Genomic DNA, 55,647 nt, shown 5'->3' on the forward strand with positions numbered 1-55,647 from the left:
AGAGATCAGGCATCTCAAACATGGTGTACAGGCCCGGGTTCCACCAGTCGCCCTGGAACTCCCAGTTGGTCAGATCCTTGGAGGTGAACTTGACCAGGCGGCCGGTCATCAGACGCTTGTCCTCGCCCACGCGCGTGCCGAGGATGAGCATGTACTCTTCGTTCTCCTCATCCCAAAGCACAAAGGGATCGCGCCAGTTGCGGTCATCGTAACCCTCCTGGGGCGGAAGCAGCGTCTCGGCGATGTTCTTCTCCCACTTGACGGCGTCGTCGCTCGTTGCGTGAAGAAGAACCTGCTTCATCAAACGTGCGCGGACCTTATCGCGATTGCAACCAGTGTAGAGCGCATGGTACTTGTCGCCCACCTTAAACACCGTGCCGGCATAAATGTACTGGTCGACTTCCTCGTCGCCGCCGCGCTCAAGGCTCTCGCCAAAGTCCTTGTAGTTGACGAAATCCTTGGTCGTAGCAAGTGCCCAGCCAAACGGCTCTCCGAAAGGTTCGGGGTTACGCGTGTCACGCTGATGATAGAGATAGAACGTGCCGTCCTCGCCGTACGGCATGATGTCGCCTACCCAAATTCCCTCAGGCTGGTAATACACCTTGTGCATCCGAGACTTCCTTTCCACGACATACTAACTCGGTACAATGGCAAGATATGTCAATCGTTTTCATATGTCAAACGTTTTCACACCAATACGTCTTTTCGCAGTTCCAGTCGTCGGCAAACGGTTGACATATGCCGGTGAACGGTCATCAGAGGCGTTTGAGGAATTCTTTTGGCACGGGATGAACTACGCGGTTTTGCCCTCAATGAGTTCAACGGGGAGCTTGATATTCGATTCGGGATTATCGCCGTTAATAAGAGCGATGATGGATTGCGCCGCGAGCTCTCCGATGCGATCGATATCTTGACGTACGGTTGTTAAGTCAGGCATAAACGTCATAGTTCGGCGGGCACCATCCGCGCCCACGACCTTAATATCGTCTGGAGCGCTCAAGCCGCGCTGCTTCATCACGTTGAGACAGATGGCCGCCATCGTATCGTCTCCCGCAAAGATGCCGTCAATATCGGGGTTCTCATCGAGGATCTTCGCAACGACCGCGCCCTTTTCGTCGTCGGGCTTAACGAACTCAACCTCACGGACAAGCGCGGACAAACCGGCCTGCTCAACAACATCGAGGTAGGCATCGGTACGCTTATTGGCAGGCATGCGCATGCGGCTATTGCTGCGCAGGCACAGGATACGCCTGCAGCCGTCATCAATCAGACGGCGCGTGGCGAGCTCGCCAATGCCATAGCTGTCACTTGCAATCTGGACAGAGCCCTCGCCAAGATCGCAGTCGATGCCAACCAGGCTCAAGCCCATCTCGGCATATGCCTCGGCACCGATATTGAGGGAGTTGACGATGACGCCGTCGACCATATTGCGGCGGAGCATGTCAATATAGGAACGCTCAAGATCGGGTCGATTGGCGCTGTTGCACAGCAACATCTTAAAGCCGTTTTCCGCTAACGTGCGCTCGACCGCCTGCACAACCTGAGCATGGAACGGGCTGCTCACAAAGGGAACGATCATACCGATAAGATTCAGGCGACCGTTGAGCATGGCACGGGCGATATCGTTGGGCGTATAGTTGATGCGCTCCATCGCGGCATGGACCTTATCGCGGGTCTCTTGGCTAATATAGCCGCGATTATTAAGCACGCGAGATACCGTAGTAGGCGAAACCCCCGCCACCGCCGCAACTTCCTTGATGCCAGGCTTAGCCGTATCCTTAGAACGAGCACTCTCGCGAGCCATAGCACCCTCCCCCATCAACATGTCATACGTTTACATACGAACAAAGCATACCCCAACAACAGCGGGAAGACGGTAACAGCACAAGTAAGTAAACGACTCATCCAAATAATTAGGAGAGTTCCGCCTAAAGGGTGACTCCAAAGGACCCCACATGGCCGGTTTTGGGTTATTTCCCAAAACATCCCGCAGGACGCAAAGAGGCTCCGCCGCGCAACGCGCGCAGCGGAGCCTCTTTGCATGTCCGAGGACGTTTTGGGAAATAACCCAAAACCGGCCCCAGTAATCCTACAGGAGTTGAACCCTTTAGAACTTGTCGTGGAAGGTACGCGCAATGACCTCGTCCTGCTGCTCCTTGGTGAGCGTGTGGAAGTTCACGGCATAGCCGGAAACGCGGATGGTCAGCTGCGGGTACTTCTCGGGGTGAGCCTGAGCGTCGAGCAGCGTCTCACGGTTGAAGACGTTGATGTTCAGGTGGTGGCCACCCTTCTCGGCGTAAGCGTCGAGCATGTGGACCAGGTTATCGGCCTGAGTCTCGGAAACTTCAGAAACCTTCATAATGTGTCTCCTTCGATTGATAGGCGCCGGCCGAAACCGGTGCGCTAATCAGTAATCGTTATTGTTAGTATAGCACTAACAATAGTTACTCGCCCAGCTGATCAAGGTCGATATCGCCAAAGAACACCTGGTCCTCCTTGCCGAGCGCACTCGGGATGATGGAGAAGGTGTTGGAAATGCCGTCCTGAGCATCGCGGAACGGGAGCTTGGAAACCGAAGACAGCGAAGCGATGGCGCCGTGGCTATCGCGCTTGTGCATGGGGTTAGCACCCGGGGCGAACGGCTGGCCAGCCTTGCGGCCGTCGGGGGTGGAGCCGGTCTTCTTGCCGTACACGACGTTGGAAGTAATGGTCAGAACCGAGGTCGTGGGCACGGAGTTGCGGTAGGTGTCGTTCATGCGGATGTACTCCATGAACTGGTGCACAACGTCGTGAGCGATCTGGTCGACGCGGTCGTCGTCGTTACCGTACTTGGGGAACTCGCCCTCGGTCTCGAAGTCGACGATGATGCCGTTCTCATCACGGACAGGGTGGACCTTGGCGTACTTGATGGCGGACAGGGAGTCAGCCACGACGGAAAGGCCAGCGATGCCCGTAGCGAACCAGCGGTGCACGTGCTTGTCATGCAGAGCCATCTGGATGCGCTCGTAGCAATACTTGTCGTGCATGTAGTGAATGATGTTCAGCGAGTTGACGTACACGCCGGCGAGCCACTTCATCATGTCGTTGTACTTGGCCACAACGTCGTCGTAATCGAGGGTATCGCCCTCGACGGCGCGATACTTGGGGCCGACCTGCTTCTTGGAGACCTCGTCGACGCCGCCGTTGAGTGCGTACAGCAGGCACTTGGCCAGGTTGGCACGGGCGCCGAAGAACTGCATCTCCTTGCCGATGCGCATGGAGGACACGCAGCAGGCAATACCGTAGTCGTCGCCATGATAGACGCGCATGAGGTCGTCGTTCTCGTACTGGATCGAGGAGCTGGCGACAGAAGTCTTGGCGCAGAACTTCTTGAAGTTCTCGGGCAGACGGGTCGACCACAGAACGGTCATGTTGGGCTCGGGGCTGGTGCCCATGTTCTCGAGCGTGTGCAGGTAGCGATAGCTCATCTTGGTAACGAGCGTACGGCCGTCGACACCCATGCCGCCGATGGACTCGGTGACCCACTGCGGGTCGCCGGTAAACAGGGCCTGGTACTCGGGGGTACGGGCAAACTTGACCATGCGGAGCTTCATGATGAAGTGATCCACGAACTCCTGGATCTGCTCCTCGGTGAAGGTACCGTTGGCAAGGTCGCGCTCAGCGTAGATGTCGATGAACGTAGAGGTACGGCCGATGGACATAGCGGCGCCGTTCTGCTCCTTAACGGCAGCGAGGTAGGCGAAGTACATCCACTGGATGGCCTCCTGCGTGTTGGTAGCAGGGTTAGAAATGTCGAAACCATAGGTCTCGGCCATCATCTTGAGCTCGCCGAGGGCGCGGATCTGCTCCTGCAGCTCCTCGCGATCGCGGATGTTGTCGGCGGTCATGACCGTCGGGGTAGAAGCCTTCTGGGCCTCCTTGTCCTTGATCAGGTAGTCGACGCCGTACAGGGCAACACGACGGTAGTCGCCGATGATGCGGCCGCGGCCATAGCCATCGGGCAGACCGGTGATGATGTGAGCCGAGCGGCAAGCGCGCATCTCGGGGGTGTAGACATCGAAGACGCCAGCGTTGTGGGTCTTGCGCTCGAAGGTGTAGCGCTCGACAACGTTCTCATCGACCTTATAGCCGTGCTGGCTGGCAGCCTGGCAAGCGATGCGGATACCGCCGTTGACGTGCAGCGCGCGCTTGAGCGGCTTGTCGGTCTGGAGGCCGACGATGGTCTCCTTCTCGCGGTGGGCGTTATCGATGTAGCCAGCGGGGTGGCTCACGATACCCGTGACGGTCTTGGTGTCCATATCGAGGACACCGCCCTGCTCGCGCTCCTTAAGCAGCAGGTCGAGAACCTCGCCCCACAGCTCCTTGGTACGCTCAGTCGGGCCGGCGAGGAACGACTCGTCGCCCTCGTAGGGGGTGTAGTTCTTCTGGATGAAGTCTCGGACGTCAACCTCTCCCGTCCAGATGCCTTCCTTGAAGCCTTCCCATGCCTCCTGCATTGTGTAACCACGCTCCTAGTTACGTGTAATGCGGCGCTCTCTCACACCGCTGCTTATTGAATTCTTGAATGTTCGGCTTGCACTACCGGCTTCTTCCGTTCTTCACCACACGTTGGTACAGGGAAAAACGTTTGTCCACCTTGGAACTACAACCCAAAAACCCAAGATTTCACCCGTTTGAGAAGGATAACATAGCGACCCTCTCCATCTGGGCTGTTATATGTTTCTTTTTTTATATCATAAGGGCGTTTTTTACAAACCCGCAGGAAATGCGAGCGCGAACAACTACCGTTCACCGATTTGTATGTTATTTTTCCTTGCCTTTGTACGACGTTCGCTCTAGCTGTTATGCCAGCTTTAGCAGGGTAAAGTGTCCCAGAGACCCTACAGAAACTGCAGGGCGGCCACGGAATCCCCCGTGGTCGCCCTGTGGCATGGCTAGTTTTTAGCTTTGATTGCCGCTTGGCATTAGGCGGCTGCGGCGGCCTTGTCGGCCGTTGCCTTGCTATCGCCGTTGCCCTGGCCCTCAAAATGCTTGTAGCACCAGCTGGTGACCAGCGGGGTCAAAATAGCCGTAACGATTGCGCAGGCAGCAACCTGTGCCGTAGCCGTCGCGAGCACCGCACCGCCGTACATGGCCCCGTTGACGCTTGCCATGGCAGCAGGCGTGGCCACATTGGCTCCGGCGCAGCTCGAAATGGCCGCACCTGCGACACCCGTACCGCCCGTGAGCTTATCGACCGCGATAACGGGAATTGCAAAGACCACCGAGCAGATCACGCCGAGCAGAATACCGGGGAGACCGCCATTAATGAGCTGGCCAAAGGTCATGGTCGAGCCCATGGCAAAGAAGACGAGCACGATGATGGCGGAAAGTGCCGGTGCCATCATCTTCTTAAAGCTGGGGAACAGGTTACCCAGAATAATGCCGACGACGATCGGCAGAATGGCACCCACGAGCGACCAGCCGATCGGGGCCTGGCCGGCAGCGCCGAGCACGATCATCGTGACCGGAGGGCCGACAACCAGCGTGGTGATGGCGACAGCGCCACGCTCAGCCTCGTTGCCCATGGTACCCATCAGCCCAGCGTACATAGCGTTGTTGGCGCCGGTGCAAGCCGCCAGCATCACCATGGCAGAGATGCCAAACAAGTTGTCGTTGAACACATAAAGGATGAGCAGCGACATGGCAACGACCACGATCTGCTTGACGGCGATGATGATGGCGCCGCGGGCAGCGGCGGCAGGAGCGCTCTTAAACGAAATCGTCGTACCGACGATGAGCAAAAAAGCGCCCACGAGCGGGCCAGCGCCCTGCTGGGTCATGCCAAGCGTAAAGCTGCCGAGCGTTTTGAACAGGTCGGGGAATAGCGTGTTGAGCAGACAGCCCAACAGAAGCGGCACCAAGATATTGGCGCCCGGGATGGAGGACATCTTAAAGAACGGCTCCTTTGCCGCCGGCGCCTCCACCGCAGCCGATTCACTCATATATATCTCCTTTGGATGCATGCGAATCGTAGCCGCATGCGCCTATATCAGAAAGAAGGCGACGGTCCCGAGTCGCAGGAGCCGTCGCCGAATAATCGTCGCGGAGTATTACCCGTCCAGAACGATGCCACCGTCGCAGTCACCGATCTCGCCGTTCACGAAGCTGGCGAGGTCGGAAGCGAAGAACAGCACCATCTGCGCAGGCTCGCTGGCCTGGGCGGCGCGGCCCAGAGGAATACCGTTGATGATACGCTGAGAGTTCTCGTCAGAGAGAATCGAGGTCATATCGGTCAACGTGAGCGACGGGCACACGGCGTTACAGCGGACGCCAAACTTGCCGCCTTCCTTGGCGACTGCCTTGGTCAGGCCGTTGACACCGGCCTTAGAGCTCGCGTAGGCCGCGGTGCCGAGCAGGCCGCCACCGATCTTGCCAGCGACAGAGCTCACGTTGACGATAGTGCCGGCATGGGCCGCCTTAAAGTGCGGGTACACGGCGTTCATCATGGTAAAGGTGCCGTTGAGGTTGATGTCGATGGTACGGCGCCACTCGGTGTCATCGATCTCGTCGAACTTCTTGGTGCTGATGACGCCAGCGCAGTTAATCAGGATGTTGGTCTGCGGCAGATCGGTGAAAATCTGCTCGACGGTCTCGCGCGCCTTGGGTGCATCGGCGACATCGAGCTGATAGAACTTGTTGCCCTCGCCAAGCTCGGCCACAGCGGCCTCGCCCTTAGCAGCGTTCCTTGCGATGAGCGCGACGTGTCCGCCGCCCGCAACGATACCCTTGGCAATCTCGAGGCCAATGCCCTGAGTGCCACCGGTAACGATCGCGGTTTTGCCCGTGAAGTCAAATGCCATGACTCCAACCCCCTTGATTCAGGTGTCTCCTTGCGGGAAGTTGGAGCATCGCACGTGGCGATAAATGAGTCCCAGTCGTCATGGTGGTGACAACCCCTCGCCTAGCCGCGTGCATGATAGTTCTTTAAAACGCTTCAGCAATTGAATGATTTTAAGTCTTTATGCGCTCTTTATATTGCCCACTGTATGAGGCCCGCGTATGGGGGTATCATCTTTCACCGAAAATAGTTTCTAGTGTTAGGGGTTTTCGGTGGAAGATACCGATTTCCATGAGCTTGGGAGTCAGCTCCTTACCGAGTTTGGCGGCATTCACCAGCGCGTTTCGCGCTTTGTGGACAAAGCTCTCAGCGGCGAGATGGCTGTCATGCGCGCCCTTATGCTCGCTGGCGGTTCGCTCACGCCGAGCGAACTCGCCGATCGCGCCTGGGTCTCGAACGCCCGCATCGCCAATATCCTACGCGCTCTCGAAGCCAAGGGTTGGGTTGAGCGTGAGCACTCAAAGACCGACCGTCGTCGCGTACACGTCATAGTGACCGACAAGGGATTCCAGGATCTCGAAATCAAACGCCGGGAATTCGAGGACCGCACCGCGGCTTTCCTCGAGCAGCTCGGCGAAACAGATACCCAAGAGATGGTGCGCCTTCTTAGACGTGCCAACGAAATTATCGACCGCAATCAAGAAAGGAGAGATGCCGAGTGAGGATTCTCAAGCTCTTTAAAAAGCATATCCTGGCACTGTTCACAGCTATCGTACTCATCGTAATCAGCTGCAACGCCGACCTGGCACTGCCTACCTATATGAGCGATATCGTCGACGTGGGCGTGCAGCAAGGCGGTATCGCCTCGCCCGTACCCGACACCATCCGCGCCGAATCGCTCGACGACCTCGAACTCTTTATGAGCGCCAAGGACGCCAAGGCTGTGGAGGCCGTGTTTAGCAAGGCTGACAAAAACGGCATTCGAACGTACAAGGGCACCGAGGAGGAGCGCGCCGACGGCGGCAAGATTGCCGACATCATGAGCCTGCCTGAGACCGTCGTCCTTTCGTTCAACCAGGGCATCGATGCCGACTCCATGGGCGACATGATGGGCACGTCCGGTGAGAAAGACAACAGCGGCGCTCAGGCCATGCCCACCCCCGAGCAGATGGCGGCAATGACGCCCGAGCAGCTCGCCGAGATGCAGCAGAAGGCCGCAGCGGCGCAGAGCATGCAAAAGCAGATCGACGCCGACGGCGGCAAGATCACCATGAAGAGCCTGCGCCTAGGCGTTGAAGGCGGTCTTATCGATCAGGGCAAGCTCGTCGAGGGCGCCAACGATATGGCGGACAAAATGGGTTCCATGTCGGGCTCCATCGTGACCCAACGCGCCGTGAGCTATGTACAGGACGAGTACAAGGCACAGGGCATCGACCCCGCCGATGTGCAGAACGCCTACCTGAGCCGCATGGCGACCACTATGTTTGGGCTGTGCCTGGTGTCGCTCGTCGCCACCATCCTGACCGGTGCCGTGGCTTCGCGCACCGCCTGCTCCATCGCCCGCGACCTGCGTCGCGAGACCTTCAACAAGGTTATGCACTTCTCGCCGGCCGAAGTGGGCAAGTTTAGCCAGGCCTCGCTCATTACCCGCTGCACCAACGACATTCAGCAGATCCAGATGGCCGCAACCCTGTTTATCCGCATGTGCCTGATGGCCCCCGTCATGGGCATCGTCGCCGTCATGCGCGTCCTGGCCAACCACACCGGCCTGGAGTGGACCATCGCCGTGGCCATCATCGCCGTCTCGGCCGTCGTCGGCGTGCTTATGGGCCTCACCATGCCCAAGTTCAAAAAGATGCAGAGCTTTGTGGACCGCGTGAACCTTACCGCCCGCGAGCTGCTCGACGGCCTTATGCCCATCCGCTCATTCAACCGCGAGGAGCATGAGCTCGAGCGTTTTGACAAGGCTTCGCTCGACCTGATGACCACGCAGCTCTACACCAACCGCGCTATGAGCTTTATGATGCCACTCATGATGCTCGTCATGAACTGCATCACCGTGCTCATCGTGTGGTTTGGCGCGCAGGGCGTGTCCGACGGCGTGATGCAGGTCGGCAACATGATGGCGTTTATCTCCTACACCATGCAGATCGTCATGGCGTTTATGATCCTCACCATGGTTTCGGTCATCCTGCCCCGTGCCGAGGTCGCAGCCGAGCGCGTGGAAGAGGTCATCACCTGCCCCACGAGCATCAACGACCCTGCCTCGCCCAAACTGCCCGCAGCCAGCGCGCCGCGCGGTGAGCTCACCTTCCGCGACGTGAGCTTCCAGTACCCCGATGCCCGCGCCGATGTCATCAGCGGCGTGAACTTCACCACACATGCCGGTCAGATGCTCGGCATCATCGGCTCCACGGGCTCGGGCAAGTCCACGCTCGTGCAGCTCATCCCGCGCCTGTACGACGTCACGGGTGGCAGCATTTCGCTCGACGGCATCGACGTGCGTGACATGACCCTTTCCGAGCTGCGCCGCCGCATTGGTTACATCCCGCAGCAGGGTCGCCTGTTCTCGGGCACCGTTGAGAGCAACCTCAAGTTTGCGGGCGACATGGTAAGCGATGATGACATGCGCCAGGCCGCGCGCATCTCACAGGCCGAGGACTTTATCGCCGAGCGCGAGGGCGGCTACGACTCCCCCATCAGCCAGGGCGGCTCCAATGTTTCTGGTGGTCAGCGCCAGCGCCTGGCCATCGCCCGCGCGTTGGCCAAAAAGCCCGAGGTCGTGGTTTTCGATGATTCGTTTAGCGCCCTCGACTACAAGACCGACGCTCGCTTGCGCGAAGAGCTTGCCAAGAACGTTACCGACGCCGCGCTCGTGGTCGTGGCCCAGCGCATCGCGACCATCATGCACGCCGACCAGATCATCGTGCTCGACGACGGCCACGTAGTGGGCACCGGCACGCACGAGGAGCTGCTGCGCAGCTGCCCGGCGTACCTGGAGATCGCACAGTCGCAGCTTTCCGCCGAGGAGCTGGGGCTTACCCAAGAAGAAATTGCAGCCGTCATGGAAGGAGGCGAGCGCTAATGGCAGACGAGACCAAGACTCAGATTCCCAAGCCCACCCGCCAGCGTGGTCCCATGGGCCGCATGGGCGGCATGCGTCGCGGCGAAAAGGCCAAGGACTTTAAGGGCACCATGAGGCAGCTGCTCGGCTATATCGGCCAGCACAAGATTGCCGTGTTTGCCGCCGTCGGCTTTGCCGTGTGCTCGGTCATCTTTAACATTGTGGGACCCAAGGTGCTCGGCCAGGTTACGACCAAGCTGTTCGAGGGCCTGGTTGCCAAGGTCAACGGCACCGGCGATGTCGACTTTGACTGGATCGCCAAGACGCTCGGCTTTTTGCTCTGCCTGTATCTGGCGAGCTCTGTCTGCAGCCTCATCCAGGGCTGGCTCATGACCGGCGTCACGCAAAAGATTTGCTACCGCATGCGCAAGGAGATCGCCGCCAAGATTGCCGTCGTGCCGATGAGTTACTTCAACGGCCACAGCAAGGGAGACGTACTCAGCCGCATCACCAACGACGTCGATACGCTGGGTCAGTCGCTCAACCAGAGCGTGACGCAGCTCATCACGTCGGTGACGCAGATTATCGGCGTGCTCATCATGATGCTCTCGATCAGCCTGCCGCTCACCGGCGTCACCGTGCTCACGCTACCGGCAGCCGCAATTATCTTGATGGTGATGATTCACTTCTCGCAGCCGTACTTCCGCGAGCAGCAGCAGGTCCTGGGCACCGTCAACGGCATCATCGAGGAGGACTTTGCCGGCCAGAACGTCATTCAAGTGTTCGACCGCGCCGAGGCCTCAATCGAGGAGTTCGACCGTCAAAACGACCGCCTCTTTATTAGTGGCTGGCGCTCGCAGTTCCTGTCGGGCCTGATGATGCCGCTTATGAGCTTGGTGGGCAACATGGGCTACGTGGGCGTCGTCGTGGTGGGCGCGCAGCTCGCGCTGACCGGCAATGCCACGCCCGGCGACATCCAGAGCTTTATCCAGTACGTTCGCAACTTTACGCAGCCCGTGCAGCAACTGGGCAACGTGAGCAACACGATGCAGTCGATGGCAGCCGCCACCGAGCGCGTCTTTGAGTTCCTAGCCGCGCCCGAGGAGGAGCAGAAGGCCGACGCGCAGATTCCCGAGAAGCGCCCTGGCCACGTGGAGTTCGACCACGTCAAGTTTGGCTACACGCCCGACAAGATCATCATCCACGACTTTAGCTGCGAGGCGCAGCCCGGCCAGACCATCGCCATCGTCGGCCCCACCGGCGCCGGCAAGACCACGCTAATTAAGCTGCTGCAGCGCTTCTACGACGTGGACGGCGGCTCGCTGCGTGTCGAGGGCGTCGATGTGCGCGACTGGGACCGCGCGGCACTGCGCGGCGAGTTTGCCATGGTGCTGCAGGACACCTGGCTGTTTAACGGCACCATCCGCGAGAACATCCGCTACGGACGCCCCGACGCGAGCGATGCCGAGGTCGAGGCCGCTGCGCGCGCCGCACGCTGCGACCACTTTATTCATACGCTCGCCGGCGGCTACGACTTTATGATCAACGAGGAGGGCACCAACCTCTCGCAGGGCCAGCGCCAGCTCGTGACCATCGCCCGCGCCATTTTGGCCGACCGTCCGGCGCTGATTTTGGACGAGGCGACATCCAACGTCGACACCCGCACCGAGGAGCTCATCCAGCGCGCCATGGATGCGCTGATGCAGGGCCGCACCAGCTTTGTCATCGCGCACCGCCTGTCCACGATCCGCAACGCCGACGTGATCTTGGTGATTCGCGACGGCGACATCGTCGAGAAGGGCACGCACGACGAGTTGCTCGCCCAGGGCGGCTTCTACGCCGACCTGTACAACTCGCAGTTCGACGAAGCGGCGTAGATACGGCCGCAGAGAAATGATGACGCCCGAGAACGGGGGCGCAGGACAACCTGCGCCCCCGTTTTGTGTCCTTCGAGCCTCGAAACGCTTTTCCTGAGACCTCATTGACGGCGCTTTCCAGACCCCGTGGGCAAAAAAAGGGCAAATATGAGTACTGTTACCTTTTTAGTAACAGCCAAAACCGCCTCAAACGACCTCTTTGCGGCCTCTATACGCCTTCAAATTAATCAAAACGCCCGTTAGCAGGCTTCTGCGTGCCAACGTTAATGAACATATTTATTACTTTGTCTATTATCTCGCTAGACGGATATGTTAGTAGGTTAGCAACAGTACTCATATTTGGCATTTTTTGCCCACGGGGTGTTTCCTGGGGAACCGACAATAGCCTTAGTGTTCCGCGCGACGCCACTCCCTCCCGGTATCCGCCGACGTTCCCCCATATAAAACCTGCCAAAATAAACCTGTCCCTTTTGGCAGGTTTCGGGGTGGCAAGGGCTTGCACTTTAGCGTGCGACAGCGGATAATGCCGAGCATTCGAGAATACGCTTATTGCTCTTTCTATAGATTGAGGAGGCCCCTATGGCCATGGAATTCAAACGCAGGCTGCCGATCCCCATGGAGATCCGCGAGGAAATGCCGCTTTCTGCCGAGCTTACCGCCAAAAAGCAGGCATTTGACGCCGAGGTCGCCAAAGTCTTTACCGGCGAGGACGCACGTAAGGTGCTCATCATCGGCCCGTGCTCTGCCGACCGCGAGGATTCGGTGCTCGAGTACATGAACCGACTGGCCAAGACCGCCGAGGAGGTCAAGGACAAGCTCATCGTCATTCCGCGCGTCTACACCAATAAGCCGCGCACCAAGGGCACCGGCTACAAGGGTCTTCTGCACAACCCCAACCCCGAGGCTCCCGACGACCTGCTCGAGGGCGTCAAGGCCATCCGCCACATGCACCTGCGCGTCATCGAGGAGACCGGCTTCTTTACCGCCGACGAGATGCTCTATCCGTCCAACTACCAATACCTCGTTGACCTGCTGAGCTATGTTGCCGTGGGCGCACGCTCGGTCGAAAACCAGGAGCATCGCCTGGTGTCGAGCGGCATTTCGGTACCCGTCGGCATGAAGAATCCCACTGCCGGCTCTACCACCGTTATGCTCAACTCCATTTACGCCGCCCAGGCGCACCAGAGCTTCATCTTCCGCAACTGGGAGGTCGAGTGCGACGGCAATCCGCTCGCGCACGCCGTTATGCGTGGCTACATCGGTCTCGATGGGCGCACCTACCCCAACTACCACTACGAACACCTGGAACGTCTGGCTGAGCGCTATACCGAGCACGCCGGCTATGCCAATCCGGCGGCGGTCATCGACTGCAACCACGACAACTCGGGCAAGCGTCCGCTGGAGCAGTATCGCATTTGCAAGGAGGTACTCGACAGCTGCCGCCGCAACGAGTCCATCTCCAAGCTGGTCAAGGGCTTTATGATCGAGTCCTACCTGGAGGACGGCAACCAGCCGGTCGACGGCGGTGTCTTTGGCAAGTCGATCACCGACCCGTGCCTGGGCTGGGAAAAGACCGACTACCTCATCCACGAAATCGCGGAGCGGGTTTAGTTACGCGGGCCGCATTTGGACAATCTGACGTTCAACTTCAAGGGCGCGACCAGAAGGTCAGCGCCCTTTCGTTTCACGTCACCTTGTCTCAAATGCGGCCCGCTCGCTGTCCGTCCTCTACCTGCGGCGTTGTCTTACTCCGGATGCGGCAGTTAGGGACGTTCCTTTTCTGCCGGCAGTTTGGGATGTTCCTTGGGGTAGTCATTGGGGACGTTCTTTAATGACTGGTCGTTTAAGAACGTCCCCAACGACTACCCAGAATGAGAGTGGATAATCTCCCGTTTTTGGCCTATACCAGCGCTAAAAGTGGGAGATTATCCACTCTCATCGAGCAAGTGTCCGAAAATCCGCCCTCATTCCTTCTTAGGACCCTCCGTCCCCGAGGATTCGAGGCTCGCCTGCCGAATGGTCGATGCGGCCGTCCTGCGTCCATGTCACACTCAGGGGTGGCCTGACCCAACTTGGAAGGAGCCCCCATGAGCCTTGACAACGTAACTCTGCGTGCCGCCACGCTCGATGACCTGGCCGGCATCGCCGCCATCTACAACCAGCTGTGGTGCAACACGCTGCGCAACCGAGGCGACGTCGAAGCCGCCGATTTCTGTGCGCGCTTTAACATCGCCATGCAGCTGCAGCGCTCCCCCATCGCGCTCGTTGCCGAAGCTGAAGGCCGCATCATCGCCGCTTGCTGCATCGGTATCTTCGAAGACGGAAAACCACGCACCAATCCCACGTGGGAGCCCTGCTACAACGAGATGTTCGTCCAGGCAACCGAGATGGCAAAGACCGCCGATGCCAAGCTCGAAGGCTCGCTCTTTGGCGATAGCCGCGAGAAGGCAACAGCCGACCGCTTTGCCGCCACGGGCAACGAATATGCCCAAGGCCAGCTCAACCTGATCATCATCGTGCCCGAATGGCAGGGCAAGGGGCTCGGCCGTGCGCTCATCGACCTTGCGCGCGCCGAACTCGCCAAAGCCGGGTGCACCAAATTCTTCCTGATGAGCGACTGCAACTCCGACTGGCAGTTCTACGAGCACCTCAACATGAAGCGCATCTTGGAGGATCACAGCCAGGACACCGGCGACGGATTTATCGTCTATATGTACGGAGGCGACACGCAGGATTAACTTGCATGTCGCCTCACGGGCTTTCTACAAGACGGCCCAAACCATCAACCAAGACGAGTCAACAAGGCGCGCTCTCCTCGGCAGCAAGGGCATTCGTGCTGTAACGAGTGGTGGAGATGGCCACGCTTGCACACAACTGTCTCGGATAGATAGCGGTCGAGCAGGCGCGCCCATGTGCGTGCGTCAAGACGCTCCTCCGCCCTGCCATACAGCGATCGACGGAGTGCCTCGCCCATAGTGCCGCTAAAATCATCGAGCTCAAGAGCGTACTTTGGGACAACGTATCCGACCAACGTCCCCACAAACGGGCTGTGCCCATTACACACGCAGCTGTTTATCAATGGTGCAGGCGGAATGTCATCGTCGTCCAGGTCAAATATGTCCAAGTCCAGCTCACCAGAAGCGTATGGGTGTATTCCGCGGTTAAGCATCTTAAAGATATGGACCGCGAGTCCAAAGTCATCCGTCTGTGGCGTAAACACGGGGGCATTCGTGGACGCTGCCAAGCTCTCGAAATCGCTGATGCCGGCTATCTCCATGAGTTGAAGCACCTCGGGGGCAATATAGCCGGGAGCGGCGCACGCAGTCCTATGTGTCACATCCGAAAGCGTAAAGCTATACGAGCGCCTTGATGGTATCCATGCCCGCATGCGCCGAAGCCTCGCAACCCTTCTGCCCGTTGAGCACGCACTCGAGCAGCGTATCGTATGCGCGCTGGGCTTCGGGGGCCAGGTACGCCCTGTTAAACATGCCCTCGGGTCGCACGTTTCCCTTCGAGTCGATCATATAAGGCCCCAATCTGTTTGGTTTCCCCAGATTGTGTGCCCGCACACCCAAGCCGCACGGCCCGCCGTTCAGCTGAAACCACCACACAAAAAGTCCGCCGACCATTGAAGTCGGCGGACTTTCGCGTGCGGACAATCAAGCACTGTTCACCATGGAACTGCTATTTACAGCGCGCCTTGGGCTGCTGCTGGGTGATGCAGTGGATGTTGCCGCCGCCGTAGATAACCTCGCGAGTCATGATACCGATGACTTCACGGTCCGGATAAGCAGCCTGGATATCCTTGAGCGCCTGGGCGTCATTGGGATCGCCGAACTGCGGTACAAGCACTGCGCCGTTGATGGGCAGGAAGTTGAGGTAGCTCGGCTCGAAAGCATCCTCGGGGGTACGCGGCAGCACGCCCTCGACGGGGTCAATCGTGCTGGCCTCCTCCTCGGTCATATATACCGAGGTCGCAGGCATAATCACCTTGTGGATCTTGAGCTTGCGGCCACGGGCATCCGTCGTCTCGGAAAGCGTCTTATACGCCTCTTGGCACTCCTTGTAGAACTTATGGTTGGGATCATCGGTCCACATGCAGCAGACCTCGCCGGGCGCACTAAAGCATGCGACGTCGTCCACGTGCCCGTTGGTCTCAAACGGGTCGATGCCATCCTTGATCCAAATGACCTTCTCGATGCCCAGGTACTCGGCAAGCTTCTCCTCGATCTGCTCCTTGGTGTACTGGGGGTTGCGGTCCTCATTGAGCAGGCACATCTCGGTGGTCACCACGGTGCCCTGGCCGTCGCAGTTAAACGAGCCACCCTCGAGGATATAATCCTCGGGACGATAGCGGTTAACCTGCTCGAGCTGTGCCACCTGCAGGCCAATGGAAGCGTCCTTGTCCCACGGGAAATACAGGCCGTCAATGAAACCGCCGTAAGCATTAAAGTGGAAGTGCGAGAGTGCCACGTCCCCCTTGTCGTTGACAAGAAACGCCGGGCCGGGGTCGCGAATCCAGCTGTCGTTGTACTCCATGTGGATAACGCGCACGTTCTCAACGCCGTCGAAGATCTCACACACCGCGGGGAAGTCTTCAGTGTTGACGCCCACAGTGATGGGCTGAAAACGTGCAACGGTCTTAATAATCTCGGTAAAGACCTTTTGCGCCGGCTTGGCACCACAGCGCCACACATCCGAGCGATGCGGCCACAAAATCCAGGTGCGCTCCTGCTCTTCGTACTCGCCGGGCATGTAGAATCCGTCCTTCTTTGGCGTAGACTCGCTCTCGTAAATGGTCTTCATTTCAAGCTCCTAAATCTCGGTGCTTTTGCTTGACGAGACCATGATGCGGCCGCACCGAGATGTTCTCAATGGTCCCTCGAGCCCCTTTCAGCGACCGACGGTATACCATTCGCTGACCTAAAGTTCTATTCAGGCCGAGAACATGACATACTGGGTTCCACAATGGAAAGGATGCCCTATGCCCCCATGCAATAATCAGCAGACTATTGAGTTGGACAGTACGACCTGGACTGCTCTCAACGAGCTCGCGCTTGCAATCCACGCATCACACGGTGTCGATAAGCTGCAAAAGGAGACCCTCGAGGGAACGACAGGGCTCGTGCCCCATCGGATCGCCATGTTCGACCTGATCGAGGCAGCGGGCAGTGATGCCCCACGCTACGTCCACCCCGCAAGCAGCGGAATGGACGACCGCGCACTGAGCGACTACTACAACCGCTACGCCGCGATGGACTATACAACATGGAGCTTTGACTTACATAAGGTCGGCGTCTACCGCGACCTCGACCTCGTCGACGTCGAGCGACGCGATGCCACGCCCATCTATCGCAAATGGATGGAACCGCAGGGCGTCTACTTTGGCTGTACGGCCACGCTCGCGCACAACGACAGCCCGCTAGGAAGCATCACCCTGTTTCGTGAACGCACGGCCGGAGACTTCACCGACACCGAGCTCGCAATCCTGCTCGAAGTCGCTCGGCACGCGAGCCTCGCGCTCGCCAACCTCTATCCTCGGGGCATTAAACTCACCCAGACAGAAGACACAAACCAGCTAAATGCTTTCATTACAGAACACAATATCCAACCGCGCGAAGCCGAAGTCATGCGGCTCATGCTCGACGGCAAAACGAACAAACAGATGGCAAACGAGCTATTCATAAGCGAGTCAACCGTCAAGAAGCATGTCAACGCCATCTATCGCAAGCTCGGCGTCAGCAACCGCCTGGGCCTCATGACTGCCACGCAAAACATCCCGCGATAAAAAAGGGCGCCCTCCATGCAGAGAACGCCCTTTGATTTCGCCATTTGAATTAGTGTCGGCTCTGGCTCAAAGAGTAGACAGGTTTATTTTGGCAGGTTTTATCTGGGCAAATGTCAGCCGCCGCGAGGGAGCTGCCTTCCCTCGCGGCGGTCTTCTAGCAGAAAAACCAAGTGAGTAGGCTTTTTGCAGGAGGTCAAGCACGCCCCAAAACGCCACAGCTCTGACCTGCGGTTTTATTGAGTATTTGTTGCGATGTGCTCGGCATATCCAAATAAGTCTACTCACTTGCATCTAAGACGCACCAGATAGGCAAAAACCGCCGCAAAAAGGGGGCCGGTTCCCTTCGCGGCAGCCGTTAATACGCCGAGCTTGTTATCGTAAAAGCCAATCACGCGCCGAAACCACACTACAGTCTTTCGACTCATACGTTGAGTCCACGCGGGCCACAACATAGCGCGCATCTTTTGCAATGTCGATCTCATCGCATACAGTCTGTAGATGGCGGGCGTACTTATCGTGATACGTTCTGGATGATTTTATTTCGATAGCCTTGGGACTCCCTGAGTTTGTACAGTCGAGCAAATCGATTTCACGCTTGCTGTCGTCCCTATAGAAATACAGCTCGGGATTCTCGCCCACGTTGAGATGGCTCTTCGCCGTTTCGGAAACGATGAGGTTTTCGAAAACGGCCCCCAGATAAGGGCTCTCCAATAGTTGCTCCAGTGATCCAATTTTGAGCAAGTAGCAGAGCAGCCCCGTGTCGTAAAAATAGAGCTTGGGCGTTTTAGTTAGACGCTTCTTGGCATTTGCATAATAGGGCTGCAGCGAAAACGTCAGGTAGCTCTGCTCCAGAATGGACAACCAGCTTTTAATGGTCGATACGCTCACGCCCGTATCTCGAGAAAGCGAGGATATATTGATGAGGGCACCGACGCTCTGAGCAATTATGGACAGAAACTTATGAAACTCCGCCTTATTGCGCACATCAAGCAAGCCCACAACATCGCGCTCAACATAGGTATCGATATAGCTGGGAAAATAAACCGAGGACGGCATTCCGGCGGAACGCAGGCGAGGGTATCCCCCTTCGAGCGCGAACAAATCCACTTCCAGCTGCCCCTGCTGGCCCCTCTCCGCTTCTCGAAACGATAATGGCAGCAATTTTAAGATCCCGACTCGCCCGGCAAGAGACTGCCCGATGCTTTTCATCATCAAAAAGTTTTGCGAGCCTGTAAGGATGTATTGACCGGCGTCTCCCCGCTCATCCGAAACAACCTGGATCATTGAAAACAAATCCGGGGCGTATTGCGCCTCATCGATGATGAGTCCGCCCTTTCGGTTGCGGATAAAACTCACCGGATCCTCCAAGGCCGCGCGCCTCGTTTGAGGGTCCTCAAGCGTGACGTAGGAATAGTCGGGAAAGGCATGCCGAACCAGCGTAGACTTACCACTCTGCCTAGGCCCTGTCAACGACACAACAGGAAACCAGCCTGCCATGCGAATGAGCAACTCATGCAAATCCCTGTTAATGAACTCAGCCATATCAACGCCCCTTATTACGCTGTTACCATAATCGAATAGTTTCATTCTCCATAATCTTATAGTAGCGTTTACCATAATCTTATAGTAACCCAGTTCAAAAGCATTATTTATAGAGCCGAAATCTCAGACCCTAAATAACAAAAGCCACCACAATGGGGGCTGTCCCCATTGTGGTGGCTTGCAGGCGAGTTAACTTGTTCGACTATCGTACGCCAGCCATGTCCGAGCCTAGAGCGTGGCAAGGCGCTTGGACTCGTGCGCGGCGAGCGCAATGGAGATGATGCCAGTAATGGCATCGGCCACCACCAGGGCGATCCACACGCCCTCGACACCCATCATGTTGCCGAGGAGGTACATAAGCGGCACCGAGCAGATCACATAGCGAAGCAGGCCCGTAAACGTGGCGACACCCACCTTCTCGACCGCCTGGAAATACATCGACATGGTCATGGCAAGATAGCCCAGGGCAACAGCCAGGATGACAGTACGCGTGGCGTTGGCGGCAACCTCAACGAGCGCAGGATCGCTGCCGGCAAAGAAGGCGCACACCGGGGTGGCGGCAAGCCAGAGCGCGACGGTGACCAGCGCCAGCGTCACAACCTGGTACTTAAGCGTGCAGGAGAGCGTCTCCTTAAGGCGTGCCCAAGCCTTTGCGCCGGCGTTGAAGGCAGCGATGGGCTGCAGACCGTAGGAGAAGCACTGGGCAACCATCATGGTAATGTAGAGGATGTAGCCGTTGATCACGCCAAAGGCTGCGATGTAGAGCGAGCCCATGTCGCCGCCGAGCGAACCCAAAAGCGAGTTGGCAACGGTATTAAAGATAAAGGTCGCACCCTGGACCAGGAAGAACGGGAAGCCGATCTTGAAGATCTGGCCGCAGATGGCGAGGTCGAGCTTAAGGTCGGCCAGGCTAATCTGGAGCTGGGACTTTTTGCCCCCGATGAACCAGAAGATACCGATGGCCCAGATACCGATGGAAAGCCCGTAGTACACGCCGGCGCCCATAACGCCAAACTTGAGCACAAACGTGGAAAGCGCGAGCCAACAGATGGCGACGATGGCCGAAACGGTCATGAGGTTGGCCTGGATCTGAACCTTCTCGTCCACACGCATCACAGCGGTGATCATCTGGCCAATGACCGTGAGCGGCAGCAGCACGGCGAAGGTGCGCACGCCGGCAACGGTATCGGCCATGATGTCGGGCGTGGCGCCAAAGAATGTGCAGATGGGCTCGGTAAACACTGCCATCACCACAGCAAGCAGCACACTCACGATCGTGGTGAGCCAAAAGCCCTGGCTAAAAGCCTTGCTTGCGCCCTTGATGTCGCCGGCACCCAAAAGGTTGCCCACCACGGCGGGCACGCCGGTGCCAAACAGGTTGCCAAAGGCCAGGTTGATGTACTCGACCGACATAATGATCGAGACACATGCCAGGCCGTGGGCACCTAGGCCCCAACCCATCACGAGGCCCTCAAGGACCACCATGATAATCTGGGCGAGCATGCCCTGGCCGGTGACGATGGTGTACTTACGCACCAGACCGGGAATCGGTTGGGAGGCGAGCTCGCGCTCCTCCTCCACGGCAGCGGTTACTTCTTCTGCCATTGTTCTCCCCTTTCCTTGAGAGAGTAGTGCTGAATGGATGTCAGGCGGCTGACAACTGGCACCAAGCCGCCCAATCAAACGATGGCGCTATGCCTCAAAGACCACCTTGCCGGCGATCATCGTGAGGGCTGCGGTAGCCTCGAGCACCTCGGCCGGCTCGCAATCAAAGAGATTGCGGTCGAGCACGCAGATATCTGCCTGTTTGCCGCACGCGAGCGTGCCGATGCGGTCCTCGGCATGCATGGCGTAGGCGCTGCCATAGGTGTAGGCGCGCAGAGCCTCGGCCATGGTAATGCGCTCCTGGGGGAACCAGCCCTCAGGGTTGGAACCGTCCTCGAGCATGCGGAAGACCGCGCCGTACACCTCCTCCATGGGCTCCAAGCCCACAACGGGGAAGTCACTGCCCAGGTGCACCACGGCTCCGCTGGCAAGCAGGCTATGCAGGGGCCACGAAAGCGCGGCACGCTCGGGACCCACGGCTTCGTCCTTGGCAAGGTCAGCCATATCGAGCAGCATGTGCCACGGCTGCATGCCGGGGCAGACGCCGAGCTCGGCATAACGCGGCATATCCTCGGGTTGAACCGTCTCGTTGTGCTCCATGGAGTGGCGACAATCCCGCTTGCCATGCAAGCGCTCGCCCTCCTCAAAGCAATCGAGCACAAAACGCACCGAGCGATCGCCGATTGCATGGATGCGCGTGTCAACGCCCCATTCCTGCGCCCTCAGGATGGCAGCACGGATGCGCTCCGGCTCCTCCGCGGGCTCACCACAGGTGTCGGGTGCGTTGCTATAGGGTTCAAGCATCCAGGCGGTATGGTCGGAGCACACACCATCAAGGAACTGCTTAAAGCCGTGCCACTCCACCTGCGTACCCGGGAAGGCGTATTTCTCCTTGATCTGCTCGAGCGTCAAGGACTCGTTTTCGAACAGGTCGGTGTACAGGAACACGCGCAGCGGCAAGTCGCCCTTGGCATTAAGACCTGCCAACACCGCATACGGGTTTTCCATGCTCACAAACGTAGGATTGACCATGCCGACCGTAGTGATTCCCAGGGCATTGGCGCGCCGGGCGGTTTTTGCAAACGACGCGTCAACAACCTCGGGCGCTGGGTCGTAGACCTCGTCCATAAAGAAGGCGCCGGCGTTGTTGGAAAACACGCCCGTCAGATTGCCGTCGGCATCCTTAAGGATCTTGCCGCCTGCGGGATCGGGCGTCTGCGAAGTTACTCCCACCTTGTTGATGGCGCAGGTATTGGCACTAAAGGTATGCAAGTCAACCTGCTGCAGAAATACCGGGCGGTCGGAGATGTACTCATCGATCATCGCGGCCGTGGGCATCTCGGGGACATCCCACTGGAACTGGATAATCTGGCAGCCCAGAATCCACTCGTTATCGGGATGGTCGGCCGCAAACGCCACGACACGTTCCATCGCCATCTCAAAACTGGTGCAGTCGATGAGGTTGACGGCAAAATCGGGGTCGGTCATAAACGCGCCCTGGGCAAAATGCGTGTGCGAGTCGATCAGGCCGGGCATGACGAGCTGGTCGCCAAAGTCGCGCACCTCGGTATCGGGACCGATAAACGGTGCCAGGTGAGCATCGTCACCGCAGGCAACGATTTTATCGCCCCGCACGGCAACGCCGCCCTTAAACGGCTCGAGCCCATCGCCGGTAAAGACGGCGTCGCTCTTGATAACTACATCAGCCTTGTCCATGCGAGCCTCCTCAGGCATCTTTGGTTGTAACGCGGACGCACCGCCCGCGTGGGCACTCGGTTGGGAGCGTAGCGCTCCCGCATCGGCGCGTGCCTACAAGCCGTGCTCGGACGTCTGTCCCACGTCCGCGGCTTCGCGCTACACCCATTGATACACAGGGGCAAACCCGTGCCAAGGCCAGGGACCGCAAACGGTCAGTTTAAGCAGGTTTACACGCTTTACCTGCAGGTTTATTGTCTGAGATTATTACCGCTTCATTACGCCCAACGGTGTGGCCGCCCACACAGCAAGACCCGCATGCGAGGAAGAATGAGGCTAGGAACGCCAAAAGGTATCTATAAGGTCATCTCGGTTGGAGACGCCGCTTTTAACGTAGATGCGATGCAAGTGTGCCTTGACCGTGCCAGGGCTGATGACCAACTCGCTGGCGATGTTTTGGGCGTCGTTGCCCTTCAGCACCAGCGTGAGCACCTCCTGCTCGCGCCGTGACAGCTTATGGGCGTCGGCATAAATCACCACACGCGATGCGAGATCGTCCTCAGAGCTTGCGCTCTCGGCTGCCACGTCCTCATCGGCACGCGGATGACGGGCATACACACGCAGGATATGGCTAAACTGGCAAAAAAGCTGAGCCGCGCATACCACGAGCAGCACGTTTTCGGAGATATTGCGCTCGGACAGATACCACAAAAAGAGGCCGATGACGGGGTTTTGGGAGTCGGGGCGGCAGAACAAGATCATGTAGGTGTCCTCGGCGATCACGCAAAACACAAGAACGAAGGCCACCTTCCAAAAGAGCTTTGAGCGGTCGAGGTCGAGTTTCTCAACACGCGTTGCTCTGTACCGGTAATGCCAGGCGGCATAGGCAAGACATCCTACATTACCCAGGTCACGCGTGAGCCAAAAGAGATACTGCTGCACCTCTCCGGCAGCGCCGCTGCGAGGCACCAGCAGCAATTGCAAGATTGAAAACGGCACGATAGCGAGTCCGAGCATGCGCGACGTCGGTCTTTTGCGCAAGCGCGCAAACATCCATAGCACCACGCAGGCATAGATGGCAATACCAAGCACGCAGCGCAGCAAGGGGTGCTGCAGCGGCTCGCTAAAGGTAACGGCGTAGTCGTATTTGAGCCGATTGTACTCGTCAAAAAAGATGACCGACATATCGAGCATATAGAGCAAAAAACCCGCCGCGGCCACGAGGCTGTCGCGACGGCGCGTCATGAGCCAAACCACCAATGCCACGGCACTGGTCACCAGAGCCACACCCATGATAATCGTGGTGTAGATATAGAACGCGAAACTCATGCCCGCCTCCCCTGTCTAGATGCTGTGAGGATGTTGACAGATTCTTTGCCGCAAGATTAGACTCACCGATTAAACGTACTGTATCGTTTAGATAAACAAGCTGTGTCTCACCGATGAAAGGAGATGCCATGACACCGATCGCTCCGCTCAAGATGCTCGTCGCGCCCGCCGCCAAGGCCATCACCCGACTCGGTTCTTCCATGACCTACGACAATGTCCCCTGCGCCGTTGAGGCGCGTTCGGACAGCTGCCCCTACCTGGGCCACGTCCCCTACTTTGCACCCAAGCTCGCATCTGATCCCGAGCAGCGTGAGCAGTAATCCAAGATGCATCTAGCACCGCACAACTCGCGGCGCTACTGTTTTGGTGCAAAGCGACCTGTCCCCCTTGCGCCAACGCCGGGATTGTCGATGCTGCGGACGCGGCGCGATATGAGGCGCGAAACCTCGCCCAGCAACACGCCGATCACCACACCCATGAGGATCGGCAACTTTGACATCTCGGCGGGCGAGCTGTTAAGCGGCACGATTGTCGCAACAATCGAAAGCACGAGTTCTACCACCGGCACCGCAAGCGCTACCGCAAGCACCTTGCCCTCGAAGGGCGCGCGAAACACACGCGGGCGGTCGTCGTATTTACGCAGGCGCCAAAACGCCGGGAACATCGGGATATAGCTCATGAGCAGAAAGACGACGTTCATCGAGAAGAAGACCCAAAAGACGTCGGAACCTTCACCCAGCGGAATCTGAAGTAGCAGCACCAAGCTGGCAAAACAACCGTTAATGAGTGCCGAGCCGTTGGGCATGCCGGTCTTCTTGGACACCAGCGCAAAGGGACGCGGCATGTTGCCATGGCGCGCGGCATAGCTCGCCACGTTGTTGACGCCAAAGCTCCAACAGATCATGTTGGCAAACAGCGTTACCAGAAAGGCCACGCCCACGACCATCGTCAGCGGGTGAGCGCGCCCCACCATGGCGGCAACCGCGTCCACAATGCCCGAATCGAGTGAAAGCTGCTCGGTGGGAACCGCGGCTCCAATACCGATGCCACAGATAATGTAGATCGCCGCGATGGCAACGCCACCGGCGATAACCGCCTTGGGGATATCGCGCGATGGGTTCTTCATCGTGCTGGCAAAGGTCGCGACCACCTCAAAGCCCATAAAGTTGAATAGGATGATTGAAAGATACGTCAGTGAGTTAGTGTCTCCCAGATCGGGGACAAATGTCTTAAACGACATATCGTTGGCAAAGCCGTTGTTGCAGGCAAACCAGATGCCGATGATTCCCACCACGGCGGTAATGAGCACCTTGATGACGGCGCCGCCATCCATGACCCAATCGGCCTCGGCCACCGGCTGCATTGCCATGACCGTGACGCCCCACACAAAGGCAAGCTCGATGGCAATTCGGACCCCAAGCGAAAATTCGATGCCCCATACCGCATTGATGACACTGGGGAACATGCAGGCGATACTTGCCACCCACAGTGGAAAGTTGACCCAATAGCACCAGGAGCAGCGTGCACACCAACGGTCTCCCAAGCCCAGGCGAACCCAGTCGTACAGGCCGCCCTCGGAATCGAACGCCGTACCGAGCTCGGCCACCACCAGGCCATAGGGAAGCAAAAACGTAATGATAAGGAAGATCCACCAGAAGAACTGCACGTTACCCATGGCAGATGCCGGAGCAGCCGCCTCGATGGTAAAGACAACGCAGATAACCGAGAGGATGACCTCGAACAGGGAGAACTTTTTACCTGCCATGGCACGCTTCCCCTACAGCAAAAAGGATGGCATCTGTACCGAAGGCGCAGCCCAAGGTAGGGTTGCAGGCCGCGTCACCGGTGCAGGTGCCATCCCAAAGAGAAGAGAGGATGCAATTGTTGGACCAACGCTCGCGGAACAGGCGCGTGTAGATAACGATACGCTGGTACATAGATACTCCGATCAAAACGGCCGCGATTGCGACCGGAATCTTTTGGCAATTGAAGACGCGTCTGACCTGGGATATTCAAGCGAACAATTGGCCTAACCCGCAATAAATCCCAGATCAGACGCGTACTCAATCAAAGAGGCGGGCACTCCGAAGTGGAGGCAACGGAGTGCCCAAAGAAAAACCCAGCCGACCAAGACATCGAATAAACCGACCATCAATGCCCCGAGATGGTCACGGTGCGATTCACCGACTGTCCGATTGATCGGCTGGGTTTCTGAGGTGCGGCAGATTGCCCTGAAAGAGGAGGGCATAGACCTTAAGGGTCATGCCCGACGATTGAAGGGCAAGGTGCCGTGCCTCGGGAAGACAGACAATTACGCGGACGGCTCCTGCTGAGTAATGCAGTGGATGTTGCCGCCACCGAAGACGACCTGCTCGGACTGAACGCCGACGCACTTGTAGACGCCCTCGCCCCAGACCTCGTCGTAGATCTTCTGGAGCGTGTCGACGGCCAGCTGGTCGTTCTCGTCGCCGTACTGCGGGACGATAACGCCGTGGTTGGTCACGAGGTAGTTCATGTAGGAGGCGATCAGCGGCTCGTCGGGGACGCGCGGCTCGGCGTTCTCGTCGGCGTCGATGGTGTCGCAGGAAGCCTGGTCCATGAACAGCGGGTTCACGGGCATGCAGAGCTTGTAGACCTTCATCTTGCGGCCCTTGGCGTCGACGGCGTTGGAGAGGGTCTCGTAGGCAGCGTGGCACTGCTCGTAGAACGGATACTCGGGATCGTCGGTCCAAATGCAGGCCATGACGCCCGGCGCGATGAACGTGGCGACGTCGTCGATGTGGCCGTTGGTCTCCTCGGGGTCGATGCCCTCCTTGACCCAGATGACCTTCTCGACACCCAGGTAATCCTTGAGGTGCTCGTCCATGTAGGCGCGAAGCTCCTCGCTCCAGGGCTCAAACTTCTTGCGGTACTTGGGCCAGATGGACTCGGGATCCTCTTCCTCCTCCAGAACCGCAGAGCAGGTGCGGCCCGGGGAAAGCAGGCACTGGTCGGTCACGACAAGGGTGCCCTCGCCGTCGACGGTGATGGAGCCGCCCTCGAGGATCATGTCGTCGGGACGATAGCGGCGGCAGCCGGAGAGCTCAGCCATCTTGAGGGCGATCTGCTCGTCCTTGTCCCACGGGAAGTACAGGCCGTCGACGAGGCCGCCGTAGGCGTTGAAGTGCCAGTGGTTGGCGCGCTTCTCGCCCTTGCCGTTGATGACGTAGGTGGCGGCAGTGTCGCGGAACCAGGCGTCGTCGGTGGTCATCTCGATGACGGTGACGTTCTCGTCGTTCTCGAAGACGGCCTTGCAGTTGGCGTAGTCGACCTGGTTGGCGCACATATAGACCGGGGTGAACTCGGAGATGGCGCGGGCGATGGCGGCATACTGCTTCTGGGCCGGCTTGGCGCCGTGGGCCCAGGTGTCGGTGCGGTGGGGCCAGCCCATCCACACGCGATCCTGCGGGGCGAACTCGGCGGGCATGAAGAAGCCGTCGGCCTTGGGGGTGGACTCGGACTCGGTGATCGTACGCATAAGATTTCCTCCAAATCGAACGATCGCTTGCTGCGGGCGGGTTACCCGCAGCCTAAAACCAAGAGATGGTAGGCGCCCGTTCCCCGGCAAAGGTCGGGGCGCCCGGTGCCGGTTTTCACGGAATCGCACCGGCAAGCGACGACGTAACCAAGTGCGCGGAGACAAAACGCACGAAGGATACGGAAGAGAGATTGGGGTGGGCGGTGGTTACCGGAGCTATCGCTCACACCCACCCCGGGGGAATGGTTAGCAAACCTGTCGCTTGGACACGCCTCCGAAGAGACTAGAGTGCCCGGAGTCGGGAGCGACAAGCCCGACGAAGCGCGCGTTGGTACACGAGGAGGGTTGGAGCCCCAGAACCGGGTGCTCTAGTTCTCCTCGGCCTCGGCGGCCTCCTCAGCGAGACGCTGGGCTGCGAGCTCAGGGGTCAGACCCTTGTACTCGGTCTCGCGGCCCTTAGCGCTGACGACGCGGACGACCTCGCCGATGAGCACGAGCACGATGAAGATAACGATCATCGGGACCTTGTCGCCAATTTCAGCAGCGGAGAACGGGATCAGCGTGGCAACGATGGCAAGAACCAGCTCGATGCAGGGGATGGCCAGCATGACCTTCATCATGGCGCCCTTAAACGGGAACGTGAAGATGCGCTCACGGTTGGGGTCGTTCTTACGAAGGTTGAGGAACGCCGGGAACATCGGGATGTAGGTCAACAGCAGGAAGACGACAGAGGTGCCAAAGAGCATCCAGAAGACACCGTTGGAGATGGCGTCGATGGGAACGAGCTGCAGGCACAGCACCAGGGAGGCAACGACAGCGTTGACCAGGTTGGCGCCGTTGGGCATGTCGTCATCCGAGATCATCGAGGCGAAGACCTTGGGCATGTTGCCGTGCTCGGCAGCGTAGCGAGCAACGGAGTTAACGCCGAAGGACCAAGCGGCCATATTGGCGAACAGGGTGATCAGGAAGGCGATGCAGATGACCTTAAAGATCATGGAGTCGCCCACCATGGTCTGGACTGCGACGATCATGCCGTAGTCGGGATCGATGGAGTCGGCCGGCACGGCGGCGCCGATGCCAAAGCCAGCGAACAGGTAGATCACGGCGATGGACAGGCCACCGACGATGATAGCCTTGGGGATATCGCGAGCGGGATCGGCCATGTCGTCGGTCATGGTGCAGATGACCTCGAAGCCCATGAAGTTAAAGATGATGATCGACAGGTAGCCGAGAGCGTTGGTGTTGGTGAGCTCGGGCAGGAAGGTGGCAGCGGACATGTCGTTCGCAAAACCGTTCTCCATGGCATACCAAATGCCCAAAGCGCCAACGATAACGGCAACGGCGACCTTGATGATGGCGCCACCGTTAAGGACCCACTCGGAGTCGGCCGCCTTGGAGCGGCCCATGAGGTAGACGATCCACACAAAGGCAAGATCGATACCCATCTTGGCGATCAAGTTGAACTCGACGCCAAAGACCATGCCCAAAATGTCGGGGAACATGGTAGCCAGCGAGGCGATCCACAGCGGGTAGTTGACCCAGTAGTAGTACGAGATGCGGGCGCCCCATTTGTCGCCCAGGCCATCGCGTACCCAGTCGTAAATGCCGCCCTCGCCGTCATAGGTGGTACCGAGCTCGGCGACAACCATGCCGTAGGGAAGCAGGAAGGTCAGGATCAGGAAGATCCACCAGAAGAACTGCTGGTTGCCAATGGCAGCAGCAGGAGCGGCGGCCTCGCAAACGAAGACGACGCAGATGATGGTCGAAATGACCGTCAAGAAGGAAAGCTTTTTCTTTCCGTCGCTCATGATGAGCTCCTTCGCTCAGTCTTGGACAGATCCGAGGCCCTAAGGTATTAAGGCAATTGCTTGGGCCTCGGTGAGCGGGCGACAGGAGACGAGCATCCGCCGCCCGCAAACGTGCTTTTAGAAGCCTTGAGGCTTAGAGCTGCTCGAGAGCCTCGAGAGCGGCGTGGAGCTCAGCCTTGGCGGAGTACTCGACACCCTCGTCGTTGAGCGGGGTGCGCTTGCCCAGGGCGGCAAGGAGAGCACGGATGGAGTGCTTGCGGTTCTCGGCCTCGACCCAGCACAGGGAGCGCTCGGGATCGTCCATGACTCCGTCGACGACCTCCTCGTTGCGGGTGGCCGGCAGGCAGTGCATGAACTTGGAGTTGGGGCCGGCAAAGTTCATCATGTCCATGGTGACCTGATACTTGGGATAGAACACGTCCATGTAGTTCTCGCCCGAGACCTCCTCGTCGTACAGGCCATACCACACGTCGGTGTAGATGAAGTCGGCGCCCTTGATGCACTCGATGTCGTCGGAGATGACGACAGAGCCGCCGGAGACCTTGCAGTTCTCCTCGGCGATGGCCATCATCTGCTTGCCGAACTCGGCGCGCTCCTCGACGGTGCCAACGTGCAGGCCGCCGTCGGGGATCTGGTGGCCCTTAGGTCCAAACTGGACAAACTTCATGCCGACCTTGGAGGCGATGAACATGAGGGAGACGCAGACCTGGGTGGCGTCGCCGATGAAGGCCAGGGTGCAGTCCTCGATCTTCTTGCCCTCGGGGAGGTTCTCGAGCATGGTCATGAGGTCGCCCATCTCCTGCGTGGGATGGTTGAACTCGGACATGCCGTTGATGACGGGCACAGCGGAGCCCTCGGCGAGGCCGACGACGTCCTTGTGACGGTCAACGCGAGCCATCATGATGTCGAGCAGCGAGCCCATAACGCGAGCGGTGTCGCCCAGGGACTCGTGACCGCCGAGCTGGATGGTGCCAGGGCCATAGAACTGAGCATGGCCGCCGAGGTCGGTCATAGCGGTCTCGAAGGAAAGACGAGTGCGGGTGGAGACCTGCTGGAAGATCATGCCAAGGCTCTTGTTGCGGAGCAGGTGCGGATAATAACCGTCAACCTTGATGGCCTTCTTCATTGCCAGACCAAGATCCTCGATAGCCAGGATCTGCTCTTTGGTGAAGTCGTTGGTGTCGATGAAATCCTTAGGCAGTGCCATGTCGATTTCCTTTCCGCCGGTCTTGCCGACTATTACTATGAGGCGCTCGAACATCACGCCTCGTGTTGACAAGACCATCATTCACCCGTATGCAATTTTTACCTAGTTTATTCGGGATTAAAGACCGTTCATGGAGTTACACCCCCTCTAAACCAATATAAACCCGCAGGTCAAGAGTTTACAGGGGGTTTACCATCTAGAACCGCGAACGGTATACGGCTATGCTGTATCTCGGCGCCTAATCCGCAATGAAACGAAGGGTTGAGACGTCTATATCCCACAAGGTATACAGAGCTCGGCCATAGAATAAATGAGATGGGACGGTGACAGATGAACACCCTGATGTTCTTCTATACCCTAGCGATACTCGTGATCTGTATTGTGACGGCGGTGCTCTCGCTTGCCGCCTATGCCTCGTCTCGTCGACGCTTCTTTATCTATGGCAGCGGCGTATTTATCTGCTATGCCATCGAGATGACCGAGATTTTCTTTTTTGAATACACGCTGCAAAACCAGAGTTTTCCAGCCAGCGACTATTACTCAATTACCATGCCTGTGTTGCGGACCTTTGTGGCGACCGCTTCGCAGGCTTTTATTTGGCTCATTGCCATGGATTTGCTCGACAAGCATTCAAAAAAGCAGTTTGTCATTCCCGTCGCAACGTTCTTGCTGAGCGAGCTGCTGATTATCGTCGCTGTCCCCTACGGCCCCATTCATCAATGGCTCTACTACACGATGCGTCAGGTATTCCTTGTTTTCGTGGGGCTATATATCTTTTGGACGGCACGCAAGAGCACGCAAGTCGAGCTGAAGGCACGCGTTAACAACCAACGAAAGCACCTGATTATCGGCGCTATTCTGGTCGGTTGCATCGTTGCCGAGGATTTCTACAACATTCTGATTGTCCCCATGAGTCTGGCGCCCTCTTGGCTGCAACTATATCTGTCCGAGCGCAACTTTAGCGAAAACGTCTTTGCCTGCTACTTTGCGATTCTGCTGATCATCTACTCCTACCACGTGCTTTCAATCCGCATGCAGGAGGCGCCCGAGGAAAAGAACGTCAGCGATCTTGATCGACACATCGAAGAGCAGATGCCCTTCTATCGCAACGCCTACAAGCTCTCCAACCGTGAGACCGAAGTTATGCGTCTGGTCGTACTGGGCAAATCGAACCAAGAGATCGCTGACGAGCTATTCCTTGCCGTGGGCACCGTCAAGACCCACATCCACAACATCCTGGTCAAAACCGAACAGCAAAACCGCACGACGCTCATCCTCCACTTTTGGAAGCGATAACCTGCCAAAAAGGGACAGGTTTATTTTGGCAGGTTTTATCTGGGCAAACGCCAAAAACCGCCGCGAGGGAGCTACTTTCCCTCGCGGCGGTTTTCTAGCAGTAAAACCAAGTGAGTAGGCTTTTGGCGGGATGCCGAGCACACCTCAAAACGCCACAGCCCTGACCTGCGATTTTATTGAGCACTTGCCGCGATGTGCTCGGCAGGTTCAAAAAAGTCTACTCACTTGTATCTGAGACGCACCAGATTGGCAAAAACCGCCGCGAAAGGGCCCCTGGTCCCTTCGCGGCGGTCATACGCCTCTAATTTTGCGACGGTTTTGCCCGCTTGTTACTCGCTGTAGCGGGTGGCTATGGCGGCTTGTACCATGCCGGTGCTCATGAGGTAGGTCACCAGGAAGTAGCCGCCGTAGGCTGCCAGGAAGATTGCACAGGTGAGGCCCACGGTGCCGCCGATGCTCATATTTCCGAATATGCTCACCATCTCGATGATCACCTTAAGTGCCACAAAGGAGTGCGCCAGGCCCACTGACAGCGGGAACAGGAAGAATACCGCTTGCTGCGCCATCACCGAATGGCGGATCTGGCGGTCGTCGCAGCCGATCTGTGCCAGCACACGATAGCTGCGGCTGCCGTCGGCCACGTTGGAGAGTTGCTGGATCGACAGAATCGCCGCGCATGCAACGACCAATACAAAGCCGATGTAGATGGCTAGGTAGCTAATAAGACCGTTCATTTGCGCTGCTTGCGTGTACATCTCGGAGCGTGTGATGAAGATTCCCCACGACCCCGGCTCCTTGCCGTCAACGAGCAGATTGTCGAGCACAGTGTTTTTAATGCTCTCGTCTGCCTCAGTCGTATCCATCCCCTGTTTGTAATTAACGAGCAGGCTACTGGAATATGGCTGCAGATTAAGTTGGGACAACAGCTCGTCGGCAACGACGACGGTACCCGGATTACTGCCCATCGCCGAGTTGGCGATGGCCGCCGTGTCCTTGTCCGACTTATCGGTTGCGGGCTTGAGCTCATGCCCGCCCAAGGTGAGGGTGTGGCCGCCGGCCATGTACTTGGTGTACAGGTCGCCCAGCTCACCGCCCATATCACACGTAAGCAGGTACTGGTCGCGGCCAATGCTCACCGGCTCCTCGCCCATCATCTGGCGCAGTTTGTTGTACTGGCTCGCCGGCGTCACAAACAGACCCATCGTATCGGCATTGCTACCCCCGAGCGCCTTGGGGAGCTTTTCGCCCATGGTCTTGCACATCTCACCCGCAGACACCGAAGGATTCGAACCGCCAAACGGGTAACTCAGATACGAATCGATCTGAACATGCTCACCGGCAACATCGGCGATATTGACCTTCTTGCCGGTCTCGTCGTTGTTGTCCGCCGACTTGCCCTTGCCGTGCCATGCGGAGTACAAATCGACCGTTGTATCGGCTAGCACCATGCGGTCGGCTTCAGACGGATTGACATATTCTTTGTAGTAGTCGAGCGTATCGGGCGTGTAATAGACATACGTCTGAGACACGTCAACAGGGTTATAGCGCTCCAGGTTTTCGTTCATCACATTGGCAATCGACATACCGCACGTCACCGAGGTGATGGCCAAAAACAGGAGCATCGCGATGACGCCCATCGAAAAGCACACCGTGTTGACCTTGGCCGCAAGCTGGCGCACGGTAAACATGTTGAGGCCGCGCCAATACACGCCGCGCAGGCTCTGCAGCAGCTTGATGAGCATGCCCGAGAGTCCCCAGAACAGGGCAAAGGTGCCCACGGTAACCATAGCGGTCGTAATACCAAACTGGTTCATGGCCTCTTGCAGCTTGCTGTCCGTCGCGGTTAGCGGGAACCCATCACGTAGCAGACGGTAATAGGCCACGCCCACAAGCACCGCACCCACGGCAAAGATGGCAATCGCGATCCAGGGGTTGCGTGTCTTGATGCTCTCGTTGCGACGCTCGGCACCCATAAGCTCGATGAGTTTGGTACGACGCACGGCGCGGAGGTTCAGCAGTAGCGTGAGCACAAACATTACGAGCATGCAGGCAAGGGTCAGATTGAACGCATGCATCGAGAAAAAGAAGTGGAAATTGGCGATCTGTGTCTTAAAGAGCGAGGCCGTAAAGAACGTCATGAGCTGGGAGAGTCCCACACCCAGCACAATGCCGGCGACAAAGGCCACCACCGAGACAATCACCGTCTCGAGCGCCATGATAGTGGCGACGCGCCCGCGCCCCATGCCGAGCACCTGGTACAGGCTAAACTCCTTCTTGCGGCGTTTCATGATGAAGTTATTGGCATACACCATTAAAAAGGCCATGACACCGGCCAAAAAGTACGTCAGGTCGCCGAGCATGCTGCCCATAACCTGCGCCAAGCCCTCTTCATCGATTCCGGCGATGTCGACCTGCATCGAGATGGTGTTAAAAGCATAGAAGACCGTGACGCCCAGGGTGAGCGTCAAAAGGTAGACGAGGTAGTCGCGGCCGGCGCGGCGGACGTTGCCCCAAGCGAGTTTACAGAGCATCGGAGCCCTCACCGCCCATCATGGCAACGACCTCCATAATGCGGTCGAAGAACTCTCGGCGGTCGGTGTCGCCGCGGCGCAGCTCGGTGAAGATCTTGCCGTCGCGAATGAACAGCACACGGCTCGTGTAGCTGGCGGCAAAGCTGTCGTGCGTGACCATGAGCACGGTGGCGCGTAGGCGGCGGTTAAGGGCCTCCAGGCTCTCGAGCAGCAGGCGAGCGCTCTTGGAATCGAGGGCGCCGGTGGGCTCGTCGGCCATGATCATGGTGGGGTCGGTGACGAGCGCGCGGGCCGCGGCAACGCGCTGCTGCTGACCGCCGGACATCTGGTAGGGATACTTGTCGAGCACCTGACTGATGGACAGGCGCGCTGCCACATCCTGCACGCGGGTCGAGATCTCTGCCGAGTTTGTGCGGGCGATGGTGAGCGGCAGGGCGATGTTCTCGCGTGCCGTGAGCGTATCGAGCAGGTTGGAGTCCTGGAAGATAAAGCCGAGCTCCTCGCGGCGGAACTGCGAAAGCTTAGCCTGCTTCATGCGTGTTACGTCCTGGCCGTTGATGCGGATGGTGCCGCTCGTGGCGCTATCGATGGTCGACACGCAGTTGAGCAACGTCGACTTGCCCGAGCCCGAAGCGCCCATGATGCCCACGAATTCGCCGCGATTGACGGTAAAGTTAACGTCGTTGAGCGCGCGGGTCACGTTGCCCAGCGCGCCGTATACCTTTTCGAGATGCGCGACCTCCAGTACCGGGGTCGCTGCTTGCATGGTTTGCATACCGAGTCCTTTCTTGCGATTAGTCTACGGCATCTATAGTCGCAAGAAGACGAGTCGGCTACCATCGATATGGCTTACGCTTGCCTTACCGTTGTGTAAGGTACGCGTAGCTACCCTGCCACTTGTTGATGTTGAGGGAGGACTCCTGTTGAAGACTGTTCATGTTGCCGCTGGGATCATTCGCAAGGAAGGATCTGACGAGCTGCTTGCCGTGCAGCGCGGCTATGGCGACATGCTGGGACTTTGGGAGTTCCCCGGTGGCAAGCTCATGCGCGGCGAGACGCCCGAGGACGCCGTACGCCGCGAGCTCATGGAAGAGCTGCAGGTAAAAGTCACCAACCTGCGCGATTTCTATACCGTTGAGTATGACTACCCCGATTTCCATCTCTCCATGGAGTGCTACTACTGCTCGCTCGCCGATGAATCCGATGAACCCCAGAAGCACGACCGCCAGCTCGATATCCGCTGGATTCCGCGCGCCTCGCTTGCCACCGTTGAGTGGATGCCCGCCGACAAAGGGCTTATCGATGCTCTGATTGAGTTGAGGGAAGATCGGCTTGAGGCCAACGGCACTGCCAACTACGCCGACGCCACCGCGACCGACGAGCCCTCCACCAAGCCCAAGCGCGCACCTAAGCGCCGCAGCAAGAAGCGTCCCAAGCCCGGCCTGCTCGACGGCATCGATACCTCGGACCTTTCCGCCGACGAGCGTGAGCTCGTACGCCGTCGTGCCGCCATCAAAAAGTCCATGAAGGGCAACAAGCGCGCCAACACCAAGCCCGAGCTGCTCGTTCGCCAGCGCCTGCGGGCAGCGGGCCTCACGGGCTATCGCTTGGAATGGAAGGTTCCCGGCAAGCCCGACATCGCCTTTCCTGGGCGCAAGATTGCCATCTTCGTCAACGGCTGCTTTTGGCACCGCTGCCCCAAGTGCAACCCTAGCCAGCCCAAGCGCAACGTTGAGTTTTGGGAGGCAAAGTTCCGTCGCAACGTCGAGCGCGACCGCGCTGCCGTGGCAGCACTCACTCAAATGGGCTGGACACCCATAACCATCTGGGAATGCGAACTCAAAAAGGACCGCATCGACGCCACCATGGAAAAGGTCATCGAACAGGTGCGGGCCGCAGAGCCGCAGCGCTAGGAACGAGCCGTCCACACGCCCCACACAGGCGAACCACACCCGCGCCACAAACCTTAGAAAGCCCTTAAGCTCAAAACCTTTCAAGAGTGTTACTCGATAGCCTTGAGCTGCGGTTTCATGGTTACATCAAACCTGATTAAGCCTTTCTTTAGCGCTTCTTTGCAACAGCCGCGGCATAATACTGCCAACGCACGGGACCTAGCAGCAAACCCCGTGCGCAACCTTTTGGTGGACATCGAGGAGGCCGCATAAGCATGCATTCTTCCAATGACGCAACACAGCAGCCATCCCTAAAATATGCAAACCTTTTCTCCCTCCCCCCGACACAGAGAAACAGTCTCCTCGACTCCCCCGCCACAAAAGCCAAACGCTCAACAAACCAGAGCCACAACTTGCGAGCATCGTTCGAAAAGCTCCAAGCATCTCTAGACAAGGCGTTCCCCGAACAGGCAAGAGCAATCTAAGCCCATCGCGCTTTATACTGATGCCATGCGAAACATGGATCACATAGAATTGCACCGCGGAGGACGCGAGGAAGCGTTTCCCGAGACCGCCGAAGACTGGCCCTATATTGCCGAACGCGCAGAATTCGCTCGCTATCCGGGCAATTCCGTCCCCTGGCACTGGCATTCCGAAGTCGAGCTTTTCTACATGGAGCAGGAAGCGATTGACTATCGAACGCGCGCGGCTCATGAACACGTGCGCTTTGAGGAAGGGTCCGCCGGCTTTATCAACGGCGGCGTTTTGCACAGCACGCTGCAATCACCCAATTCGGCACCGGCCATTCAAATGTTGCATATCTTTCAGCCGTCGATGCTCGGCGATCCCGCGGGACGCCTTCAAAAGCGCTACATCAATCCATTACTTCAATGTCGAGGCGTCGATGTGCTCAAATGGTCGCCCACCAACCCCGACGATATGCCCTTTATCGATTTGCTAAAGAGTTCCTTTAACCACGACCTTCAACGGCCGCAGAACGAGATGGCGCTTCGGAATAGCTTGTCAGAGCTCTGGATTCAGATTTACGCCAAGGCCGAACCGCTCTTTTCCTCCGACAACGCCTCTTGGATGACCAGCCGCGACGTACAGTTCAAGGCAATCCTGGACTTTATCCGCGCAAACTATGCAGCCGCTGTAGATGTGCCCCAGATAGCATCTGCAGCCGGCGTAAGCGAAAGAGAGTGTTACCGCATTATCGAAGCTTGCGCAGGAACGACCCCGGCGGCATATCTGCGCGCATACCGCGTAAACCGTGCTTGCGAACTTTTGGCACACACCACGCGAACGGTCCAGACAGTCGCGCGCCAATGCGGCTTTGCGACAGCAAGCCATCTTGGCCAGGTATTTAAAGAACAAATGGGGTGCACTCCTTCGAGCTATCGAGCAGCGAGGCAGAATCTCGATAGCACCAGGCAGAAATCCCGCTAGCCCTTCTTCTGTCACTGCATCAAACTTGCAGGCAAACAACAGATAGGAGCAACCATATGAAGCACTTTGACCATATCGTGTTTGATGTTGATGGAACATTGGCAGATACAGAAGAAAGCGTTCTGTCATCGCTTGCCCAGATTGTCCAAGAAAAGACCGGCAAAACGCTCCCACGAAACGAGCTTGAATTTGCCCTCGGCATACCCGGCAAGAATGCCCTTGAGAAACTTGGAATCTACTCGCAAGCAACGTTGGATCGCTGGTACCAAGTTGCCGCCAGCTTTAAAAGCACCATCAGCGTGTTTCCAGGTTTGCTTGAAGTCATCGCAAAACTCGCCGATAGCGGTTGCAATCTTGGCATTGTCTCCTCACGCGCGCGCGACGAATACGCAGAAGAAATAGCACCTCTTGGCTTCGATACGTATTTTGAGCACATCATCCTTGTCGAAGACACAACCGAACACAAACCCGCACCCGCACCCATGCTCGAATATCTCCGACGTACGGGCGCAAACCCCAACAGCGTCATCTACGTTGGCGACACCGTCTACGACGAACAATGCGCAACTTCAGCAGGGGTCAGTTTTGCCCGAGCAGCATGGGGATCACACCAAGACATCCCAAACGCCACCTACAACCTCAAAACCCCCAACGACCTGCTAACCCTAACAACCAAGTAACCCACGCGCCCCATCCTATCAGCCCCAACGCCACAAGGGCGATTGAGCAGGGCCGTCCGGAAACGGAAAAGGGCCTATCTCTCAGAACATTCCGCAGGACGGAGGAAGCCCCGCAGCGCGTAGCGCGCGGCGGGGCTTCCGACATGTCCGAGGACGTTCTGAGAGATAGGCCCTTTTCCGTTTCCGGACGGCCCGGTGGGATCAGAGTACCCTTGCTGTTACTCTGCTTTGCCCACAGAGTTGAGGTTGGTCATGCGGATCTTAACCAGCTCGGTGATCTCACGCATACCCTCCTTGGCCGGCTTCTTGGGGTCGAAGCAGGCAGGATTCTCGGCCATGTAGGCCATGAAGCCCTTGGTGTAGGCCTGACGCAGCTCGGTAGCGTAGTTGACCTTGCAGATGCCGTTCTTCACAGCCTCGGCGACCTGCTCATCGGGCACACCGGAGGTGCCGTGCAGGACCAGCGGCACGTCGACGGCGTCGCGGATGGCCTTGACCACGGACTGCTCGATGTGCGGATCGCTCGTGTACACGCCATGGCTGGTGCCAACGCCAATGGCCAGCGAGGTGCAGCCGGTGCGCTCGACGAACTCCTTGGCCTCGGCCGGATCGGTGTAGGGGCTCTCGCCCTCAACCGCGGGACCGTCATCCTCCTTGCCGCCAACCTTGCCAAGCTCGGCCTCGACGGGCACGCCCATGGCGCGGCCAGCGTCGGCGACGGACTTGGTCAGAGCGATGTTGTCCTCGAAGGACTCGTGCGAACCGTCGATCATGACGGAGGTGTAGCCAGTGCGGAAGGCCTGCATGCAGCGGTCATAGCCATCGCCGTGATCGAGGTGCAGAGCGACGGGCACGGAAGCGCGCTCGGCGGCAGCCTTGACCATACCGTAGAAGTAATCCAGGCCAGCGGTCTTGATGGTGCCCGGGGTGGTCTGCATGATGACGGGGGACTTGGTCTCCTCGGCAGCGGCCAGAACAGCCATAACAAACTCGAGGTTCTCGACGTTGAACGCGCCAACGGCGTAGTGGCCGGCCTGAGCGTCCTTGAGCATCTTTTCGGTGGTAACAAGTGCCATGAGCGTTTGCTCCTCTCCCTCGCCCGCATCTGGACATCGGGCGTACGTGTCCGCAAGGCGTTTTACCTTGCGTTTTGCTGCGCCCATTGTATGAAATTCGGCGGGCATAAATGCACGAGATATTGTCGTTGCGCGAGGTCGAGCCTTCATTTTTGAAAAGCAAACGGAAGGGTTTTGTGCCGAGCGCACGTGTTCGATATTGAGTTTTGAGCGTCGAGTGGCTTTCTTTTATAGAAAAGATAAGTAATCGAAAGGCGTTTTCTTACTCAAAAAGAAAATGAACGAAAATGGTTTCAACATAATTCCTGCAAATATCGGCAGAGAATGGAGCAGCAATGGCCCAAGCTACAAACCGCGCCTTCGCCGACGAACGCCGTGCCGCCATCATGGAAATGCTCGAGCATAATGCCTCGGTGCAGGTGGCAGAAATCGCCCAGACCTTTGGCGTGTCCTCTGTCACCGCTCGCGCTGATTTGGACGCCCTCGCCGAGTCCGGCAAACTGCGCCGCACGCATGGTGGCGCTGTGTCGCTCCACAAGCGCCTGACCGTCTCCACGCAGGATCGGCGCATTAACGTCAACGTGGCCGCCAAGCAGGCCATCGCGCAAAGTGCCATTGAACTCGTCAGCGACGGCGACACCCTGCTCGTCGACTCGGGCACCACCGCGCTCGAATTTGTCCGGCTCCTCGACCAGCGCGACGGCATCACCGTCATCACGGCAGACATTACGATCGCCGATTACATCGACGAGAGCATGCCCTCGGTCGACGTCGTCATGCTGGGCGGCGCACTGCGCAAAGGACACCGCTATCTGTACGGTCCGCTCACCATGCAGGCGCTGCAGATGGTTCACGCCGACCTCGCCATCATGTGCCCCGGCGCCTTTGTTCCCGGCTGTGGCTTTACTACCGACTTTCCGCAGATGGCCGAGACCAAAACGGCCATGATCGCCGCCGCGCGTCGAGGCGTCGCCCTCATGGACGCGAGCAAGGTCAACGGACGCGGCATGTACCGCTTCGCCGAACTTACCGATGTCGACACCATCGTGATGGACCGTGACCCCGACGGCGCCGTCGCCACCTCAATCGCCGAGGCCACCGACGCCGGCGCCCCAACCCTCATCATCGCCACCGCCTAAAACCAAAAACCACCACAAAGGTGCCTGAGTCCCCTTTGTGGTGGTTTGAACGGCACGGCGGTTCGCTCCGCCAGTTTGTCTCAATCTGTAACAACTAGACCCCTAAAAGTCAGTTAACTGTTACAGATCGAGATAATTCCGCTCGACCCCCGCCCTTAATCTAAACCTGTAACAGATAGAGTCGATTTAGCCGCCCAGATGTTACAGATTGAGACAGTTGGACGCGAAACGGTCTTGGCAGAAGTGGCCCTCTAGCAAAGAGACGCTACATATCGACCGAAGCCCGGCAGCGCAAACTCGAAACGTCCCTGTAAGGGTTCTTCAATCACCCCTGCCTCAATTAGACGTTTTTTATACGTCGAGATCGAACCGGAACTTTTCTTAAGCCGCGCAGCCAATTCTTGCCTGGTCGTCGTCCCCTCCGGATTCATTGCACGAAGAAAATCCAAGTCCCCCTGTGAAAGTTCCGCTGCAGTCGAGGCAAAAACGCGCGATTCGAGCTCCTCTTGCGCAAGCTTCGCGCCACGTTCGACGTCTTCAAGGGAAACATCAGCCGCCTGGCGCGAAGCGTTCCACGCCCGATATCCCACCAACTGGAACATAAACGGAAAACCATCGATTGCCTCGGCAGCACGGTCGACCGCCTCATCGGAAATCGTTTTGCCACCGTCTTCAATCGTCAGCCGAAACGCTTCTTTTACCTCAGTCGGCGAAATAGATCCCAGCGAATGCTGGGCAGCACGACGAAGAAACGATGTCGATTTTCCCGTCAACAACGCCAGCACGCGAAACGGCAGCCCCGCCATAAGCAAAGCTACTTTTTTGTTCTCGCTCACAAAATGTTGGTAGGTGGTAACGAGCTCGGTCATTTGAGCAAACGATGCATCAACTTCGTCAACGGCGATAAGCACCCCGGTGCCAGTCGCTTCAAGCTGAGCAAACAGAGCGTTCATCTTAGTACGCCAGTTGGCGCCCTCAAATTCAATATCAACGTTTTCCCAGCTCATACTACCTATGGGGGCAATCCCAACACTGTTCACACGCCTAGAAGCGGGCTTTTCGATCAGATGGGCAGCCGATTCGTTGAGGCGCTGCAGAATGTCTTCGAGCATCCCGTCCGAAGCCGTCACATTCGCCGTAATCCAGCCTTCTTGCTGGGCGCGGTATGACAGATATGCCAAAAGGGCCGTTTTGCCCGTCCCGCGCGCTCCGTAGAAAATCGAGCATAGGTTGGGGTCGGAATCGGCGCTTTCAAACGCCAGCACCATATCATCAATGATTTGCTCACGGCCGGCCATGTATGCCGGTACACGTCCGAACATCGGCGTGAACGGATTTGCTTGCCTGTACGCTGTCGCCGCCGCCATAAAGCCTCCCTTGAACTCACGTAATTCCATTATGCCCCACAGCTCTTGATTTCTTTGAGCATCTTAGAGTTTTTTGAGCACCTTTGAGTTTCTTGAGCATTCTTGAGTTCTTTGAACAAAAACCACCACAAAGGTGCCTGAGTCCCCTTTGTGGTGGTTTTGACGGTAGAAGCGAGCGCGTTGTTACTTGGACAGCTCGTCGGCGAGGGCTTCGATCTGGGCGCGCGATGCGTCGTTGAGCGAACCCAGGACGGTCACCTTGTTCTGCGTCAGGGTGATGTCCTTCATGCCCTCGAGCTCCTTGGTCATGACCTTGGCAGCGGCGGGTGCCCAGGAACCGGCCTCGACGAGCGCCACCGTACGGTTCTGGTAGGCGTGCTCGGCGAGCGTATGGATGAAGGTGCTCATGCACGGGAAGATCTCGCCCTGATAGGTGATGGAGGCGAGCACCAGACGGTCGTAGCGGAACGCATCCTCAACGGCCTCGGCCATGTCGTCACGAGCCAGGTCAAAGACGGAGACCTTCTGGCCGCGAGCCTCAAGCGCAGATGCGAGCTCCTCGACGGCAGCCTTCAGATGCCCGTACACGCTCGCATAGGCAATCGTGATACCCTCGTCCTCGGGCTGATAGCTCGACCAGGTGTTATAGGTGTCGAGGTAGTAGCCCAGGTTCTCAGTCAGCACGGGGCCGTGGAGCGGGCAGATAATCTGGATGTCCAGGTCGGCGGCCTTCTTGAGGACGGCCTGCACGAACTTGCCGAACTTACCGACGATGCCAAAGTAGTAACGGCGCGCTTCGCAAGCCCAGCCCTCGGGATCCTCGATGTCGTTGGCGCCAAACTTGCCAAAACCGTCGGCACTAAAGAGCACCTTGTCGGTGGACTCGTAGGAGAACAGCACCTCGGGCCAGTGAACGTTGGGGGCGCCGATAAAGGTCAGGCTGTGGCCGCCCAGATCGAGCACATCGCCCTCTTTGACGACCATCTTGCGCTCGGGGAAGTCGGTGCCAAAGTAGTTGACCATCATGCGGAAGGCGCCCATGCTTGCCACGATCTGCGCCTGGGGATAGCGCTCCATAAAGGCGGCAATGCCGGCGGAGTGATCGGGCTCCATGTGATGGACAACCAGGTAGTCGGGCGTACGGCCGTCGAGCGCGGCCTCGAGGTTGCCGAGCCACTCGTCAACAAAACCGCCGTCGACTGAATCGGCGACAGCGATTTTATCGCCCAAGATAACGTAGCTGTTATATGCCATACCGTTCTCGGACACGTCGTACTGGCCCTCGAACAGGTCAATGTCGTGATCGTCGACACCGATGTAGCGGATATCCTTGGTGATCTCCATCAGGCAAAGCCTCCTAGATAGACAAAAGAACCCGTCTATCATAACACTCGTCTTCATAGCCACGGCTATCTGCCAGCATCCTTATCGATTGTTATTGAGGCGGAATATACCGCCGTTGACCTGCAAAAACTATACGCGCGGCGCTGCCGTGCTATGTCGAATAATGAGCTGGCCGGGAATACGAATGGCAACGGTTTTGCCCGCCGTACCCGCCTCGGGAACCGCATGCTCGAATACCTCGCGCCCACGCTGATGCAAATCGAATCGCACGGTCGTGAGCTCGTTGTGTGCCACAAAATCATCGAGCGAATCGTCGACGCCCACCACGCTCACGTCCTCGGGCACGCGCAGGCCGCTATCACGCAGTGCGGCAATCACGCCATTTGCCATCTGATCGTTTGCCGCATAGATCGCCGTCATGGTGCGATCGTGCTCTGCCAGATACCTGCCGGCTTCGTAGCCGCTATTGGCAGACCAGTCGCCCTCGAGCGGCTCCGTCGGCTCAATATGCTTGCGCTCGAGCGCGTCCTGCCAACCGGCGCGGCGGAACTGTTCGTCCACCGAGAAGGACGGACCGCCGATATAGCGAATTTGCTCGTGCCCCAGCTCAAACAGATGATCCATAAGCAATAGCGAGCAGCCGTAATGGTCGGAATCGACCGTGGTCACCCGCGGATGCGCGTACATGGTAACGATGACCGTGCCAATGCCTGGCAGTGGATCAAACGTCTCAAAATCGGGCGCCATGCGACTCATGCCGATGATGATGCCGTCCACCGGCAGTGCGGCCATACGACGCGTGGCCTCGGCAAGCGAGAATTCCTCGGTCTTGGACATCTCGACCAGCGTGATGGCGCAATTATGCTCGCGAGCAGCGCTGGCGATGCCGTCGATCATTGAGAGGTTGCCAAACTTGGTGACATCGTTGATGCATAGGCCGACCGAATGGTAACGGCCGTCGCGCAGCGAGCGACCGGCATAACTCGGACGAAAGCCGAGCTCTTGCATCGCGGCCTGCACGCGCTGGCGCGTCTGTTCGTTAACGTTGGGCAAGCCGTTGGCGACGCGCGAAACCGTCTGCTGCGAAACGCCAGCAGCGCGGGCGACGTCGGCCATGGAGACCGGACGCGTACCTGTATCGTTGGACGGGCGCCTTGCCACAGGATCACCTTCACCCTTGCGAGATCTGAATAGCGTGAATGCCGGCCCGGGCAGAAATACATCCCGCGCCGAGGCCCGCTATCGTCGGACGCATGTTAACGTACTCTACTTTTTCTATCTGCATCTCTTCTGCTTTATAAGTCCATACGGCAGTACCGTTCACGGCTGTATTTCTACCGATTACCAGATTCTCAAAAAGTGACAAGCGATGTGTTATGAGTACGTTAACATAGCCCATAACGTGCGGTATCGTGAATACTTGGTTCATGCCGCTTTAAGTTGTTAACGTACTCATAACGACGCAAAACCCACCCGGGTGCGCCAAGGAAAGGACTCCCATGACCACCCCCGACGAAAAGACATTCGCCACGCTCACCAAGCTGTTCGAGGAGGAGTTTGGCCCCATCGGCGACCGCCAGGTGCTCTACGTGCACGCGCCCGGCCGCTCCGAGATCAGCGGCAACCACACTGACCACGAGGGTGGCCACGTCATCGCCGGCTCGCTCGATGTCGCCGTCGACGGCATCGCCGTGGCAACCGATTCCAACAAGGTTCGCGTAGCCGACGAGGGCTATCCCACGTTTGAAATCGCGCTCGACACGCTAGACGTTCAGGAGTCCGAGAAGGGCACGTCCGCGAGCCTCGTCCGCGGCATGGCCCACGAAATCGCTGCTCTGGGCGTTGAGCCCCAGGGCTTCGACTTCGCCTTCACCTGCTCTGTCCCCTCGGGCGGCGGCCTTTCCAGCTCCGCTGCTGTCGAGGCGGCATACGGTCGCGCCATGGAGACACTCTGGGACGCACCCGCCATCGAGCCCGTCGCGCTCGCCCAGATGAGCCAGCGCACCGAGAACAACTATTACGGCAAGCCCTGCGGTCTGATGGACCAGGCCGCTGTGTGCCTGGGCGGCCTCGCCTACATGGACTTTGAGGACCAGGCTCAGCCTAAAACCCAGAAGCTCGAGCTCAACTTTGAGGATCACGGCTATGCGCTCGTGCTCGTTAAGGTCGGTGCCGACCACGTGGCCGCCACCGACGACTACGCCGCCGTTCCGCGCGAGATGCAGGACGTCGCTGCCGAGTTTGGCAAGGCACGCCTGTGCGAGGTAAACGTGGCGGACTTTGACGCCAAGCTCCCCGAGCTGCGCGCCAAGCTGGGCGACCGCGCCTGCCTGCGCGCCGTTCACTACTGGTACGAAAACGGCCTGGTCGACAAGCGCTGGGCTGCCCTGAACGCCGGCGACATCGATCAGTTCCTGGTCCTGACGCGCGAGTCCGGCGCCAGCTCTGCCATGTACCTACAGAATGTCGTTGCCAAGCTGGGCTCCGAGCAGCCCTCGATGTATGCCCTGGCACTGGCCGAGCACGTGCTCGACGGCCGTGGCGCCGTCCGTATCCACGGTGGCGGCTTTGGTGGCACCATCCAGGCCTTCGTGCCGCTCGACCTGGTCGGCACCTTTATCACCAAGATGAACGGCTGGCTGGGCGAGGGCTCTGCCCGTCATTACGCTATCTCTGACAAGGGGGCTTACGCGGCATGGCTGTAATGACTGACGTGCGCGAGGCCGCGCAGAACCTGATCGAGTACGCTATCCACCGATCGATGATCGGTCAGGACGATCGCATCTGGGCGTATAACACCATTCTCGAGTGCATCGGTGCTACGGGCCCGGCGCTCGACATGGCCTGGGCGCTCCAGGTTGAGAAACTATCGCTCTTGCACCCCGATACACTCCCCGACTTTGATCTTGAAGGCACGCTTGCCGCGCTTTCCGAGGCCGCCGTTGTCAACGGTGCCGCCGAGGACACGGCATCGGGCCGCGACCGCATCGCCATGCGCATCATGGGCGTGCTGATGCCGAGGCCTTCGGTTGTAAACGAGGAATTCAACGGCCGCATGGGCGTCAACGAGCCCCGCGCTGCGACCGACTGGTTCTACGGCCTGTGCTGTGACGCCGGTTACGTGCGCCGTGCCGCCATCGCGCGCAACATTAAATGGAGCACTTCCACCAACTGGGGTGACCTGGAGATCACCATCAACCTGTCCAAGCCCGAGAAGGACCCGCGCGATATTGCCGCGGCCGGTGCAGCCAAGAACACGGGCGAGAAGTATCCCGCCTGCCAGCTCTGCATCGAAAACGAGGGGTATCCCGGACGCTCCGCCGCAGCCGACGGCGGCGCTCATCCCGCCCGTCAGAACCTACGCGTTATTCCCATTCAGCTTGATGGCGAGCGCTGGGGCTTCCAGTACAGCCCGTATGCGTATTTTAACGAGCACTGCATTGCCATGAGCTCCGAGCATCGCCCGATGCACGTGGACCGCAAGGGTCTGACCTGCCTGCTCGACTTTGTCGACCTGTTCCCGCACTACTTTATTGGCTCCAACGCCGACCTGCCCATCGTGGGCGGCTCGATTCTGTCGCACGACCACTTCCAGGGCGGCGCTCACGAGTTCCCCATGATGCATGCCGCCGAGGTCTCGCAGTTTAGCGTGCCCGGTTTTGACCAGGTCAGCGGTACCGTGCTGCAGTGGCCGCTCTCGGTGCTGCGCCTGCGCTCGCATGACCGCGCTCAGCTGCTCGACGCTGCCGAGAAGATTATCCTCGCCTGGCGCGAGTGGACCGATGAGTCTGTGGGCATCATCGCACACACGGCCGACGGCGTGGCGCACAACACCGTGACGCCCGTCATCCGCCGCGTCGACTCTCGCGGAAATGCCGGCGGCGAGATTTACGAGGCCTACCTGGCGCTTCGCTGCAACATCACGACCGATGAGCATCCGCTGGGCGTGTTCCACCCGCATGCCGAGTACCACCACATTAAGAAGGAGAACATCGGCCTGATCGAGGTCATGGGCCTGGCCATTCTTCCGCCGCGCCTGGTTCCCGAGCTCGGCGCTGTCCGCGAGCACCTGCTGGCGGCCAAGGTCGATGCCAGCTACGACCTTGCCGACGCGCTCGAGAGCGATGACCTTTGTCGCAGCCACGCCGCATGGGCCGAGGACGTCTTTGCTCGCCGCGCCGACGAGCTTACGGCCGACAACGCCATCGATATCCTGCACGAGGAGGTCGGCGTGGTGTTTGGCCACGTGCTCGACAACGCCGGCGTCTTTAAGTGGGACGAGGCCGGCCGCGCCGCCCAACAGCGCTTTATCGACTCGCTATAGCACGCGAGCTCGAACGCACGCACTTAACAAATAGCGCCTACACGACCGCGGCGCCCGCCGGCAACATCGCCGGCGGGCGCCGTTTTCTGATGCAAGGGTAACTAATTTGCACCAAAACAAGGAGTGTCCCAAACTGCCGGCAGAAAAAGAACGTCCCCAGATGCCGACCTAAACCCACACATTATTCGATGGAAAAACGTGGTTACCTCCCACATTATTCGATGGAAAAACGTGGTTTACTCCCACATTTTTCGATGGAAAGACCAAAACGGTCTTATACTAACCATGATCGTTAGGAGGCAGTATGCAGCGACAGCTAATGGACGAACTCATCGCTTGGAAATCTAGGGCAAACCGCAAGCCCCTCCTGCTTAAGGGGGCCCGCCAGACGGGAAAAACCTGGCTTCTTAACGAATTCGCAGGCCAGCAGTATCAAAACGTCATCCGCTTTGACTTTATGCTCGAACCGGGCGCACGTTCGCTGTTCGACGGAAGCCTTGACCCCAAACGCATCATCTCCCAGATAGAGCTCCTGCGCGGCCAGACCATAACGCCGACAGACACACTCATCATCTTCGACGAAATCCAAGAGGCACCGCGTGGCATCACCTCGCTCAAATACTTCAACGAGCTGGCGCCGGAATACCATATCGTGGCAGCCGGCTCCTATATGGGGCTCGCGCTCCGACGCGAAAACGAGTCGTTCCCCGTCGGCAAGATTGACCAGCTTACCATGCGCCCCATGGGGTTTGTCGAGTTCGTTCGTGCCGTCGATGGCGATCCGCTCGCAGATGCCATCCTTGCCGCAGACATGGACCTGCTGGCAAACGTTTCCGAAAAGCTCGAGCGCCTGCTCAAGGAATACCTCGTTGTCGGTGGCATGCCAGAAGTTGTCTCCGCTTTCGCCGCCTCCCACGATTTCATCGAGGCCCGCAGGCTTCAGCAGCAAATCATCGAAGCTTATGAATCCGATTTTGGCAAGCATGCGCCAGCCCGCATCGTCGAGCGCATGAGGCTGGTTTGGAAATCCCTTCCCGGCCAGCTCGCAAAGGAAAACAAGAAGTTCGTCTACGGCGCGCTTCGTCCCGGGGCGCGCGCACGCGATTTTGAGGAAAGCCTCCAGTGGCTCATGGACTATGGAATCGTTCATAAGATACCACGTGTTTCCGCCCTAAGAGCACCGCTCACAAGCTACGAGGATCTCTCGGGCTTCAAGCTGTTCTGCATCGACACCGGCATCCTCGGAGCACTCTCCGGCCTCACGCCAGCCATTGTTCTGAACGGGCCCGCTGTTTTTACGGAGTTCAAAGGCTCGCTGACCGAGCAATACGTCGCACAGGAGCTTTTGCTCCAAGGCAATACTCCCGCGTATTGGTCATCCTCCTCCGGCAATGCAGAGACTGACTTTGCCGTCGACCATGCGGGGACCGTGCTTCCGCTCGAGGTCAAGGCGGCAGAGAATCTCAAAGCAAAGAGCCTGAGGATTGCCTGCGAGAAGTTCAAGCTCGAGCGCTGCGTGAGAACATCGTTAGCGGCATATAGAGACGAAGGCACGCTCGTCAATATTCCGCTCTGGGAGATTGGGCAAATCGACAAGCTGGCATAGGCGCTGTGGAGGGGGTGCCCCGTAAGGAGTGTCCCAAACTGCCGGCAAAAAAGGAACGTCTCTATCTGCCGCATTCCCGAAGCAAGGCAACGTCGATGTTTTGGCAACGACAGACACTATGACCCAATCCAGGGGCACGGAAACGACAGGAGCCCCCGCTCGTGACCGCGGGTCGGGGCTGCGACAATGTTGTTGAAGTGCCAGAGGCGCAGCCGCGCCGCAACGAGGTTGGGAGGCTCCCGTGCCTAGATATTCTACCGCCTTCGGAATGGACGTACACCTCAGGTCCACCACCGTCTGCGCGCTCGACGCGGAGACGGGCGAGGCCGTGACGAGGAGGTTCCGCGGCAACCCCTGGGGCGAGGTCGCGGAGTGGATGTCGGGCTTCCCCGGCCCGTCGCTCGCCGCCTACGAGAGCGGCTACCTCGGCTTCGCCCCGCAGAGGGAGCTCGCCGGGCTCGGCGTCGAGTGCGTCGTCGCCGCGGTCTCGAAGATCCCCAGGTCGGCCGCCGACTCGGCCTCCAAGAACGACAGGAACGACGCCGCCAGGATGGCCAAGGCGATACTGTCGCACGACGTCACCCCGGTATGGGTGCCGTCCCCCGAGATCGAGGGGCTCAGGGACCTCGCCGCCGCCCACGACGCGGCGACCGCCAGGCTCGCGGCGGCGAAGCAGCGGCTCCTGGCGTTCCTGGCCCGCCGCGGCTACGTCTACGGCGGCACGACGCCGGCCGGCAACCCCCGGAAGTACTGGACGTACGGCTTCCTCAGGTGGCTCGACGGCATACACCCCGCCGACGACGGCGGCATCCGGGCGCTTGCGGCGCTGAGGAACGAGGTCGAGGCGGCCGATGAGACGAGGGAGGCCCTCCTCGCCGAGTACAGGGCCGCTGTCGCGGCGGGCCCCCTCTCGGCCGAGGTCGAGGCGCTCCAGTCCATCAAGGGGTGCGGGTTCGCGCTCGCCGCCGCCTTCGCGTCCGAGGTCGGCGACTTCTCGAGGTTCCGCTCCGGCAGGCAGGTGACGGCCTACTTCGGCCTCGCCCCGAAGCAGAGGTCGAGCGCGGACTCCGTGCGCCTCGGCGGGATCAGCGGCGCGGGCAACGCGCTCGTGAGGAAGCTGGCCGTTGAGGGCTCATGGTGCTACGCCGCGGCGCGGCACCAGCCGAAGCTCATGCCGAGGGACACGGGCGTGCCCCTCGAGATAAGGATGCACGGGAGAAAGGGGTCCGAGCGACTCCTGCGGCGGCGCGAGGAGATGCTCGCCCGCGACATGCCCGCGACGAAGGCCAACGCGGCCACCGCGGCCGAGCTCGTGAGGTGGCTTTGGGCCCTCGGCATGATGTGCCGGGAGGGCGCGGAATAGACATAGCCCCCGTCCCGGCGAGCCGGGCGGCCTTCGGGGATACCCCCTATTTCGCTGTGCGCGCGGAGCCCTCCGTATGCGCCTAGACAGAGTTGGGGAACCCCGCCGAAGGAATGGAGTGCGGGCCGCCAGAGCGGTATCCGCGGATATGAGACTGAGCCGAAGGCGTCGACGACATGCCGGGGGCGGACCGGGACGGGTTCAACGGCAGGCCCCGCCGACCGATTGCAAGCGGTCGGCGGGGCCATTGTGGCTCTTGACAGCGGATTGGGTCATATGAGCGAGCGGGTCGCATTTGAGACAAGGTGACGTGAAACGAAAGGGCGCTGACCTTCTGGTCGCGCCCTTGAAGTTGAACGTCAGATTGTACAGGTGCGGCCCGCGCAGCGTCGAGCGGTTACGGCGTTTAGTAAAACGCCGTAACTTTAAAGCTCCGTTACTTCAACGTTGTTGAAGATCTCATCCCAGCGGTCCATGACCAGATGGCCGGTCTTGGGATCCATGGCGTTGAGCTTGCCGCAGGTATTGGCGGTCTTGAGCACCGTGACATCGTCGGCACCAGCAGCAATGGCATGCGCAAAGCCGGCGATGGTCGAGTCACCGGAACCCGTCGCGTTCACAGCCGCAATCGCGGGCGTCTTGGCGCGGAACGCGCGGCCCTCATGGAAGCCCACCGAACCGGCAGCGCCCATCGAGACGACAACCCAGGGAATACCGGCAAAGCGGTCATCGGCGGCAAGCGCCTCGCGCAGGGCATCGACATCATCGGTCGTAAAGGACGTACCCAGCAGGCCGTTAATCTCGGTCAGGTTGGGCTTTACGAGCTCAGGCTTAGCGTCGGACTCCAGCGCGGCCTCCAGCGATGCACCCGAGGTGTCGAGCAGCACCTTGGCGCCCGCCTCCTCGGCGATCTTGACGAGCTCGGCATAGTAGCCGGCATCGACCCCACGCGGCAGCGAGCCCGAAAGCGTCACAACGTCCGCCTTCGCTGCAAGCTCGGCAAACTTGGCCGTAAAGGCCTCGAGCTCGGCCGGGGCGATCTGCGGACCGCTCTCCAAAAGCTCGGTCTGATTGCCCTCGTGCAGGATATTCAGGCAAATGCGCGTCTCACCGGCGATGGGCACAAAGTCGTTCTTGACGCCGTCGGCATCCATAAGCTCAGCCATATAGGCACCCATGTGGCCGCCGAGCAGGCCGGTCGCGAGCACGTCGTCGCCCAGCTGCAGCAGCACACGGCTCACGTTGAGGCCCTTACCGCCAGCGGTCTTTTCGGGCGTCACGCGGTTAACGTCGTCGATGATCAGCTTGTCGAGTTGATAGCGCGTATCGATCGACGGGTTCATGGTAACGGTCAGAATCATATTGAACTCCTGTTCCGGGGCGGCATGACCCGCCCCAAACATACGATAACTCGTTAAAGGATCTCGATCTCAAAGCCGCGGGTAACGGTCTCCCCCGGCTTGGCAACCAGGCAGCCACGCTTGTGCTCCAGAATATCGTCCTCGTCGGAGCAGGTGGACAGGCCGCCCCACGGTTCAACAGCCACAAAGTCGCCCTCGGGCTTGCTCCACACAATCAGGTACGGCATATCGGGGAACGTCAGGCGCACGCCCTTGTCCTCAGTTTTCTTGGTCAGCGTAACCACGCGGCTCTCAAGCACGTCAAAGATGGTCTCCGCGAAGTCGAAGAGTTCGTGGGTAAGCGGCAAGTCGTGGCCGACCATCGGGTTCTTGCTGCGATGCTCAACATCAATCAGGCCCGTCGAGGGAACGGCAGTACACAGCTCGTCGGCCTCGCGCTGCTCAAAACGGAGCTCATAGTCGTCATAGGACTCACCCTCGTCGAGCGGGCACTTAAAGCCGGGGTGACCGCCCACAAAGAATGGCATGTCCTCGGTGCCCTCATTGGTCACCTCGTAGGACACGTTCACCTTTTCCGAATCGATCGTGTAACGAGCAACGATCTTAAACGGATACGGGTACTGCTCGAGCAACTCGGCATGGTCGGCAGAGCTTAGGCTCAGCGCAACCATGTTGTCGCTCTGTTCCTCGAGCTTCCACTCCTGCTTGCGCGCAAAACCGTGGCGGGCGAGCTTTACCTCGCGGCCGCCCATGGTCATTGCGTGACCGTCACGAAGGCCGCCGCAGATCGGGAAGCAAATGGGTGCCTGGCCCGACCAGACCGCCGGGTCGCCCTGCCACAGGTACTCGCGACCGTTGGCTTTAATCGAAGTGAACGATCCGCCAGCCGTGCTCAGTGCCACACGAATAGAACCGTTATCAAGAACAAACTCCATGGGAATCTTCTCCTTCACATATCATCTTGCACGATCCATTGCGAACGCCGTGCCTTTAGCACAAAGGTAATGAGGCGGCGCCGCACGCAAAAGAACAATGCACGCCAAGCCAATTGGGCTGATAGAAAACTGGCCCGCGCCCCATTACAGAAACGCGAGCCGTCAATTGAAAAGCTGCAGAATGCCGAGTACCGCCAAGAGCGAAGCACACAAGCTCAGCAAGCAAACGTGTTATCGGAGCAACTTGCCGTACCAGAACGCTTCGCAACAACAGCGGTAACCCCACAGGCACCCTCAACGTCAGCGAGCGTCGCGCAGCATCGACCCGTTACGCGGTTTGGTAAAACCGCGTAACCTCCTTAGTCGTGATACTCGCCGCGGTCCCACTTCTCGAGGAACTCGTCAAAGAAGTGCGGGTCAGCCTGAGCCTCGGCGTCGGCCTTATTGCAGGCATCGATCTTGGCGATCAGGGCATCGTGCTCGGGGGTCTTCTCGTAGGGCTCCTCCAGGAAGGCAAGCATGATATCGGCCATCAGGAACTCGCCGGTGATCTTGCCGCCAAAGCCCACGATGTTGGCGTTGAGCTCGCGACGAGCGTACAGGGCAGAGGTCATGTCGCGAACCAGGGCACAGCGGGCGCCGGGAACCTTGTTGACGGCGTTGGTGATGCCAATGCCGGTGCCGCACAGGGCCACGCCAAAGTCGGCCTTGCCGCTGGCAACAGCCTCGCCCACGGCCTTACCGTAGATGGGATAGTGCGTACGGGTGTGGCTGTAGGTGCCGCAGTCGAGCACCTTGTAGCCAGCCTGCTCCAGGCGGTCGGCCAGATAGATCTTCTCGTCCGTAACGATATGGTCGCAACCGATTGCGATGGTCTTCTTCATCAGAACGTCCTTTCGTCTGAATTCACAAGTTGAGGTAGAAGTTCGAGTTCTCGGTGGCTCTCGTTAGGCCATCTTGTTGAGCATGTCGACACGGATCTGGTGACGGCCGCCGGCGTACTGGGCGCGCAGGAACTCGCGGGCGATCTTCTTGGCGACCTCGGTGCCCACAACGCCCGGGCCCATGGTGACCATGCGCGAGCCGTTGTGCTCGCGGGTCATGTAGGCGGAACGCTCGTCGGAAATGTTGGCGACGACCATGCCCTTGATCTTGACGGCGGCCATATAGGAGCCGACGCCGTACTTATCGAATGCGAAGCCCTGGGAATCCTTGTGCTCCAGCAGGTCCTTGGCAACGGCGGTCGCGGAATCGACAAAGTCCGCGGCAGGGGTCTCGGAATAGTCGACGACCTCGTGACCGTCGGCGATGAGCATCTCCTTGATGGACTCCTTCATCGACATACCGTCGGCATCGGAAGCGATTACAACCCTCATGACATCCTCCTTGAGAGATACGCAGGTGCGTAGTTTCTGTTTGGAAGTGTTGAATCGCGTTCAGGTCCGGGCATCTGAATGTGCGGTTCTTCACTGTTCATGTTTATTTGAACACATTCGAACAGTAACTGCAACAACTATTTGTTTATCTTTGTTCTTTTTTGAACAAATACCGTTCACAGATGATTGCTGACCGTTTGGACCGGGCGCGGACAAAGCGACCATGTGTTCAACAAGCAAAAGGGCGGCCGAGAACTCGTCTCGGCCGCCCTTCTCACGGTTGATCTTCCAAGGATCGCTTTGCCGCCTACTCAGACTGCCCGCTCTTCTTGGCATGTCTGGACGGAGCGCTCAAGAAACGACCCGTCAGATAGTTCGCGGGACCGGAGATATCGATCCCCAGTAGCACGTGTCCTAGCCATAGGAACGCCACGAGCACCAGTAGAGGAATCACACACGAGGTCACGATCATCACAATGACGCCTTCGATGAGGTCGGTCACCTGCTGCACGATCTCGTCGGTCATCTGCTTGGCACCACTGGTTACCGACGTAACAAGGCTCGATGCCCCATCGGTCAACTGCTCGAGCACGTTTTTGGACTCCGTGGCCTCAGATTTTTTCTTGTTCGATTTTGAGCTGGTCTCGGCTGACTTGTCCGTGGTATCGGTCTTTTCCGCAGCGTCCGCAGCCTTTTGCTCAGCTTGCTCAATACTTACGCGATACGTTTCATCGACCTTCTGCGACACCCATACGCTCGCAGGCACGAGCGCCATGCCGATCACGGCAACCACCAGCACGCGTGTCGCCACACGGCGCAGGACAGCGCTCGTGCTCCAGCGCCCGTGAATGCCGAGCGACACCGCAAAGAGCACTAACGCAAACGGGATTAAGATGCCCAGGCCAATCGACCACAAAATCGTGAGCAAATATTTCTCTAGGTATAGCACGGCAAGCACGATACCAAGGTTGCCTGAAAGCTGTGCGAGCTGCTCGGCAACCGGCGTTCCCGTATCACCCGGCAGCGCGGTAATGCCCGCAGACAGCGCCACGCACGAGGTCGTGAGCGCCAAAACATTGCCCTTCTTTTGATCGATGACCTCGATGGTGGAGTCCCAAGTCTTGGTATCGGCGAAATGCGGTCGCGCTACAAAGCCCGACAGCAACGCCAGTACCACGAGCGCAACGATAAAGCCAATCTGCAGCTTTTTGTTTGCGCACACGACATCGGACAGGCTGGGCTGTAGCTCGGTTACCGTCGTGTGCTCGGTTATCTGGACAGGACGCCCATGAGCCATCTCGTGCGCGCCTCTTTTTTGTATTGACCCGTTATCCGGCATTTGGATACCTCCTCAGTCCGGCGTTTAATGCGAAAGGAAGTATACCCACCGAGCAAAAATCGAACGGGAGGACGAACGGAGCGCACCAAGACTGTCCCCAATGACTATCTCGGGATGAGTTGCGGTGGAATAGGGATTGTTTTGCGCCCGTCGGCCCCTATTCAGTCCCTATTTCACCGCAACTTGGAGGAGGACAGAAAAAGCCCTGCTGCAGTGAACCGCGCCCCAAATCTTGGACGCCCTAAATAGCGACTAGGCCGCAAGGGCCTGATTCCGGTACTCCTCCGGGGTCAGGCCCTTCAATCTTACCTGCCTCC

45 protein-coding genes (1 of these 45 cut by a window edge) are annotated in these 55,647 nt (G+C 58.6%); 17 read left to right on the forward strand and 28 right to left on the reverse strand.

Going from position 1 to position 55,647, the window contains the following annotated elements:
• The 6 genes from KSY82_RS02760 to KSY82_RS02785 form a co-directional block, all read right to left on the reverse strand.
• Positions 1-610: the 5' portion of a family 43 glycosylhydrolase gene (locus KSY82_RS02760; RefSeq protein WP_217750202.1), read on the reverse strand. 773 nt of this gene lie to the left of the window's left edge; 610 of the gene's 1,383 nt are visible here — the first part of the coding sequence; its start codon is at positions 608-610; the stop codon falls past the left edge of the window.
• A gap of 183 nt (positions 611-793) precedes the next feature.
• Positions 794-1,804: a LacI family DNA-binding transcriptional regulator gene (locus tag KSY82_RS02765; protein ID WP_229090598.1), complete on the reverse strand. Its 1,011-nt coding sequence runs from the start codon at positions 1,802-1,804 to the stop codon at positions 794-796.
• 303 nt (positions 1,805-2,107) lie between these two features.
• Entirely contained in the window at positions 2,108-2,359 is a 252-nt protein-coding gene (gene grcA3 / locus KSY82_RS02770) for an autonomous glycyl radical cofactor GrcA3 (RefSeq protein WP_006234861.1), read from the reverse strand.
• An 85-nt stretch (positions 2,360-2,444) separates the two neighbouring features.
• Positions 2,445-4,496, reverse strand: a complete 2,052-nt coding sequence (pflB, locus tag KSY82_RS02775) for a formate C-acetyltransferase (RefSeq protein WP_055310750.1) — start codon at positions 4,494-4,496, stop codon at positions 2,445-2,447.
• A gap of 468 nt (positions 4,497-4,964) precedes the next feature.
• The gene (locus KSY82_RS02780; RefSeq protein WP_233504896.1) at positions 4,965-5,984 is read right to left on the reverse strand and encodes a 2-keto-3-deoxygluconate permease; all 1,020 of its coding nucleotides are present in this window, start codon (positions 5,982-5,984) and stop codon (positions 4,965-4,967) included.
• 108 nt (positions 5,985-6,092) lie between these two features.
• The gene (locus tag KSY82_RS02785; protein ID WP_006234857.1) at positions 6,093-6,842 is read right to left on the reverse strand and encodes an SDR family NAD(P)-dependent oxidoreductase; all 750 of its coding nucleotides are present in this window, start codon (positions 6,840-6,842) and stop codon (positions 6,093-6,095) included.
• Positions 6,843-7,092: 250 nt separating this feature from the next.
• Here KSY82_RS02785 and KSY82_RS02790 point away from each other — a divergent pair, with 250 nt between their 5' ends.
• From KSY82_RS02790 to KSY82_RS02810, 5 genes are all read left to right on the forward strand, one after another.
• Positions 7,093-7,542 (forward strand): MarR family winged helix-turn-helix transcriptional regulator, encoded by a 450-nt coding sequence (locus tag KSY82_RS02790; protein WP_148346445.1) that lies wholly within the window; start codon positions 7,093-7,095, stop codon positions 7,540-7,542.
• On the forward strand, positions 7,539-9,905 hold the full coding sequence (locus tag KSY82_RS02795; protein ID WP_217750203.1) for an ABC transporter ATP-binding protein: 2,367 nt from the start codon (positions 7,539-7,541) through the stop codon (positions 9,903-9,905). Before KSY82_RS02790 ends, KSY82_RS02795 begins: the two co-directional genes overlap by 4 nt.
• Complete coding sequence (locus tag KSY82_RS02800; protein WP_217750204.1) at positions 9,905-11,761, forward strand: ABC transporter ATP-binding protein; 1,857 nt, start codon at positions 9,905-9,907, stop codon at positions 11,759-11,761. Before KSY82_RS02795 ends, KSY82_RS02800 begins: the two co-directional genes overlap by 1 nt.
• 579 nt (positions 11,762-12,340) lie before the next feature.
• A complete protein-coding gene (locus KSY82_RS02805) occupies positions 12,341-13,372 on the forward strand; it encodes a 3-deoxy-7-phosphoheptulonate synthase (protein WP_254881682.1) in 1,032 nt (343 codons plus the stop codon).
• A 476-nt stretch (positions 13,373-13,848) separates the two neighbouring features.
• Positions 13,849-14,499, forward strand: coding sequence for a GNAT family N-acetyltransferase (locus KSY82_RS02810; protein WP_117806742.1), 651 nt, complete (start codon positions 13,849-13,851; stop codon positions 14,497-14,499).
• A 615-nt stretch (positions 14,500-15,114) separates the two neighbouring features.
• Here the strand turns inward: KSY82_RS02810 and KSY82_RS02815 are convergent.
• Together KSY82_RS02815 and aguA are read right to left on the reverse strand one after the other, a co-directional pair.
• Positions 15,115-15,285 (reverse strand): hypothetical protein, encoded by a 171-nt coding sequence (locus KSY82_RS02815; protein ID WP_158554607.1) that lies wholly within the window; start codon positions 15,283-15,285, stop codon positions 15,115-15,117.
• Positions 15,286-15,445: 160 nt separating this feature from the next.
• Positions 15,446-16,567 (reverse strand): agmatine deiminase, encoded by a 1,122-nt coding sequence (gene aguA, locus KSY82_RS02820; protein WP_161155974.1) that lies wholly within the window; start codon positions 16,565-16,567, stop codon positions 15,446-15,448.
• A 178-nt stretch (positions 16,568-16,745) separates the two neighbouring features.
• Between aguA and KSY82_RS10465 the strand changes: the two genes are divergently transcribed.
• Positions 16,746-17,549: a LuxR C-terminal-related transcriptional regulator gene (locus KSY82_RS10465; protein WP_271736885.1), complete on the forward strand. Its 804-nt coding sequence runs from the start codon at positions 16,746-16,748 to the stop codon at positions 17,547-17,549.
• 372 nt (positions 17,550-17,921) lie between these two features.
• Here the strand turns inward: KSY82_RS10465 and KSY82_RS02830 are convergent, their stop codons facing one another.
• The 4 genes from KSY82_RS02830 to KSY82_RS02845 form a co-directional block, all read right to left on the reverse strand.
• Entirely contained in the window at positions 17,922-19,091 is a 1,170-nt protein-coding gene (locus KSY82_RS02830; protein WP_199409482.1) for an ATP-binding protein, read from the reverse strand.
• A 228-nt stretch (positions 19,092-19,319) separates the two neighbouring features.
• A complete protein-coding gene (locus KSY82_RS02835) occupies positions 19,320-20,696 on the reverse strand; it encodes an MATE family efflux transporter (RefSeq protein ID WP_117746646.1) in 1,377 nt (458 codons plus the stop codon).
• A gap of 87 nt (positions 20,697-20,783) precedes the next feature.
• Positions 20,784-22,412 carry an amidohydrolase gene (locus tag KSY82_RS02840; protein ID WP_158554608.1) on the reverse strand — a complete coding sequence of 543 codons (1,629 nt, stop codon included), beginning with the start codon at positions 22,410-22,412 and terminating at the stop codon, positions 20,784-20,786.
• 315 nt (positions 22,413-22,727) lie between these two features.
• Complete coding sequence (locus KSY82_RS02845) at positions 22,728-23,720, reverse strand: helix-turn-helix domain-containing protein (protein WP_217750206.1); 993 nt, start codon at positions 23,718-23,720, stop codon at positions 22,728-22,730.
• Between the two features lie 128 nt (positions 23,721-23,848).
• Here KSY82_RS02845 and KSY82_RS02850 point away from each other — a divergent pair, with 128 nt between their 5' ends.
• Positions 23,849-24,040, forward strand: coding sequence for a hypothetical protein (locus KSY82_RS02850; RefSeq protein ID WP_117746649.1), 192 nt, complete (start codon positions 23,849-23,851; stop codon positions 24,038-24,040).
• Between the two features lie 35 nt (positions 24,041-24,075).
• Here the strand turns inward: KSY82_RS02850 and KSY82_RS02855 are convergent, their stop codons facing one another.
• A complete protein-coding gene (locus KSY82_RS02855; RefSeq protein WP_217750207.1) occupies positions 24,076-25,485 on the reverse strand; it encodes an APC family permease in 1,410 nt (469 codons plus the stop codon).
• Here KSY82_RS02855 and KSY82_RS02860 point away from each other — a divergent pair.
• The gene (locus KSY82_RS02860; protein WP_147325424.1) at positions 25,484-25,753 is read left to right on the forward strand and encodes a hypothetical protein; all 270 of its coding nucleotides are present in this window, start codon (positions 25,484-25,486) and stop codon (positions 25,751-25,753) included. The genes KSY82_RS02855 and KSY82_RS02860 overlap by 2 nt on opposite strands.
• 278 nt (positions 25,754-26,031) lie before the next feature.
• On the opposite strand, the gene KSY82_RS02865 is transcribed toward KSY82_RS02860, so the two are convergent.
• The 3 genes from KSY82_RS02865 to ptcA form a co-directional block, all read right to left on the reverse strand.
• Complete coding sequence (locus KSY82_RS02865) at positions 26,032-27,237, reverse strand: agmatine deiminase family protein (RefSeq protein ID WP_022094159.1); 1,206 nt, start codon at positions 27,235-27,237, stop codon at positions 26,032-26,034.
• A gap of 368 nt (positions 27,238-27,605) precedes the next feature.
• Positions 27,606-29,045, reverse strand: coding sequence for an APC family permease (locus tag KSY82_RS02870; protein ID WP_022093785.1), 1,440 nt, complete (start codon positions 29,043-29,045; stop codon positions 27,606-27,608).
• A gap of 133 nt (positions 29,046-29,178) precedes the next feature.
• Positions 29,179-30,252, reverse strand: a complete 1,074-nt coding sequence (gene ptcA / locus KSY82_RS02875; protein WP_217750208.1) for a putrescine carbamoyltransferase — start codon at positions 30,250-30,252, stop codon at positions 29,179-29,181.
• A gap of 330 nt (positions 30,253-30,582) precedes the next feature.
• Between ptcA and KSY82_RS02880 the strand changes: the two genes are divergently transcribed.
• The gene (locus tag KSY82_RS02880) at positions 30,583-31,548 is read left to right on the forward strand and encodes a response regulator transcription factor (RefSeq protein ID WP_117635778.1); all 966 of its coding nucleotides are present in this window, start codon (positions 30,583-30,585) and stop codon (positions 31,546-31,548) included.
• Positions 31,549-31,877: 329 nt separating this feature from the next.
• On the opposite strand, the gene KSY82_RS02885 is transcribed toward KSY82_RS02880, so the two are convergent.
• Both KSY82_RS02885 and KSY82_RS02890 read right to left on the reverse strand, forming a co-directional pair.
• Positions 31,878-34,079, reverse strand: coding sequence for an FtsX-like permease family protein (locus tag KSY82_RS02885; RefSeq protein WP_217750209.1), 2,202 nt, complete (start codon positions 34,077-34,079; stop codon positions 31,878-31,880).
• On the reverse strand, positions 34,069-34,854 hold the full coding sequence (locus tag KSY82_RS02890) for an ABC transporter ATP-binding protein (protein ID WP_217750210.1): 786 nt from the start codon (positions 34,852-34,854) through the stop codon (positions 34,069-34,071). Before KSY82_RS02890 ends, KSY82_RS02885 begins: the two co-directional genes overlap by 11 nt.
• A 148-nt stretch (positions 34,855-35,002) precedes the next feature.
• Here KSY82_RS02890 and vsr point away from each other — a divergent pair, with 148 nt between their 5' ends.
• The 3 genes from vsr to KSY82_RS02905 all read left to right on the forward strand — a co-directional run bounded on the left by vsr (position 35,003) and on the right by KSY82_RS02905 (position 38,100).
• Positions 35,003-35,992: a DNA mismatch endonuclease Vsr gene (gene vsr, locus KSY82_RS02895; protein ID WP_217750211.1), complete on the forward strand. Its 990-nt coding sequence runs from the start codon at positions 35,003-35,005 to the stop codon at positions 35,990-35,992.
• Between the two features lie 498 nt (positions 35,993-36,490).
• A complete protein-coding gene (locus tag KSY82_RS02900; protein ID WP_217752366.1) occupies positions 36,491-37,420 on the forward strand; it encodes an AraC family transcriptional regulator in 930 nt (309 codons plus the stop codon).
• A gap of 56 nt (positions 37,421-37,476) precedes the next feature.
• Positions 37,477-38,100, forward strand: coding sequence for an HAD family hydrolase (locus KSY82_RS02905; RefSeq protein ID WP_217750213.1), 624 nt, complete (start codon positions 37,477-37,479; stop codon positions 38,098-38,100).
• 218 nt (positions 38,101-38,318) lie between these two features.
• On the opposite strand, the gene KSY82_RS02910 is transcribed toward KSY82_RS02905, so the two are convergent.
• A complete protein-coding gene (locus KSY82_RS02910) occupies positions 38,319-39,176 on the reverse strand; it encodes a class II fructose-bisphosphate aldolase (protein WP_022095149.1) in 858 nt (285 codons plus the stop codon).
• 335 nt (positions 39,177-39,511) lie between these two features.
• Between KSY82_RS02910 and KSY82_RS02915 the strand changes: the two genes are divergently transcribed.
• Entirely contained in the window at positions 39,512-40,315 is an 804-nt protein-coding gene (locus KSY82_RS02915; RefSeq protein WP_217750214.1) for a DeoR/GlpR family DNA-binding transcription regulator, read from the forward strand.
• Positions 40,316-40,566: 251 nt separating this feature from the next.
• Here the strand turns inward: KSY82_RS02915 and KSY82_RS02920 are convergent, their stop codons facing one another.
• From KSY82_RS02920 to KSY82_RS02930, 3 genes are all read right to left on the reverse strand, one after another.
• Complete coding sequence (locus tag KSY82_RS02920) at positions 40,567-41,712, reverse strand: DUF8462 domain-containing protein (RefSeq protein ID WP_254881683.1); 1,146 nt, start codon at positions 41,710-41,712, stop codon at positions 40,567-40,569.
• A gap of 153 nt (positions 41,713-41,865) precedes the next feature.
• Positions 41,866-43,026 (reverse strand): FprA family A-type flavoprotein, encoded by a 1,161-nt coding sequence (locus KSY82_RS02925; protein WP_254881684.1) that lies wholly within the window; start codon positions 43,024-43,026, stop codon positions 41,866-41,868.
• Positions 43,027-43,155: 129 nt separating this feature from the next.
• Positions 43,156-44,142, reverse strand: a complete 987-nt coding sequence (locus KSY82_RS02930; RefSeq protein ID WP_217750225.1) for a LacI family DNA-binding transcriptional regulator — start codon at positions 44,140-44,142, stop codon at positions 43,156-43,158.
• A gap of 383 nt (positions 44,143-44,525) precedes the next feature.
• Between KSY82_RS02930 and KSY82_RS02935 the strand changes: the two genes are divergently transcribed.
• From KSY82_RS02935 to KSY82_RS02950, 4 genes are all read left to right on the forward strand, one after another.
• Positions 44,526-45,731 (forward strand): galactokinase, encoded by a 1,206-nt coding sequence (locus KSY82_RS02935; RefSeq protein ID WP_217750216.1) that lies wholly within the window; start codon positions 44,526-44,528, stop codon positions 45,729-45,731.
• Complete coding sequence (locus KSY82_RS02940; RefSeq protein ID WP_254881685.1) at positions 45,722-47,350, forward strand: UDP-glucose--hexose-1-phosphate uridylyltransferase; 1,629 nt, start codon at positions 45,722-45,724, stop codon at positions 47,348-47,350. Before KSY82_RS02935 ends, KSY82_RS02940 begins: the two co-directional genes overlap by 10 nt.
• Positions 47,351-47,654: 304 nt before the next feature.
• Positions 47,655-48,956 (forward strand): ATP-binding protein, encoded by a 1,302-nt coding sequence (locus tag KSY82_RS02945; protein ID WP_217750217.1) that lies wholly within the window; start codon positions 47,655-47,657, stop codon positions 48,954-48,956.
• Positions 48,957-49,197: 241 nt separating this feature from the next.
• Complete coding sequence (locus KSY82_RS02950) at positions 49,198-50,319, forward strand: IS110 family RNA-guided transposase (RefSeq protein ID WP_217750218.1); 1,122 nt, start codon at positions 49,198-49,200, stop codon at positions 50,317-50,319.
• 425 nt (positions 50,320-50,744) lie between these two features.
• Here KSY82_RS02950 and KSY82_RS02955 read toward each other — a convergent pair whose 3' ends face one another.
• From KSY82_RS02955 to KSY82_RS10515, 6 genes are all read right to left on the reverse strand, one after another.
• Positions 50,745-51,680 (reverse strand): hexose kinase, encoded by a 936-nt coding sequence (locus tag KSY82_RS02955; RefSeq protein ID WP_055252629.1) that lies wholly within the window; start codon positions 51,678-51,680, stop codon positions 50,745-50,747.
• Positions 51,681-51,733: 53 nt separating this feature from the next.
• Positions 51,734-52,615, reverse strand: a complete 882-nt coding sequence (locus KSY82_RS02960) for an aldose 1-epimerase family protein (RefSeq protein WP_217750219.1) — start codon at positions 52,613-52,615, stop codon at positions 51,734-51,736.
• A 359-nt stretch (positions 52,616-52,974) separates the two neighbouring features.
• Positions 52,975-53,499: a galactose-6-phosphate isomerase subunit LacB gene (lacB, locus tag KSY82_RS02965; RefSeq protein ID WP_006234831.1), complete on the reverse strand. Its 525-nt coding sequence runs from the start codon at positions 53,497-53,499 to the stop codon at positions 52,975-52,977.
• A 63-nt stretch (positions 53,500-53,562) separates the two neighbouring features.
• Positions 53,563-53,991, reverse strand: a complete 429-nt coding sequence (gene lacA / locus KSY82_RS02970; RefSeq protein WP_006234830.1) for a galactose-6-phosphate isomerase subunit LacA — start codon at positions 53,989-53,991, stop codon at positions 53,563-53,565.
• A 307-nt stretch (positions 53,992-54,298) separates the two neighbouring features.
• Complete coding sequence (locus KSY82_RS02975; RefSeq protein ID WP_217750220.1) at positions 54,299-55,288, reverse strand: hypothetical protein; 990 nt, start codon at positions 55,286-55,288, stop codon at positions 54,299-54,301.
• A 294-nt stretch (positions 55,289-55,582) separates the two neighbouring features.
• A partial coding sequence (locus KSY82_RS10515) for an IS3 family transposase (protein WP_368042025.1) occupies positions 55,583-55,647 on the reverse strand: 65 nt, incomplete at its 5' end.

The organism is Collinsella aerofaciens (genome assembly GCF_019131995.1).
Classification (GTDB): Bacteria; Actinomycetota; Coriobacteriia; order Coriobacteriales; family Coriobacteriaceae; genus Collinsella; species Collinsella aerofaciens_S.

What these genes read in the sequence shown, in the direction of transcription:
- KSY82_RS02840 (WP_158554608.1), bottom strand. Translation starts at nt 22,412, where the DNA reads ATGGACAAGGCTGATGTAGTTATCAAGAGCGACGCCGTCTTTACCGGC.
- KSY82_RS02780 (WP_233504896.1), bottom strand. Translation starts at nt 5,984, where the DNA reads ATGAGTGAATCGGCTGCGGTGGAGGCGCCGGCGGCAAAGGAGCCGTTC.
- KSY82_RS02855 (WP_217750207.1), bottom strand. Translation starts at nt 25,485, where the DNA reads ATGGCAGGTAAAAAGTTCTCCCTGTTCGAGGTCATCCTCTCGGTTATC.
- ptcA (WP_217750208.1), bottom strand. Translation starts at nt 30,252, where the DNA reads ATGGCACTGCCTAAGGATTTCATCGACACCAACGACTTCACCAAAGAG.
- KSY82_RS02835 (WP_117746646.1), bottom strand. Translation starts at nt 20,696, where the DNA reads ATGGCAGAAGAAGTAACCGCTGCCGTGGAGGAGGAGCGCGAGCTCGCC.
- KSY82_RS02955 (WP_055252629.1), bottom strand. Translation starts at nt 51,680, where the DNA reads ATGATTCTGACCGTTACCATGAACCCGTCGATCGATACGCGCTATCAA.
- KSY82_RS02880 (WP_117635778.1), top strand. Translation starts at nt 30,583, where the DNA reads ATGAACACCCTGATGTTCTTCTATACCCTAGCGATACTCGTGATCTGT.
- KSY82_RS02900 (WP_217752366.1), top strand. Translation starts at nt 36,491, where the DNA reads ATGGATCACATAGAATTGCACCGCGGAGGACGCGAGGAAGCGTTTCCC.
- KSY82_RS02765 (WP_229090598.1), bottom strand. Translation starts at nt 1,804, where the DNA reads ATGGCTCGCGAGAGTGCTCGTTCTAAGGATACGGCTAAGCCTGGCATC.
- KSY82_RS02860 (WP_147325424.1), top strand. Translation starts at nt 25,484, where the DNA reads ATGGCACGCTTCCCCTACAGCAAAAAGGATGGCATCTGTACCGAAGGC.
- lacB (WP_006234831.1), bottom strand. Translation starts at nt 53,499, where the DNA reads ATGAAGAAGACCATCGCAATCGGTTGCGACCATATCGTTACGGACGAG.
- KSY82_RS02785 (WP_006234857.1), bottom strand. Translation starts at nt 6,842, where the DNA reads ATGGCATTTGACTTCACGGGCAAAACCGCGATCGTTACCGGTGGCACT.
- KSY82_RS02805 (WP_254881682.1), top strand. Translation starts at nt 12,341, where the DNA reads ATGGCCATGGAATTCAAACGCAGGCTGCCGATCCCCATGGAGATCCGC.
- KSY82_RS02850 (WP_117746649.1), top strand. Translation starts at nt 23,849, where the DNA reads ATGACACCGATCGCTCCGCTCAAGATGCTCGTCGCGCCCGCCGCCAAG.
- aguA (WP_161155974.1), bottom strand. Translation starts at nt 16,567, where the DNA reads ATGAAGACCATTTACGAGAGCGAGTCTACGCCAAAGAAGGACGGATTC.
- KSY82_RS02810 (WP_117806742.1), top strand. Translation starts at nt 13,849, where the DNA reads ATGAGCCTTGACAACGTAACTCTGCGTGCCGCCACGCTCGATGACCTG.
- KSY82_RS02845 (WP_217750206.1), bottom strand. Translation starts at nt 23,720, where the DNA reads ATGAGTTTCGCGTTCTATATCTACACCACGATTATCATGGGTGTGGCT.
- lacA (WP_006234830.1), bottom strand. Translation starts at nt 53,991, where the DNA reads ATGAGGGTTGTAATCGCTTCCGATGCCGACGGTATGTCGATGAAGGAG.
- KSY82_RS02925 (WP_254881684.1), bottom strand. Translation starts at nt 43,026, where the DNA reads ATGGAGATCACCAAGGATATCCGCTACATCGGTGTCGACGATCACGAC.
- KSY82_RS02930 (WP_217750225.1), bottom strand. Translation starts at nt 44,142, where the DNA reads ATGGCCGACGTCGCCCGCGCTGCTGGCGTTTCGCAGCAGACGGTTTCG.
- KSY82_RS02940 (WP_254881685.1), top strand. Translation starts at nt 45,722, where the DNA reads ATGGCTGTAATGACTGACGTGCGCGAGGCCGCGCAGAACCTGATCGAG.
- KSY82_RS02885 (WP_217750209.1), bottom strand. Translation starts at nt 34,079, where the DNA reads ATGCTCTGTAAACTCGCTTGGGGCAACGTCCGCCGCGCCGGCCGCGAC.
- KSY82_RS02945 (WP_217750217.1), top strand. Translation starts at nt 47,655, where the DNA reads ATGCAGCGACAGCTAATGGACGAACTCATCGCTTGGAAATCTAGGGCA.
- KSY82_RS02975 (WP_217750220.1), bottom strand. Translation starts at nt 55,288, where the DNA reads ATGGCTCATGGGCGTCCTGTCCAGATAACCGAGCACACGACGGTAACC.
- KSY82_RS02815 (WP_158554607.1), bottom strand. Translation starts at nt 15,285, where the DNA reads ATGATCGACTCGAAGGGAAACGTGCGACCCGAGGGCATGTTTAACAGG.
- grcA3 (WP_006234861.1), bottom strand. Translation starts at nt 2,359, where the DNA reads ATGAAGGTTTCTGAAGTTTCCGAGACTCAGGCCGATAACCTGGTCCAC.
- KSY82_RS02800 (WP_217750204.1), top strand. Translation starts at nt 9,905, where the DNA reads ATGGCAGACGAGACCAAGACTCAGATTCCCAAGCCCACCCGCCAGCGT.
- KSY82_RS02960 (WP_217750219.1), bottom strand. Translation starts at nt 52,615, where the DNA reads ATGGAGTTTGTTCTTGATAACGGTTCTATTCGTGTGGCACTGAGCACG.
- KSY82_RS02830 (WP_199409482.1), bottom strand. Translation starts at nt 19,091, where the DNA reads ATGGCTGAGTTCATTAACAGGGATTTGCATGAGTTGCTCATTCGCATG.
- KSY82_RS02935 (WP_217750216.1), top strand. Translation starts at nt 44,526, where the DNA reads ATGACCACCCCCGACGAAAAGACATTCGCCACGCTCACCAAGCTGTTC.
- KSY82_RS02910 (WP_022095149.1), bottom strand. Translation starts at nt 39,176, where the DNA reads ATGGCACTTGTTACCACCGAAAAGATGCTCAAGGACGCTCAGGCCGGC.
- KSY82_RS02870 (WP_022093785.1), bottom strand. Translation starts at nt 29,045, where the DNA reads ATGAGCGACGGAAAGAAAAAGCTTTCCTTCTTGACGGTCATTTCGACC.
- KSY82_RS02865 (WP_022094159.1), bottom strand. Translation starts at nt 27,237, where the DNA reads ATGCGTACGATCACCGAGTCCGAGTCCACCCCCAAGGCCGACGGCTTC.
- KSY82_RS02905 (WP_217750213.1), top strand. Translation starts at nt 37,477, where the DNA reads ATGAAGCACTTTGACCATATCGTGTTTGATGTTGATGGAACATTGGCA.
- KSY82_RS02920 (WP_254881683.1), bottom strand. Translation starts at nt 41,712, where the DNA reads ATGGAATTACGTGAGTTCAAGGGAGGCTTTATGGCGGCGGCGACAGCG.
- pflB (WP_055310750.1), bottom strand. Translation starts at nt 4,496, where the DNA reads ATGCAGGAGGCATGGGAAGGCTTCAAGGAAGGCATCTGGACGGGAGAG.
- KSY82_RS10465 (WP_271736885.1), top strand. Translation starts at nt 16,746, where the DNA reads ATGCCCCCATGCAATAATCAGCAGACTATTGAGTTGGACAGTACGACC.
- KSY82_RS02915 (WP_217750214.1), top strand. Translation starts at nt 39,512, where the DNA reads ATGGCCCAAGCTACAAACCGCGCCTTCGCCGACGAACGCCGTGCCGCC.
- KSY82_RS02890 (WP_217750210.1), bottom strand. Translation starts at nt 34,854, where the DNA reads ATGCAAACCATGCAAGCAGCGACCCCGGTACTGGAGGTCGCGCATCTC.